General features: G+C 50.1%; 54 protein-coding genes and 7 tRNA genes (2 of these 61 only partly in view). 19 read left to right on the forward strand and 42 right to left on the reverse strand.

What is annotated here, in order from left to right; genetic code table 11:
- The 13 genes from rpoB to KRX19_01070 all read right to left on the reverse strand — a co-directional run.
- Positions 1 to 3,496, reverse strand: partial view of a DNA-directed RNA polymerase subunit beta gene (rpoB, locus tag KRX19_01010; protein ID MBV7433595.1) — the 5' portion only. It extends 578 nt beyond the left edge of the window; the window shows 3,496 of its 4,074 coding nt (coding positions 1-3,496); its start codon is at positions 3,494 to 3,496; its stop codon lies off the left edge, out of view.
- 244 nt (positions 3,497 to 3,740) lie between these two features.
- A complete protein-coding gene (rplL, locus tag KRX19_01015) occupies positions 3,741 to 4,118 on the reverse strand; it encodes a 50S ribosomal protein L7/L12 (protein MBV7433596.1) in 378 nt (125 codons plus the stop codon).
- Positions 4,119 to 4,170: 52 nt separating this feature from the next.
- Positions 4,171 to 4,707: a 50S ribosomal protein L10 gene (rplJ, locus tag KRX19_01020; protein MBV7433597.1), complete on the reverse strand. Its 537-nt coding sequence runs from the start codon at positions 4,705 to 4,707 to the stop codon at positions 4,171 to 4,173.
- Positions 4,708 to 4,937: 230 nt separating this feature from the next.
- Positions 4,938 to 5,630, reverse strand: a complete 693-nt coding sequence (gene rplA / locus KRX19_01025; protein MBV7433598.1) for a 50S ribosomal protein L1 — start codon at positions 5,628 to 5,630, stop codon at positions 4,938 to 4,940.
- Between the two features lie 4 nt (positions 5,631 to 5,634).
- Complete coding sequence (gene rplK, locus KRX19_01030) at positions 5,635 to 6,063, reverse strand: 50S ribosomal protein L11 (protein MBV7433599.1); 429 nt, start codon at positions 6,061 to 6,063, stop codon at positions 5,635 to 5,637.
- Between the two features lie 91 nt (positions 6,064 to 6,154).
- Positions 6,155 to 6,691, reverse strand: coding sequence for a transcription termination/antitermination protein NusG (gene nusG, locus KRX19_01035; GenBank protein ID MBV7433600.1), 537 nt, complete (start codon positions 6,689 to 6,691; stop codon positions 6,155 to 6,157).
- Positions 6,691 to 7,065: a preprotein translocase subunit SecE gene (gene secE / locus KRX19_01040; GenBank protein MBV7433601.1), complete on the reverse strand. Its 375-nt coding sequence runs from the start codon at positions 7,063 to 7,065 to the stop codon at positions 6,691 to 6,693. Before secE ends, nusG begins: the two co-directional genes overlap by 1 nt.
- Before the next feature lie 15 nt (positions 7,066 to 7,080).
- A tRNA-Trp gene (locus tag KRX19_01045) sits at positions 7,081 to 7,156 on the reverse strand.
- 98 nt (positions 7,157 to 7,254) lie between these two features.
- Positions 7,255 to 8,445, reverse strand: coding sequence for an elongation factor Tu (gene tuf, locus KRX19_01050; GenBank protein MBV7433602.1), 1,191 nt, complete (start codon positions 8,443 to 8,445; stop codon positions 7,255 to 7,257).
- A gap of 48 nt (positions 8,446 to 8,493) precedes the next feature.
- Positions 8,494 to 8,569 (reverse strand) — tRNA-Thr (locus KRX19_01055).
- Positions 8,570 to 8,581: 12 nt separating this feature from the next.
- Positions 8,582 to 8,655: transfer RNA gene (locus tag KRX19_01060), tRNA-Gly, on the reverse strand.
- A gap of 18 nt (positions 8,656 to 8,673) precedes the next feature.
- Positions 8,674 to 8,758, reverse strand: a tRNA-Tyr gene (locus tag KRX19_01065).
- 284 nt (positions 8,759 to 9,042) lie between these two features.
- On the reverse strand, positions 9,043 to 9,849 hold the full coding sequence (locus tag KRX19_01070; protein ID MBV7433603.1) for a symmetrical bis(5'-nucleosyl)-tetraphosphatase: 807 nt from the start codon (positions 9,847 to 9,849) through the stop codon (positions 9,043 to 9,045).
- A gap of 143 nt (positions 9,850 to 9,992) precedes the next feature.
- Between KRX19_01070 and KRX19_01075 the strand changes: the two genes are divergently transcribed.
- The 5 genes from KRX19_01075 (at position 9,993) to KRX19_01095 (ending at position 13,976) form a co-directional block, all read left to right on the forward strand.
- The gene (locus tag KRX19_01075; protein MBV7433604.1) at positions 9,993 to 11,258 is read left to right on the forward strand and encodes a 3-deoxy-D-manno-octulosonic acid transferase; all 1,266 of its coding nucleotides are present in this window, start codon (positions 9,993 to 9,995) and stop codon (positions 11,256 to 11,258) included.
- Positions 11,259 to 11,324: 66 nt separating this feature from the next.
- Complete coding sequence (locus KRX19_01080; protein MBV7433605.1) at positions 11,325 to 11,741, forward strand: rhodanese-like domain-containing protein; 417 nt, start codon at positions 11,325 to 11,327, stop codon at positions 11,739 to 11,741.
- A gap of 28 nt (positions 11,742 to 11,769) precedes the next feature.
- Entirely contained in the window at positions 11,770 to 12,027 is a 258-nt protein-coding gene (gene grxC, locus KRX19_01085) for a glutaredoxin 3 (protein MBV7433606.1), read from the forward strand.
- Positions 12,028 to 12,029: 2 nt separating this feature from the next.
- Positions 12,030 to 13,271, forward strand: a complete 1,242-nt coding sequence (locus KRX19_01090) for a lipoprotein-releasing ABC transporter permease subunit (protein ID MBV7433607.1) — start codon at positions 12,030 to 12,032, stop codon at positions 13,269 to 13,271.
- A 3-nt stretch (positions 13,272 to 13,274) separates the two neighbouring features.
- Positions 13,275 to 13,976, forward strand: a complete 702-nt coding sequence (locus KRX19_01095; protein MBV7433608.1) for an ABC transporter ATP-binding protein — start codon at positions 13,275 to 13,277, stop codon at positions 13,974 to 13,976.
- Here KRX19_01095 and KRX19_01100 read toward each other — a convergent pair.
- The 6 genes from KRX19_01100 to KRX19_01125 all read right to left on the reverse strand — a co-directional run bounded on the left by KRX19_01100 (position 13,963) and on the right by KRX19_01125 (position 16,310).
- Entirely contained in the window at positions 13,963 to 14,481 is a 519-nt protein-coding gene (locus KRX19_01100) for a DUF2062 domain-containing protein (GenBank protein ID MBV7433609.1), read from the reverse strand. The two genes, KRX19_01095 and KRX19_01100, sit on opposite strands and share 14 nt — an antisense overlap.
- Positions 14,481 to 15,347 (reverse strand): hypothetical protein, encoded by an 867-nt coding sequence (locus tag KRX19_01105; protein MBV7433610.1) that lies wholly within the window; start codon positions 15,345 to 15,347, stop codon positions 14,481 to 14,483. The genes KRX19_01100 and KRX19_01105 overlap by 1 nt, the downstream gene beginning before the upstream one ends.
- A gap of 81 nt (positions 15,348 to 15,428) precedes the next feature.
- A tRNA-His gene (locus tag KRX19_01110) sits at positions 15,429 to 15,505 on the reverse strand.
- A gap of 18 nt (positions 15,506 to 15,523) precedes the next feature.
- Positions 15,524 to 15,600: transfer RNA gene (locus KRX19_01115), tRNA-Arg, on the reverse strand.
- A gap of 19 nt (positions 15,601 to 15,619) precedes the next feature.
- A tRNA-Pro gene (locus KRX19_01120) sits at positions 15,620 to 15,696 on the reverse strand.
- Between the two features lie 188 nt (positions 15,697 to 15,884).
- On the reverse strand, positions 15,885 to 16,310 hold the full coding sequence (locus KRX19_01125) for an excinuclease ABC subunit A (protein ID MBV7433611.1): 426 nt from the start codon (positions 16,308 to 16,310) through the stop codon (positions 15,885 to 15,887).
- Between the two features lie 50 nt (positions 16,311 to 16,360).
- Here KRX19_01125 and KRX19_01130 point away from each other — a divergent pair, with 50 nt between their 5' ends.
- Positions 16,361 to 17,023, forward strand: coding sequence for a 4'-phosphopantetheinyl transferase superfamily protein (locus KRX19_01130; GenBank protein MBV7433612.1), 663 nt, complete (start codon positions 16,361 to 16,363; stop codon positions 17,021 to 17,023).
- An 88-nt stretch (positions 17,024 to 17,111) separates the two neighbouring features.
- Here KRX19_01130 and KRX19_01135 read toward each other — a convergent pair whose 3' ends face one another.
- From KRX19_01135 to KRX19_01220, 18 genes are all read right to left on the reverse strand, one after another.
- Positions 17,112 to 18,341 (reverse strand): beta-ketoacyl-ACP synthase, encoded by a 1,230-nt coding sequence (locus KRX19_01135; protein MBV7433613.1) that lies wholly within the window; start codon positions 18,339 to 18,341, stop codon positions 17,112 to 17,114.
- Complete coding sequence (gene fabG, locus KRX19_01140) at positions 18,335 to 19,066, reverse strand: 3-oxoacyl-ACP reductase FabG (GenBank protein ID MBV7433614.1); 732 nt, start codon at positions 19,064 to 19,066, stop codon at positions 18,335 to 18,337. Before fabG ends, KRX19_01135 begins: the two co-directional genes overlap by 7 nt.
- Entirely contained in the window at positions 19,063 to 19,518 is a 456-nt protein-coding gene (locus KRX19_01145) for a thioester dehydrase (protein ID MBV7433615.1), read from the reverse strand. Before KRX19_01145 ends, fabG begins: the two co-directional genes overlap by 4 nt.
- Entirely contained in the window at positions 19,505 to 20,707 is a 1,203-nt protein-coding gene (locus KRX19_01150; protein MBV7433616.1) for a beta-ketoacyl-ACP synthase, read from the reverse strand. The genes KRX19_01145 and KRX19_01150 overlap by 14 nt, the downstream gene beginning before the upstream one ends.
- Positions 20,707 to 21,318 (reverse strand): hypothetical protein, encoded by a 612-nt coding sequence (locus tag KRX19_01155; GenBank protein MBV7433617.1) that lies wholly within the window; start codon positions 21,316 to 21,318, stop codon positions 20,707 to 20,709. Before KRX19_01155 ends, KRX19_01150 begins: the two co-directional genes overlap by 1 nt.
- The gene (locus KRX19_01160) at positions 21,311 to 22,561 is read right to left on the reverse strand and encodes a tryptophan 7-halogenase (GenBank protein MBV7433618.1); all 1,251 of its coding nucleotides are present in this window, start codon (positions 22,559 to 22,561) and stop codon (positions 21,311 to 21,313) included. Before KRX19_01160 ends, KRX19_01155 begins: the two co-directional genes overlap by 8 nt.
- Positions 22,562 to 22,593: 32 nt before the next feature.
- On the reverse strand, positions 22,594 to 24,909 hold the full coding sequence (locus tag KRX19_01165) for a hypothetical protein (GenBank protein ID MBV7433619.1): 2,316 nt from the start codon (positions 24,907 to 24,909) through the stop codon (positions 22,594 to 22,596).
- 5 nt (positions 24,910 to 24,914) lie between these two features.
- Entirely contained in the window at positions 24,915 to 25,490 is a 576-nt protein-coding gene (locus tag KRX19_01170) for an outer membrane lipoprotein carrier protein LolA (GenBank protein MBV7433620.1), read from the reverse strand.
- Positions 25,483 to 25,851 carry an acyl-CoA thioesterase gene (locus KRX19_01175; protein ID MBV7433621.1) on the reverse strand — a complete coding sequence of 123 codons (369 nt, stop codon included), beginning with the start codon at positions 25,849 to 25,851 and terminating at the stop codon, positions 25,483 to 25,485. Before KRX19_01175 ends, KRX19_01170 begins: the two co-directional genes overlap by 8 nt.
- Before the next feature lie 55 nt (positions 25,852 to 25,906).
- Positions 25,907 to 26,857: a glycosyl transferase family 2 gene (locus KRX19_01180; protein ID MBV7433622.1), complete on the reverse strand. Its 951-nt coding sequence runs from the start codon at positions 26,855 to 26,857 to the stop codon at positions 25,907 to 25,909.
- On the reverse strand, positions 26,842 to 27,558 hold the full coding sequence (locus tag KRX19_01185; protein MBV7433623.1) for a glycosyltransferase family 2 protein: 717 nt from the start codon (positions 27,556 to 27,558) through the stop codon (positions 26,842 to 26,844). Before KRX19_01185 ends, KRX19_01180 begins: the two co-directional genes overlap by 16 nt.
- Positions 27,554 to 29,158: an AMP-binding protein gene (locus tag KRX19_01190; protein MBV7433624.1), complete on the reverse strand. Its 1,605-nt coding sequence runs from the start codon at positions 29,156 to 29,158 to the stop codon at positions 27,554 to 27,556. The genes KRX19_01185 and KRX19_01190 overlap by 5 nt, the downstream gene beginning before the upstream one ends.
- Entirely contained in the window at positions 29,155 to 29,700 is a 546-nt protein-coding gene (locus KRX19_01195; GenBank protein ID MBV7433625.1) for a hypothetical protein, read from the reverse strand. Before KRX19_01195 ends, KRX19_01190 begins: the two co-directional genes overlap by 4 nt.
- Positions 29,700 to 29,963 (reverse strand): acyl carrier protein, encoded by a 264-nt coding sequence (locus KRX19_01200; protein MBV7433626.1) that lies wholly within the window; start codon positions 29,961 to 29,963, stop codon positions 29,700 to 29,702. Before KRX19_01200 ends, KRX19_01195 begins: the two co-directional genes overlap by 1 nt.
- A complete protein-coding gene (locus KRX19_01205) occupies positions 29,960 to 30,229 on the reverse strand; it encodes an acyl carrier protein (protein ID MBV7433627.1) in 270 nt (89 codons plus the stop codon). Before KRX19_01205 ends, KRX19_01200 begins: the two co-directional genes overlap by 4 nt.
- Entirely contained in the window at positions 30,210 to 30,980 is a 771-nt protein-coding gene (locus tag KRX19_01210) for a 1-acyl-sn-glycerol-3-phosphate acyltransferase (GenBank protein ID MBV7433628.1), read from the reverse strand. The genes KRX19_01205 and KRX19_01210 overlap by 20 nt, the downstream gene beginning before the upstream one ends.
- Positions 30,977 to 31,699: a beta-ketoacyl synthase chain length factor gene (locus tag KRX19_01215; GenBank protein ID MBV7433629.1), complete on the reverse strand. Its 723-nt coding sequence runs from the start codon at positions 31,697 to 31,699 to the stop codon at positions 30,977 to 30,979. The genes KRX19_01210 and KRX19_01215 overlap by 4 nt, the downstream gene beginning before the upstream one ends.
- Positions 31,700 to 31,765: 66 nt before the next feature.
- Positions 31,766 to 34,303 carry a mechanosensitive ion channel gene (locus KRX19_01220; protein MBV7433630.1) on the reverse strand — a complete coding sequence of 846 codons (2,538 nt, stop codon included), beginning with the start codon at positions 34,301 to 34,303 and terminating at the stop codon, positions 31,766 to 31,768.
- 239 nt (positions 34,304 to 34,542) lie between these two features.
- Between KRX19_01220 and sstT the strand changes: the two genes are divergently transcribed.
- Together sstT and KRX19_01230 are read left to right on the forward strand one after the other, a co-directional pair.
- Positions 34,543 to 35,751, forward strand: coding sequence for a serine/threonine transporter SstT (gene sstT / locus KRX19_01225; GenBank protein ID MBV7433631.1), 1,209 nt, complete (start codon positions 34,543 to 34,545; stop codon positions 35,749 to 35,751).
- 64 nt (positions 35,752 to 35,815) lie between these two features.
- Positions 35,816 to 37,096 (forward strand): MHS family MFS transporter, encoded by a 1,281-nt coding sequence (locus KRX19_01230; GenBank protein ID MBV7433632.1) that lies wholly within the window; start codon positions 35,816 to 35,818, stop codon positions 37,094 to 37,096.
- 61 nt (positions 37,097 to 37,157) lie between these two features.
- Here KRX19_01230 and KRX19_01235 read toward each other — a convergent pair whose 3' ends face one another.
- From KRX19_01235 to KRX19_01250, 4 genes are read right to left on the reverse strand one after another with little or no spacing between them, the layout of a single operon-like run.
- Positions 37,158 to 37,691: a hypothetical protein gene (locus KRX19_01235; protein MBV7433633.1), complete on the reverse strand. Its 534-nt coding sequence runs from the start codon at positions 37,689 to 37,691 to the stop codon at positions 37,158 to 37,160.
- Between the two features lie 10 nt (positions 37,692 to 37,701).
- Positions 37,702 to 39,180 carry an efflux transporter outer membrane subunit gene (locus KRX19_01240; protein MBV7433634.1) on the reverse strand — a complete coding sequence of 493 codons (1,479 nt, stop codon included), beginning with the start codon at positions 39,178 to 39,180 and terminating at the stop codon, positions 37,702 to 37,704.
- A 25-nt stretch (positions 39,181 to 39,205) separates the two neighbouring features.
- Positions 39,206 to 42,340 (reverse strand): efflux RND transporter permease subunit, encoded by a 3,135-nt coding sequence (locus tag KRX19_01245; protein MBV7433635.1) that lies wholly within the window; start codon positions 42,338 to 42,340, stop codon positions 39,206 to 39,208.
- 9 nt (positions 42,341 to 42,349) lie between these two features.
- Positions 42,350 to 43,648, reverse strand: coding sequence for an efflux RND transporter periplasmic adaptor subunit (locus tag KRX19_01250; GenBank protein ID MBV7433636.1), 1,299 nt, complete (start codon positions 43,646 to 43,648; stop codon positions 42,350 to 42,352).
- A gap of 306 nt (positions 43,649 to 43,954) precedes the next feature.
- On the opposite strand from KRX19_01250, the gene KRX19_01255 reads away from it, so the two are divergent.
- The 6 genes from KRX19_01255 (at position 43,955) to KRX19_01280 (ending at position 51,065) form a co-directional block, all read left to right on the forward strand.
- Positions 43,955 to 44,569 (forward strand): TetR/AcrR family transcriptional regulator, encoded by a 615-nt coding sequence (locus tag KRX19_01255; GenBank protein MBV7433637.1) that lies wholly within the window; start codon positions 43,955 to 43,957, stop codon positions 44,567 to 44,569.
- 320 nt (positions 44,570 to 44,889) lie between these two features.
- Entirely contained in the window at positions 44,890 to 45,207 is a 318-nt protein-coding gene (locus KRX19_01260) for a DUF485 domain-containing protein (GenBank protein MBV7433638.1), read from the forward strand.
- Entirely contained in the window at positions 45,204 to 46,880 is a 1,677-nt protein-coding gene (locus KRX19_01265) for a cation acetate symporter (protein MBV7433639.1), read from the forward strand. The genes KRX19_01260 and KRX19_01265 overlap by 4 nt, the downstream gene beginning before the upstream one ends.
- Before the next feature lie 105 nt (positions 46,881 to 46,985).
- Entirely contained in the window at positions 46,986 to 48,452 is a 1,467-nt protein-coding gene (locus tag KRX19_01270; protein MBV7433640.1) for a YdgA family protein, read from the forward strand.
- A gap of 74 nt (positions 48,453 to 48,526) precedes the next feature.
- Positions 48,527 to 49,894 carry a YdgA family protein gene (locus tag KRX19_01275; protein ID MBV7433641.1) on the forward strand — a complete coding sequence of 456 codons (1,368 nt, stop codon included), beginning with the start codon at positions 48,527 to 48,529 and terminating at the stop codon, positions 49,892 to 49,894.
- A 1-nt stretch (position 49,895) separates the two neighbouring features.
- Positions 49,896 to 51,065 carry an NAD(P)/FAD-dependent oxidoreductase gene (locus tag KRX19_01280; protein MBV7433642.1) on the forward strand — a complete coding sequence of 390 codons (1,170 nt, stop codon included), beginning with the start codon at positions 49,896 to 49,898 and terminating at the stop codon, positions 51,063 to 51,065.
- Position 51,066: 1 nt separating this feature from the next.
- Here KRX19_01280 and KRX19_01285 read toward each other — a convergent pair whose 3' ends face one another.
- Positions 51,067 to 51,750 (reverse strand): VTT domain-containing protein, encoded by a 684-nt coding sequence (locus tag KRX19_01285; protein MBV7433643.1) that lies wholly within the window; start codon positions 51,748 to 51,750, stop codon positions 51,067 to 51,069.
- Positions 51,751 to 52,164: 414 nt separating this feature from the next.
- Between KRX19_01285 and ugpB the strand changes: the two genes are divergently transcribed.
- The 5 genes from ugpB to cas1f form a co-directional block, all read left to right on the forward strand.
- Entirely contained in the window at positions 52,165 to 53,454 is a 1,290-nt protein-coding gene (gene ugpB / locus KRX19_01290) for a sn-glycerol-3-phosphate ABC transporter substrate-binding protein UgpB (GenBank protein ID MBV7433644.1), read from the forward strand.
- A gap of 159 nt (positions 53,455 to 53,613) precedes the next feature.
- Entirely contained in the window at positions 53,614 to 54,498 is an 885-nt protein-coding gene (ugpA, locus tag KRX19_01295) for a sn-glycerol-3-phosphate ABC transporter permease UgpA (GenBank protein ID MBV7433645.1), read from the forward strand.
- A 9-nt stretch (positions 54,499 to 54,507) separates the two neighbouring features.
- The gene (gene ugpE / locus KRX19_01300) at positions 54,508 to 55,347 is read left to right on the forward strand and encodes a sn-glycerol-3-phosphate ABC transporter permease UgpE (protein MBV7433646.1); all 840 of its coding nucleotides are present in this window, start codon (positions 54,508 to 54,510) and stop codon (positions 55,345 to 55,347) included.
- Complete coding sequence (gene ugpC / locus KRX19_01305) at positions 55,347 to 56,477, forward strand: sn-glycerol-3-phosphate ABC transporter ATP-binding protein UgpC (protein MBV7433647.1); 1,131 nt, start codon at positions 55,347 to 55,349, stop codon at positions 56,475 to 56,477. The genes ugpE and ugpC overlap by 1 nt, the downstream gene beginning before the upstream one ends.
- A gap of 433 nt (positions 56,478 to 56,910) precedes the next feature.
- Positions 56,911 to 57,671: the 5' portion of a type I-F CRISPR-associated endonuclease Cas1f gene (gene cas1f, locus KRX19_01310; protein MBV7433648.1), read on the forward strand. The gene runs 220 nt beyond the window's last position; the window shows 761 of its 981 coding nt (coding positions 1-761); the start codon lies at positions 56,911 to 56,913; its stop codon lies off the right edge, out of view.

Below are 57,671 nucleotides of genomic sequence, written 5' to 3' on the forward strand. Positions count from 1 at the left end.
CATTACTCAAGTAATCACGCAGTTTCTGGCTATCGGCTTGCTGGTCAAGCATATGGCCGATCTGCTGACCGATACCACGTGCTGCCCAACCAAGGTGCGTTTCAAGTACCTGACCGATGTTCATTCGCGAAGGTACACCGAGTGGGTTCAATACGATATCAACTGGCGTGCCGTCTTCCATATAAGGCATGTCTTCGACCGGAACAATCATCGACACAACACCCTTGTTACCGTGGCGCCCTGCCATCTTGTCACCCGGCTGCAAGCGGCGCTTAACAGCGAGGTAGACCTTGACCATCTTCAATACGCCAGGGGCAAGATCGTCGCCTTGCGCGAATTTGACTTTCTTCTCTTCGTAGTAGTCTTGCAATTCTTTGCGCTTGTCGACCAGCAACTGGTGCATACCGTCAAGTTGTTCGTTGACGTCATTATCCTGAACACGGATATCGAACCACTTGTCCGAGGTCATCTCATCAAGCAATGCTTGATCAACTGTGTCGCCAGACTTGCGCTTTGGCGCTTTCTTGACAGTTTGGCCGAGCAGCAGGCGCGCAGCACGATCTTCAATATCTTGCTGGAATACACGCAGCTGATCTTTGACGTCTTGTGCAATGGATTCAATTTCCATGTCCTCAATGTCTTGTGCACGCTGATCTTTTTCAACACCATCACGGGTATAGACGCGCACATCGACAACGGTACCGTCCATACCAGTTGATACGCGCAGCGAAGTATCTTTTACGTCTGATGCTTTCTCACCAAAGATGGCACGCAGCAATTTCTCTTCTGGAGACTGTGAACGCTCACCTTTTGGTGTGACTTTACCAACCAGGATGTCGCCCGCGCGAACTTCCGCACCAATATGCACGATACCGGTACCATCAAGTTTCGCCAATGCGCTTTCCTTGACGTTAGGGATATCTGCAGAAATTTCTTCTGGACCAAGCTTGGTGTCACGCGCAACACAGGTCAGTTCTTCAATGTGGATGGTTGTGAAACGGTCTTCTTGGACAACCCGCTCAGAAATGAGGATGGAATCCTCAAAGTTATAACCATTCCACGGCATGAACGCGACGAGCATGTTTTGACCCAATGCCAGTTCACCAAGATCAGTTGAAGGACCATCAGCGAGTACGTCACCACGCGCAACCACATCACCTGGATTAACCAATGGTTTTTGGTTGATACAGGTGTTTTGGTTCGAACGGGTGTACTTGGTCAGGTTGTAAATATCAACACCCAAACCACCAGCTTGAACTTCGTCATCGTTAACCTTAACCACGATACGCGATGAATCGACTGAATCAATCACACCGCCACGATCTGCGCGAACCAGAACCCCAGAGTCACTGGCAACGGTACGCTCCATACCAGTACCGACCAACGGTTTATCTGCACGCAAGGTTGGCACTGCCTGACGTTGCATGTTCGAACCCATCAATGCACGGTTCGCATCATCGTGCTCAAGGAACGGGATCAAAGACGCTGCGACAGAAACGATCTGCTTAGGCGAGACGTCCATGTATTGGATACGGTCAGGTGTTGAAAGCGCAAATTCGTTTTCAGCACGGGTTGAAATCAGCTCATCGACAAATTCACCTTTTTCATTCAGGTGTGCGTTTGCCTGTGCAATAACGTACTTAGATTCATCAATAGCTGACAAATACTCAATCTGATCGGTTACTTTGCCGTCGACAACCTTACGATAAGGGGTTTCGAGGAAACCGTACTCATTGGTCTTGGCATAAACTGCCAAAGAGTTGATCAAACCGATGTTTGGTCCTTCCGGTGTCTCGATTGGGCACAAGCGACCGTAGTGAGTTGGGTGAACGTCTCGAACTTCAAAACCAGCACGCTCACGGGTCAAGCCGCCCGGGCCAAGTGCAGAAATACGACGCTTGTGCGTGACTTCTGACAATGGGTTGTTCTGATCCATGAACTGCGAGAGCTGTGATGAACCAAAGAATTCTTTAATTGCTGCGGCTACCGGCTTGGCGTTGACCAAATCTTTCGGCGTCCAGCCCTCAGTCTCAGCTTGGGTCAAGCGCTCTTTGACGCTACGCTCAAGGCGTACCAAACCAATACGGAAGGCATTTTCAGCCATTTCGCCAACGCAACGGATACGGCGGTTACCGAGGTGGTCAATATCATCGACAGAGCCATCACCATCTTTGATGGCAATCAACGTTTTGATGACCTTGACGATGTCTTCTTTTGACAGCGTACCGCTGCCCTCTTCACTTGGAATACCCAAGCGACGGTTGAACTTCATGCGTCCAACACGGGACAAATCATAACGTTCTTCATTGAAGAATAGGTTGTCGAACAACAAGTCAGCTGCATCTTTAGTAGGTGGCTCACCTGGGCGCATCATGCGATAGATTTCAGCACGTGCGGTCAATTCACTGTCTGATTCATCACTGCGCAGGGTGTCAGCGATATATGCACCACGATCAAGTTCGTTGACGTAAAGCGTCTCGAATGATGTAACGCCAAGCTCGATCATGCGAACAATCAACTCTTCGGTCAATTCGCTGTTCGCCGCAAGGATCAATTCACCAGTGTCTTTATCAATCAGGTCCTTAGCAAGAATTTTGCCAATCAGGAAAGATTCAGGCACGGTCTGCTTGGTTACTTTTGCTTCTTCAAGCTTTTTCACGTGACGCGAAGTAATACGCTTACCCGCTTCAACCAAGACTTCTTTGTCAGCAACAATATCAAAAGCTGCAATTTCACCGCGGAAATGCGATGGCTCAAATACCATTTCAATTTTACCGCTCTTGCCAATCTTGAATGTTTGCGTATCAAAGAACAGATCGAGAATTTCTTCGCTGTTGTAACCAAGCGCACGCAACAAAACTGTAACAGGCAACTTACGACGGCGGTCAATACGGCAATGGACCAAATCTTTGGCATCAAATTCGATATCCAGCCATGAACCACGGTAAGGAATGACACGTGCATTGAACAACAGCTTGCCTGAGCTGTGGCTGCTGCCCTTGTCATGATCGAAAAAGACGCCTGGTGAACGGTGCAGCTGAGACACGATAACTCGTTCAGTACCGTTAATCACAAAGGTACCGTTATCAGTCATCAGCGGGATTTCACCCATATATACTGAATCAGATTCGATAACTTGCTTGAGCTTTTTCTTGGCTGAGTTCTTATCGTAAATAGCCAAACGCATACGCGCACGCAAAGGAGCTGCAAACGTCACGCCGCGAAGCTGGCATTCACGTGCATCAAATTCAGGTTTACCTAAATCATAGCCAACGTATTGCAACTCAACCATGCCATTGTGGCTAACAATCGGAAATATGGAAGAAAATGCTTCCTGTAAGCCCACTGGTTCGCGGGTCTCAGCGGTTTTATTCTGCTGGAGGAATGCGTGATAAGAGTCCAGCTGCATGGAAAGCAGATAAGGAGTTTCCAAGACAGTTGGACGCTTGCTGAAATTCTTGCGAATACGTTTTTTATCGGTAAACGAATAGGTCATAGTGACAGTAACCTCGAGCGTCAGATTAGCGCTTGCGCGCAGGATAGCTAAATGGACGGTGGTGTAATATCCATGCCGATAAACACGGCAACATATCAATGGGCATAAATATTACAAAGACGCGAAAAGGGCGCCCCGTATATCGTTGTCTTGCCAATTCAAAGAATGGAAAGACACGAAACAACGGGGAACCCGTAGTCGCACTAGCAGTTAACTGCTAGCTGCGAATTCAAATGACCAAAGATCACTTGAGTTCGGCTTTTGCACCTGCTTCTTCGAGCTGTGCTTTCATCTTGTCGGCTTCTTCCTTCTCAACGCCTTCTTTCAGGGTTGAAGGAGCGCCGTCAACTGCTGCTTTGGCTTCCTTCAAGCCAAGGCCAGTGATCGCACGAACTGCTTTGATAACAGCTACTTTGTTTGCGCCAGCGTCAGTCAGCACGAGGTCAAACTCAGTTTGCTCAGCAGCTGCAGCACCAGCATCAGCGCCACCTGCAGGAGCAGCAGCAACAGCTGCAGCAGCAGTAACGCCGAATTTTTCTTCCATTGCCGAAATCAGGTCGACAACTTCCATCACAGTCATTTCAGAAATGGCATTTAAGATGTCTTCTTTTGCAATAGCCATGTCAATCTCCATAAAAATTAATTAGTAAACGGTTAAAAATACCAGACAGCGATTAAGCTGCCTCTTTGCTTTGACGAACCGCATCAACTGTACGAACCAGTTTACCTGGAACTTCGTTGAGGGTACGCGCGAACTTGTCAAGCGGCGCACGCATGCAAGACATAAGCAACGCAATTGCTTCGTCCTTGGTCGGCAGTTTGGCCAGACGATCTAGCTCACTACCTGGCATAACTTCACCAGAGACGCTCAAGAACTTGACAATACCTTTGTCAATCTTGTCGTTCTCTTTAAAGAAGTCACGCCACAAACGTGCAGCTGAACCTGGATCTTCTTGCGAAAATGCCAGAACCAACGGGCCTACGAGCTGGTCGGCAACATTGTCGAACTCAGTCTCAGCCAATGCACGCTTGGCCAGGGTATTTTTAACCACACGCAGATATACACCGCCTTCACGAGCACGAGCATGCAGGTCGGTCATCTGTGCCACGGTCAAACCGTGGTATTCAGTGGCAACCAAAGCATACGCGCTAGAAGCCACTTGATTGACTTCTTCAACGACGGCTTTTTTGCTGGTCAAATTTTGTCCCATTCCACACTCCTTAAGTGAGATCGGGTTACCCTAATCTACTACCATGAGGTAGTAGCCCTTGGTATAGCCATGTTTCAGATAACTGAAGCTGACCTACCATCTATGCAGGAAATTAAGCGTCATCCTAAGAATTAGCACCTGCAGTCTTTGACGATAGCTGCGGCTGCAGCCATCCAAAGATCATTTGCACCGGCTATCCCATGGGACATCCGGTGACTTAAATTCTTCTATTATGCGAGCTCTGAAACATCAATCGCGATACCCGGACCCATAGTAGATGACAGGAACGCTTTCTTCAGATAGATGCCTTTTGCAGCAGCTGGACGCAGTTTGTTGATTTCAGCAACCAAAGCTTTGAGGTTTTCTTCAAGCTTGGCTTCTTCGAAGTCAACTTTTCCTATGATAGAGTGAACTACGCCACCTTTATCAGCACGGAAACGAACCTGACCCGCTTTAGCATTATTCACTGCAGTGGCGATATCAGCAGTGACAGTACCAACTTTAGGGTTAGGCATTAAGCCACGAGGACCAAGGATCTGACCCAACTGACCAACAACACGCATAGCTGCTGGCTCTGCAATAACTACATCAAAGTCGCTACGGCCACCCTTGATTTCTTCTGCAAGGTCATCCATGCCAACAACATCTGCACCGGCTGCTTTTGCTGCTTCAGCATTATCGCCTTGAGCAAATACTGCAACACGGACAGTCTTACCAGTACCATTTGGCAGTACAGCTGCACCGCGAACGACCTGGTCTGATTTGCGTGGATCAATACCTAGGTTGATACTGACATCTACTGACTCTACAAATTTAACTGAAGAAACTTCTTTCAGTAACTGCAGCGCTTCTGAGATGCTGTAAACTTTGCCTGCTTCAATTTTTTCACGATAGGCTTTAACGCGCTTACTGAGTTTTGCCATGCTATTAACCCTCTACCTTGATGCCCATTGAACGTGCAGTACCAGAAATAGTCGCGACACCTGCTTCTATATCAGCAGCTGTCATGTCTGGCTTTTTCAGCTCAACAATTTCTTCGATCTGAGCACGGGTAACCGTACCAACTTTCTCAGTGTTTGGACGACCACTACCAGACTTGATGCCCGCTGCTTTTTTGAGCAGGAATGATGCTGGTGGGGTTTTGGTGATGAACGTAAAGCTACGGTCACTGAACACAGTAATGACAACAGGAATTGGCATACCTGCTTCCATTTTTTGTGTTTCTGCGTTAAACGCCTTACAAAATTCCATGATATTGACACCGTGCTGACCCAGTGCAGGACCTACTGGAGGACTTGGGTTAGCTTTGCCAGCTGGAATTTGCAGCTTGATATAGCCAGTAATTTTCTTAGCCATTTTTTGCTCCTATGTGGGTAATCTCGCCTTTCGGCTCCCCGTTAAAATACCATCACCGGCTTTAATTCTAAGAACCAAGCCAGAGACTCGATTAAATATCTTTTTCTACCTGATGAAACTCAAGATCAACAGGTGTTGGTCGACCAAAGATCAATACACTGACCTTCAAACGACTCTTTTCATAATGCACTTCTTCAACTGTACCAATGAACTCAGCAAACGGACCTTCTGTAATACGGACCTCTTCACCAACTTCAAACAGAGTTTTCGGACGAGGCTTCTCGACACCTTCTTCAATCCGACGCATAATCGCATCAACTTCATGCTGAGCAATTGGTGCAGGTTTTTCAGCAGTACCGCCAACAAAACCTGAAACTTTTGGAATACTGCGCACAACGTGCCAGGTTGTTTCGTTCATTTCCATTTCAACCAAAACATAACCCGGGAAAAATTTGCGCTGAGAACTGCGCTTCTTGCCATCTTTCATTTCGACGACTTCTTCCGAAGGCACCAAAATATCCCCAAAATAGTCTTGCAGCTCATCGCGCTCAATACGTTCAATCAAAGCACGCTTCACTTGGTGCTCAAATTGCGAATACGCCTGCAATACATACCATGCTTTAGCCATTACATAATCCCGCGAATGATGAGTGCCAACAGCCAGTCAATAATGCTGAGAAATATTGCAAAGACTGCAACAATAGCAAGCACCATCAAAGTCGTCTTAACCGCTTCATCTTTGCTCGGCCAATGCACTTTGCGTAATTCCACGCGTGCGCCTTTAAACAAAGAAACAAACTTCTCGCGATACCCAGTAAGCGATAGCGAACCGATAGAGAGCAGCAAGGCTACAATGACCACACCGAAGCGGACATACCAAGCTGATCCTGCGAGGAAGATAGAATCAATCAGATAGAAGCCACCCAAAAAGAAAATCACAGCCAGTGCCGTGAATACTCCATCTAGTGGTTTTTTCTTGACTTGTACAGGTGTTTGCTGCATGGGACTCTCTAAAAATGGCAGGCGAGGAGGGACTCGAACCCCCAACCGACGGTTTTGGAAACCGCAACTCTGCCAATTGAGCTACTCGCCTGTGAAACCGTGCCTAAACTAATCTAGGCAATGAGGGCGGCAGATTATACCACCACCCTATTAGATTGCAACCTGAAGAATCAGATTTTTTGTATTTAATTACTCAATGATGCTGGCAACAACGCCGGCACCAACTGTACGGCCACCTTCACGGATCGCGAAACGCAGACCTTCGTCCATCGCGATTGGGTGAATCAGCTCAACAACTAACTTGACGTTGTCGCCAGGCATAACCATTTCAACACCTTCTGGAAGGATACATTCGCCAGTTACGTCCGTAGTACGGAAGTAGAACTGTGGACGGTAGCCTTTGAAGAATGGAGTGTGACGACCGCCTTCATCTTTAGACAGTACGTATACTTCTGCTTCAAACTTGGTGTGTGGTGTGATTGAACCAGGCTTGGCCAATACTTGACCACGCTCTACGTCTTCACGCTTGGTACCACGCAGCAATACACCGACGTTGTCACCAGCTTGACCTTGGTCGAGCAGCTTGCGGAACATTTCAACACCAGTACAGGTAGTCTTGGTGGTTGGACGGATACCGACGATTTCGATTTCTTCACCAACTTTAACAACACCACGCTCAATACGACCAGTTACTACAGTACCACGGCCAGAGATTGAAAATACGTCTTCGATTGGCATCAGGAATGGGCGGTCAATGTCACGCTCAGGCTCTGGAATGTAAGAATCCAGTGCTTCTACGAGCTTGATGATTGATGGTACGCCGATGTCTGATTCGTCGCCTTCAAGTGCTTTCAGTGCAGAACCAGTGATGATTGGTGTGTCGTCACCTGGGAAGTCATATTCTGACAGCAGGTCACGTACTTCCATTTCTACCAGCTCGAGCAGTTCTTCGTCGTCAACCATGTCTGCTTTGTTCAGGTATACAACGATGTTAGGTACACCAACCTGACGAGACAGAAGGATGTGCTCACGAGTCTGTGGCATTGGGCCATCAGCTGCTGAACATACGAGGATCGCGCCGTCCATCTGTGCAGCACCGGTGATCATGTTCTTAACATAGTCAGCGTGTCCCGGGCAGTCTACGTGTGCGTAGTGACGGTTTTCTGATTCGTATTCTACGTGGGCAGTTGAGATGGTGATACCACGTGCACGCTCTTCTGGTGCGCCGTCAATCTGATCATACGCTGAGAACGAACCACCAAAACGATCTGCGCCAACCTTAGTCAGGGCCGCAGTCAGTGTAGTTTTACCATGGTCAACGTGACCAATTGTGCCCACGTTTACGTGTGGCTTGTTACGGGTAAATTTTTCCTTAGACATCGTCTCCACCCAATCGTGAATTAATAAAGTTAGTATTGAAATAAAAGCTGGAGCCCATAACCGGATTTGAACCGGTGACCTCTTCCTTACCAAGGAAGTGCTCTACCTACTGAGCTATATGGACTGGATCAAAATTTGGAGCGGGTGATGGGAATCGAACCCACACCATCAGCTTGGAAGGCTGAGGTTCTACCATTGAACTACACCCGCAAGTGTTCAATTATCAAATGGTGGAGGGGGTAGGATTCGAACCTACGAAGGCTGAGCCGGCAGATTTACAGTCTGCTCCCGTTGACCGCTTGGGTACCCCTCCGTTTGAGAGGCGGCATATTACCAGCCACAGAAACTTTGTCAAACTTTTTTGACTCAAAAAAAGCAGCCTTTAACTTTTACCACACCGATTCTTGAGACAACGATTTGAAAGAAAAAATAAATATATCGGATACAACCCCAAGAAATTTATTTTCACTTAACGGTTATTTTTAGCAAAGTGCATCAACCAAGTAGTATGCTTCAACTTAATCAAGCGCCCACAAACTGCAACAAGTAGCGTTACTCACTTTAACGGTAGGCTACAAGTTACGAGCGCAACACTGATTAACTGACCGAAACCTGTGCAGCAACCGCCCAACGCTCTAAATCGAATGCCACCAAAGAACCACCCCATGCAGCACCGGCATCAATACAGGCAAATTGCTTACCGACCCGTAAACCGAGGCTCGCCCAGTGACCGAACACCAACTTATAAGGCAAATTACTTGCTACATCGTACCAAGGAGTTAATACTGCTGGCGCATCCTCTGGTGGCATTTTTGCCGTCAATTCCAAGCACTGCTTCCGGTCAAGATAACGCATCCTGCAGAAGGCATTTACTGCAAAACGTGCTCTATCTATCTTCTTGCCTTTTAGTGCTTCTTCATAGCAACGTGGTTCATCATCGTAAACTTTGCGCAGAAAGCGACGACAATCACTACCGCGCAACTCGCTACAAATCTGCTCATTTGCAGCAACCGCATCTGCAACGGTCCAGCGCGGATACCATCCTGCGTGTACCATCACCACTCCGAGTTGCTCATCTAGCTGCATCATCGGCGTATTGCGCAAGTATTCGATCAATTCCTCACCATCACTTGCAGTCAGTATTGCTTGAGTACTTTTCTTGATTTTGATGTCTTTAAATGCCTGTGCTTGTACCAGCATCGAGAAGTCGTGATTACCCAACACGACTTTTGCTCGCGCCCCCAAATCACGCACTAAACGCAACACACCCAAAGAGTCAGGCCCGCGATTAACCAAATCTCCGACGAACCATAGCTGATCATCATTTCCGTACTTAACAGCATCGAGTAAGCGACAAAGTGCATCGTATTGCCCATGAACATCGCCAATTGCATAAACAGCCATAGTCCTCCTCTCTCTTTATCGTCATTCCTAACGATTATTCGTTACACAATTCCTACAAACAACATGCACCGTATAGACCCATAGCATGTTGCGAATGCGTATAATGCTTAATGTCGTCACATCATAACAAAGTCCATTCACCCATGCGCAAGCTCTATACCCTGCTCATATATTTAATTCTGCCTTTCGCAACATTACGCCTACTATGGAAATCACGACAAAATCCGGCCTACCGGAAACGCATCGGCGAACGCTTTGCCTTTACACTACCGCAAGGTCAACGTGCCCCACTACTGGTCCATACTGTATCTGTCGGTGAGTTTCTCAGCATCAAACCGTTGCTTGAAGCGTTACTCGATAGCGATCCCAATCTACATTTGTGGATCACGACCATGACACCGACCGGATCCGATCAGGTTATTGCATTCCAAGGGATGCACTCTACGCGTATAACACACAGCTATATGCCATACGACACTCCCGCGATCATCCGTCGCTTCCTTCGCCATGTCCGCCCACAAGCTACTATTTTGATGGAAACAGAACTATGGCCCAACCTGATCACTTCGGCCTCCAAGTACGGCACGGTAATGCTGATCAATGCGCGACTGTCAGCCCGTTCACTCAGAGGCTATGCTCGCTTCGCAAAGCCCTTCCTAAAAGAGGCGCTTACCCATTTATACGCAAACGCACAAACTGAAGATGACGCTCGACGCCTACGTCACCTCGGCATTCCTGCTGACCAAATCAGCGTAACGCCAAGCATCAAATACCAACAAACCACACGCGCAACTGATTATCTCATCAAGTTAAAAACACACCCAAAACGGGAAACAATGTGGCTCGCAGCCAGTACGCATAACGATGAGGAATCACACATTCTGGCCGCACATCGGCAAATCACCACAACCCAACCAGACCATTATCTGATTATTGCACCACGCCACCCGGAGCGCCGTGAACAAATCTCAGACCTCATCCAACATTTTGGCTTTACCCCTCGCCTGCGCAGTAATGAAGAATGGTTCCGCAACGCGAATGATGTTGTATTACTAGACACTCTTGGAGAACTGGCAGACTTCTATCATTTAGCCAATACCGCATTTATTGGCGGAAGCCTGATTGAGCATGGCGGGCATAACCCTCTTGAAGCAGTACATGCAGGATGCAGCGTTTGCTTTGGGCCATCCATGTACAATTTCACAGAAATAAGCGCCACGCTTCTCAAGGAGCCTTTTGCCAAGCAGGTCAGCAATACCCAGTCGCTACCAAGCACCATCCAAAACCTGATGGCGACGCACTCAGCGCTGCAGGAATCTATAGCTGCATTTAACCACCATCATCAAAGCATCATTGATGCGCACTACGACTTCATAAAAACACACATACAGCGCCCTAAGACAAAGTAACCACAGATTTCAATGCTTGGTATATAATCCGCGCTGTTTTTTGCAATAAACCGGAATACAATCAATATGTCTTTTGCTCAATTTTTTCAGGAAAACCTGCTGCTATTTATTCTGCTTGCGATCGTCATCGCAGCCATCATCGTATACGAATTGCGCAATCGCGGAGCGGCTGGCAAAGGTGCCACCCCTTCGCAAGCTGCACAAATGGTCAATCGTGGCGGCAAAATGATCGACGTGCGCTCTGCAGCTGATTATAAAAAAGGGCACATTGCAGGCGCGCAGAATATCCCAGCCGACCAATTCGAACAAAAGATTACCAAGAGTAAGCTAAAGCCTGACCAAGCTGTGATTCTAGTCGATAACAATGGTCTCGGCGCAAAAACTCAAGCGAAATGGCTACGCGAGCAAGGCTATAACGATGTTTATATCCTCAGCGGCGGCCTGATGACGTGGCAAGAAGAAAATCTGCCACTGGTCAAGTAATCTCTTTTCACCATCAACGGAGCCAAGTATGAAAGCCGTGACCATGTATATGAAACCCACCTGCCCTTACTGCCAACAAGCACATTTCTTACTCGAAGAAAAAGGCGTGGTATATAAGTCAATCAACTTACTGCAACATCCAGAAAAGCGCGATGAGATGATTGAACGCAGTGGCGGACGCACAACAGTGCCGCAAATTTTTATTGGCGACACCCACGTCGGTGGCTTTGACGACCTCGACGCACTTAATGAGCGTGGTGAACTAGACGCTCTGTTGGCTGATTAAGCATGGCTTTCTTGCCCGCTAAAATCGGCCTGCGCTATACCTACGCGCGCAGGGGAAGCTCGTTTATCGGCCTCAATGCAATCCTTGCCATCGTCGGCATCACCATAGGCATAGCTGCGCTGATAGTCGTTTTATCTGTCATGAATGGCGTCGTTACCCAAGTGCGGGACAAAATGCTATCCATGACGGCACACGCATCTATACGCCCAACATTCAGTGCAACTATCCCAGCAGATTTTGCTCCTGAAAATTATTTGAAAGACGGGCATATCATTGCTTATGCACCAATCGTTCAAGGTCAGGCCCTCATTGGAGATGGACAGTCATTCAAAGGGGTTTTATTGCAAGGTGTTGACCCAGCGGAACAAAGCAAAGTATCAGAGGCCTTCGAAATGGTCCCAGCTGAAGTTCGCGACCAGCTCACATCAGGCAGCTTTAACGTATTACTGGGTGATGATCTAGTTACCAACATTGGCGCCCAAATTGGCGACAAAATCACCATCATCGTCCCCAAAGTGACCGCCTCAGCAGCTGGATTGCTGCCACGTCTCAAGCGCTTCACACTTGTCGGTACATTCCACAGTGGGCATTCCCAGTTTGACAGCCAAGTCGCGCTAGTAAACCTCGAAGACGCAGCCAAATTACTACAAATACCACCACAACCCACCAGCTACGTCATTATGCTTGATGATCCACTGGACGCACCATTGGTACGTGATCAGCTGCAAAACCTGCTACCTCAAGATGTCTATGCCAGTGATTGGAGCCGTGACCAGGCAACCTATTTCTCGACCGTACAAACCGAGAAAAATGCCATGTTCATCATCCTTTGCCTCATCATCCTTGTCGCTGCTTTTGGCCTGCTGTCTTCGATGTATATGGTAGTCAATGAAAAGCGCCGCGACATCGCCATCTTGCGCACCATGGGCATGACACGCAATAAAATCCGTAATATATTCCTCACTCAAGGCATGATTTTTGGCGGCATTGGTACTGCTCTTGGGGTCGGGCTAGGCGTATTTATTTCGCTCAACATCCCAGCCATTATGGGATTCTTGCAGCGCCGCACCGGCTATGAACTGCCCAAAGAAATGTATTTAGTCGATCAGCTTAGCGCCAAAATTGACCCACAAGTAGTTATTGGCGTCAGCCTCGTGGCACTTCTATTGACTCTGCTCTTTTCCGTCATTCCGGCGTATATTGCGGCACGCACAGAACCCGCTCGCGCACTGTCGCAGGAGTAAACCATGCCTGAACAATCCACAAACAATCACGAACCAATCCTGAGTGCTAACAATCTGCATTTTACCTACACTCAGGAAAACGAGAATCTGGTCATTCTCAACGGACTGAGCCTCAATGTCGCTCGCGGCGAAAGTATCGCCGTGGTCGGCGCATCAGGCTCAGGAAAAAGCACCTTGTTGCACATCCTTGCCGGACTTGATTTACCACAAAGTGGCGAAGTCAAAGTATGTGGCGAGAACATTACTGGTGCTTCGGATCGCCAGCGTACCAAGCTCCGCAACCGTATGATGGGCTTTGTCTATCAATTCCATCATTTATTACCAGAATTCAGTGCGCGCGAAAACGTAGCCATGCCACTACTCATACGCGGTGATGCAAAAAGCAAAGCGCTCGCAGAGGCTGATCGCCTGCTAGAGCGCGTCGGCCTTGCATCACGCGGCAAACACCGCCCTGGGGAAATGTCTGGTGGTGAACGCCAGCGCACAGCAATCGCACGCGCTTTGGTTAACAAACCCAGCTGCCTGCTTGCCGATGAGCCAACGGGAAATCTTGACCAAGATAGCGCCACGGCCGCCTTTGCCTTAATGCAAGAAATTATCCATGAACAACAAGGCGCACTTATCATAGTCACGCACGATATGAGCCTTGCAGAGCGCATGGACCGCTGCTATAACCTCAGTAAAGGCAAACTTATCGCGCCCTGAGCCGGCGCAAACGACGGTGGCGCATCAATGAACCGCGCCACCAACCAATCACCGCAAAATAGACAATTGGCGCAACAATTGTTCCGACCAATAATGACCCCGAAAAGAGTGGCAGCAAAATGCTACCACCCAACGAGTGCAAAGCATCACTACTGAAAATACCGTGATCAAAATTCATGGGCTCAGAACCCAGCATCCACGCACCAATTCGGTAATTCATATAAAAGATTGGCGGCATCGTCAACGGATTACTCCAAAAAGTTGCCAACATTGCCGCTGGTAAATTGACCCGTAAAACGATCGCAGCCGTAGCCGCTAACCACATCTGAATAGGTACAGGCAAAGCCCCACAGAAAGCCCCAGCAGCCATACCCAGCGCAATACTGCGCCGATTCACTCGCCATATACCAGCCCCACCAAAGAATCTCGCCAGCGGCTTCAACATACGGCGCTTATTGATTGATTCATAACTCGGCAAAACGCGTTTAAAAAAGAATTTTGGCATTAATGCATCACTCCCTGTTGATACAGACCACCCAAATGTCTCGCCAAATCCACCGGCCAACTCCGGGCCGCACTAAGAATATCTGGCCTTACCACTCCTTCCAGCTCAGTTGCTGACAGCACTACTAATGGTAACTGAATTTTCCCATCCAGCAATAAAGGATCATAGCCAAAAGCCACTCCATTTCGACTGATCGCCCAATTTTCACTGTATTTATAAGGCAAAGCCGCCATAGTAATCTGTGCATCTCCCCACTGCATTCGCCCATATTGCACCAACCAAGCCAATAATGCTGACTCTTGCAACTTGGCCAATGCCTCGCCCTGTCCTGATACCAAAATATCTGCAAGATCCAAAGGGCGCTGAGCATTACCTTCCAGTACCGTAAACTGCCTCAGCAGCCGCTCATCACTATCCGACTCATGTTGACGAACTTGTTCGGCCAATACACTAAAGCCATTATGCTGACCCAATATCTGCCATGAAAAAGCAAAACTACTGCTACCCGATACTTGCTGCTCTAAACGTGCTACTTGTGCGCTTAAAAAGCCATCTACGGCCTGAGGCAACGTATTAGCAACCGAGGCTTGCCCACTCAATCTGTAAATCAGTACACCACGGATATAGGCATCTATGCCACTTGTCGTAACAGGATAAGAAATATCGAGGGAAACGCAACGCTCCAGGCTATTGGGCTGAGCCGCCCCTGATGGCAAGTGAATACACTGCCGCCGTGAAAATGTGTAGTCGCTGGTTACAGAAGCATTGGGGATGGGCGTTTGATCGTCAATGGGTGCCGCAAAAACCACACCTGACAAAGCCATAAAAAAAGGAAAAATTAGCGCTCGCAACACATGAACGTCCATATTATCCCCACGCAAAAAAATAAACCATAGCGCAGAAACAAAAAAAACGCCATAAGGCGCACTATAAGAATATATAACAAATGGGGTGGATGATGGGAATTGAACCCACGACCTCCGGAATCACAATCCGGCGCTCTAACCAACTGAGCTACACCCACCATTGATGCGATGCCGCTTGGCGCACCCGACAGGACTCGAACCTGTAACCTACGGCTTAGAAGGCCGTTGCTCTATCCAGTTGAGCTACGGGCACTTTGGATAAAGCAAAAAAATGGTCGGAGTAGCAGGATTCGAACCTGCGACCCCTTGGTCCCAAACCAAGTGCGCTACCAGACTGCGCTATACTCCGACGCCTAAGCGAGGCGCGTATAATAATCATCCTGACACATCTCGTCAAGCAAAAATGTAAAAAAATATGATTTTTTTACCGCCAAAAATGGATATATACGCGACCTCTTTGATATTAAGGAAATTAATATCCACTTCGAACTTTCAAAATTTATTTATCCTGATGCCAAAGTGGATACGCAAATAAAATTAACGAGCCAAATCACCTTTCAGTGCAACACCAGTCATCAGGTTGCCAGAATGACACTCGAACTCACTCGTACTCTTATATGGTACTTTCTTATAGTAAGAAATCAGGTTAACCACTTTATTAGCGCCTTCTTTACGCGCACGTTCTTGGAACTGCTTGACTGCAGAAAGGAATGCCCACTGACATGCTTCCAAATCACTCTTGCCAACTGCATTGGTTTTTTTATTGCTTACCAATCCTTTATGGGTTACATGACCACCACCACGGGCAAATCTGACCTGAATCGATGGATCAAGAACTTCTTTTGCTTGCGGAGAGTTCAGTGCATCAGCGATGGAAAAAGTATGGCGAGTGTCTGAAGATTTACAGCCAGTAGCAAATAAAGCTACACCACAAGCCATTGCAATCAGATAAGAGGCTTTCATAATCCCTTCCTTCTATTTAAATCATGGGCTTTAAAGATTACCATTGATATATGATTAATATCCACCTTATTTTTATTCCAGCAGAAGCTGAAATACACTACACAGCGCAAATGCTAGATGTAACCGATCAGCAAAGAATCACTACTTCGCCCGTCCTGGCCTCACGCACAAGCTGGCGTACTGCCCGGCTGGGGAAATTCTGGTGTCAGCAACATTTTCCACAACGACCACTGTGCTTGAGCCACAAGAATGGTGCATCGTTACTAGCCATTGGGGGCAAAGAAAAGCCCGGCGTTGATCTTGAATGGATTCGGAATCGTGATGTTGACGGGTTGATGACACATATCGGCTCACAAAGCGAACGCGAAATGCTTACACACTCACCCTACCCTATTTTGGATTTTTATCGCCTTTGGACGCTTAAAGAATCATTGATCAAGGCGGAAGACCTCGATTTCCCCTCAGACATGAAGCGCGTTGGCATGGCGCGGGCTGAAACTGGCAAATTACAGCTCCGCAGTACCAGACAGCGCCACTATCTGTGGCTCAATGCACGACTGGGAGATAATTGGCTATTTGCCGCACTGTGGCCAGATATCGCACATTTACCGGTAACACTGAGCCTACATCAGCCGTACGACTCGTCCTTGACGATACACGACCTACAAACCAACGCCTCCAACCTCACCTTGCATAGCAACGTTGAATCATAGCTACTCGGCAAAAAGCGCAGTAAAAACTGCGCTTTTTCCTTAACTGCATCTTTATCACTCTTTAATATCAGCGTTTTGCAGTCATATACTAATCGTGCCAACGTTTGAATATCAACGAAGCATTCACGCCGCCAAAGGCAAAGTTATTACTCATAACGTAGTCAGTCGCAATAGCACGAGCTTCATCTTTGATGTAATCAAGGTCTCCACAGCGCGGATCGACGGTGCTTAAATTAATGGTAGGCATAAATAGCTCTTCACGCATCATCTCAATGGAAAACCATGCTTCCATGGCACCACAAGCACCCAGCGTGTGACCAAAATAGCTTTTTTGGGATGATATAGGCGTCTTGGGTAACAACGCTGCCGTCGCACGGGTTTCAGCAATATCACCCTGCTCTGTCGCTGTCCCATGGCCATTAACATAGCCTATATCCTTTGCTTCCAATCCTGCATTGGCAAGTGCCAACGCCATACAGCGCTGCATTGTTGCTGCTTCTGGTCGTGTCACGTGTGTGCCATCAGCATTGCTACCAAAGCCAATCAGCTCGGCATAAATCGTCGCACCACGAGCTTCAGCGTGGGCTAGCGATTCAAGCACCAAAAATGCACCGCCTTCACCAATCACCAAGCCATCTCGCTCTCTGTCATAAGGTGCGGGGCTGGTTTTGGGCGCTCCATTGTGCTGACTGGTTGCGTACAACGCATCAAAGACATACGCCTCAGAAGCACACAACTCTTCTCCACCACCGGCAAGCATAGTATCAATATAGCCGTGCCTGATTGCCTCAGCTGCATAGCCAATCGCCTGTGTAGCAGAAGCACAAGCGCACGATGTAGGGATAATCCGACCGGTTAGTCCATAAAATATAGCTACATTCGCCGCTGTAGTATGCGGCATCATGCGGATGTAAGTATTGGCATTAAAGCGCCCTGATTCACCGCGCTCAACCATTTCTGAAAGCGCAAAAATGTCTGGTGTAGAGCCTGCCGAGGAGCCTGCCGCGACGCCCATTCTGCCGTCTTTAATGGCATCATCGCCATATAAGCCCGCCATTTTGAGCGCATTACCCGCCGCTTCAACGCAAAACTGAGACACCCGCCCCAAGCTGCGCAATTGCTTTCGCGTCCAATCTGCTGGTGGCTTGTAGTCCACGACTGGTGCACCAAGGCGAGTATCGAGATGCTGGTGCTTATCCCACTCATTCATATAGATAACAGCATTTTCATAACGCAGCATTCGCGCACGAATATCAGCCCAATCCTGGCCAAAGGCCGTCACACCGCCCATACCGGTCACTACTACACGATTTAGCATAAGCCACCATTCACCGCGATTACCTGCCGAGTAATATAGGCCGCATCATCACCAAGCAAAAATGACACCGTGGCTGCCACTTCCTCGGCCGTGCCCATACGCTTAATCGGCATGGATTTGAGTATTTCCTCAACCGGCACATGCTCATCAACCATATCGCTCTCTATCAGGCCCGGAGCCACGCAGTTAACCGTAATTTTGCGCTTGCCCAGCTCAATCGCCAATGCTTTAGCCGCACCAATCAAGCCCGCCTTTGAAGCACTATAATTAACCTGACCGCGATTTCCGACCAAGCCAGAGACCGAGGCCATACAAACGATCCTACCCGCTTTGCGCCGCCTGATCATCGGCATAACCAATGGATGCAATACATTAAAAAATCCGTCGAGATTGGTGCGTAAGACACTGTCCCAATCGTCTTCACTAAATGCAGGGAAAGCATTATCACGCGTCAAGCCGGCATTGAGAACAACCCCATAATATGCGCCGTGCTCAGCAACATCTGCTTCCAGAGCTGCACGACTGGCCTCACGATCAGATACGTCAAACTGCAATACGCGGCTTTCGCGACCCAGTGCTACTATTTCCGCGGCGACTTGCTCCGCAGCATCACGACGACTGTGGCAATGCACCACAACATCAAAACCATCACGAGCAGCACGCAGTGCAATCGCACGACCAATACCTCGGCTCGAACCAGTCACCAATACAGTGCGTTCACTCACTCACTTTCTCCCATCATTTCTTCAATATTTGGCGGACTGTACACATTAATAGCCGCCTCAGCCAATACCGTTTCGCCAGTATCGAGCAAAGTACAATCGTAAACAGCAAAACCGTTAGCATCAATCATTGACTCTTTCACCGCCACCCGCACCTGGCAAGGCAGAGGCAATGCTGCAACATGCGCATTAAAGCGGCGTGTGCCCAACAAAAAGCCCAAACGCACCGGCTCACCGGCTTCTTGTGCACGCACACCAGCTAAGGCTGCAATACCTTGTGCCAAGACTTCCAACACAGCCCATGTAGGTAGGACGCCATTTTCAGCAAACAGATTATCTTCGCGTAAATCAGCCTCTCCATTGAGCCAGTCTTCACCGTAATCCAGCACACGATCCAGCATCACCATACGGCCACTTTGAGGCAACAGCGGCGCTGCCGGTTCAATTATCATCATCCACCTCTATCATCAGCGCGGCATTACTGCCCCCAAATGCAAATGAGTTACTTAATACCCGTCGCTGGCCACCAGCCAAAAATGTATCAGCACCCGCCAATGTAATATTTGCCAACTCAGGATCAAGTGCGTAGCCTTGCGCAGGAACGCGGCCTGCGGGATTATAACGGCGATCGACTACCAAATAAGCCAATGCAGCCTCAATAGCACCTGCCGCACCAAGGCAGTGCCCGGTTCGTGATTTAGTCGAGGTCACGGGGACGCGCGTACCAAACAACGCATTAATTGCCTTTGCTTCCATAGCATCGTTTGCCTCAGTACCCGTACCATGCGCATTAATCCAGCCAACCTCTGCGGCATCACAACGGCTACGGCGCAATGCTTCTTGCATCACAGCAATCGCGCCAGCACCATCAGGGCGAGGAGTGGACATATGATAAGCATCGCTACCAATGCCATAACCATTCAAGCATACATGTCCTTCTACAGACTCACGAGTAACGATGAAAACCGCTGCACCTTCACCAATATTAATGCCATCACGGCTTGCAGAGAAAGGCTGGCAAGGCGCAGAGGATAAAACTGACAAGCTATCAAACCCATTCAGGGTAAAGCGCGATAGCGTATCAACACCGCCACAAATAACCGCATCAACCACGCCACTGCACAATAATCGCGCCGCTGAAATCAGCACCTTTGCGCCCGAGGTGCATGCCGTTGAAATAGAGTAGCGAGGAGCAGTCAAACCATAGCGCCACGCCGTATATTCAGCTGGCGAGGCAAGCTGCTGCTTCTCTTGGTCGTAGCCACTTTGCGCCCACGCCTCACCCGCGACAACGCTGCGAAATGCCGCTTCATTTTCATCACTTCCGGAAGTAGAAGTACCCATAACCACAGCCACTCGTGACGAACCATATCGTGCCACGACGCCTTGCAGCAGCGCATCAATCTGGCGCAAGGCATTTTCCAGCAAAGCATTATTACGGCTTTGCAGCCATACCGGCGTTTCATCGGGTAAAGAGAAAGGTAACCCGGCTTTGCCTACAGTAATAGATCGTGCCGTATCCCCCATCCATCCGCTTTCACATACCAGCGTTGGGGTATCTGAAAATAACGCCGCAACCGTTTCTTCAGCGCCATACCCTAAAGCACTGACCATACCCGGGGTGCTTAAATATATTTTCGTCATCAATCCAATATCCGTATCTGATAGCGCGACTGCATAGGATAAAGGTTGAGCGTCGCATCACTACATTGCTGCCAATCAACTTTATCAACGTTTTTCGGAGGCTGTTGTTCCTGATCACCAGACGAACAGTCATATGAAAACTGAGGGTAAACCTCTTCTTGTGCACTACCTTTCTGCGCAACAAGCACAAATGTAACCGCCTCAGCATCCTCAGAGGACGGCAAAATTTGCAACGCAGGAAATACCTGCTGACGCGCCTGTCCATCAAGCGACAAAGCAGCCAACGCATTAAATAATGGCAGAGCGGCCTTATTCGCCGGCAACAAACCATCTTTCTGCCATGTACCGTCGTGCAACATCTTTCGAGCCAGCGGCATACCCAATGCATCCGTCCATAACCAACGCCAATCCCCACCATCAGGCGCAGCAACGACCATTGTCGGCGCACCCGGTGCACCGTCTGGCGTTACCTCATTAACCTGCCAGCGCAACAATTGCGGCGTGGGCTGTGCTGAAGGCCGCAATTTAGGCTGTATAGCGCAGCCGCCCAATAGTACCGCAGCCAAAATGGCGGCAGAAAGAATACCCCGTGGATTAATTGGTCTACGCATTAGGTGCAAACCCGTATTCTCGTACAACGTCACTGATCATATTTAATCGCCGCTCCGGTTCGCAAACAAAAGGATTACGCCGATCCCAAGCATAACCTGCCAAAATTGCACTGATATAGCGTTTCATACTCGGATTATCATGACTGCTGTAAATCACATCCTGAAAACGCCCGTCGTACCACGCTTGAACATAAGTCTGAAATACACGAACGCCATAAAGCACTTCATCGGCAAATTCTCGCTGCCAGTCTGTTGGTTCTCCGCGCAGCTCACGATCGACCAAATTAGCCGCCAACTGCGCAGAATGCAGCGCGATAGTGACGCCTGATGAAAACACCGGATCGAGAAACTCGGCCGCATTGCCAAGCAAAGCAAAGCGCTTCCCATACAGCGTTTTCACACTGGCTGAAAAGTGGCTAAATGCACGCACCGGCACGCCAATATCCCACTCCGCATCGCTCAATATACGCTGTAAAAACGGCACTTCTGCTACCGCGCCTTGCAACTGTGCCAATGGGTCTGAATCATCCATTTGCTCCGGCCTGCCGATCACCCCAATCGATGCCGTACCATCCGAAAATGGAATCAACCACATCCAGCGGTCTCGAGCATTGGCAAGCGTCGCGATCGTAATCATATTGCGGTCATAATCTGTGGCGCTAATGTGGTCGCGCAGGTGAGTGGCAAAGACCTTGCGCGGCGGCAACGAAGAAGGTGTTTCAAGGTCTAGAAGGCGAGCCAATACTCGGCCATAGCCACTTGCATCAAGAACAAATCGGGCGTTTAGCGTATACGCCTCGCCTGAGGCCTCATCGCGAACAGACAGTTCTGCACCATTTTCATCCTCAACAAATCCAGTCACCGACTGGCCATAGCGTACTTCCGCGCCCTGCGCCACTGCGCCATCAATCAGCAGCTGATCGAACTCCGCACGCTTGACCTCAAAAATATCGCCATTTTCGCCGCTGGCATTATCGCGAAAATCAATCCGCGCCGCGTGCTCACGCCAAGTAAAAAAAGCGCCGTACTTGCGCTGAAATCCGGCTCTGCGTACTGCTTCGCCCAACCCTGCGGCATCAAGTACCGACATCATCGCTGGCAGCAGACTTTCTCCGATCACAAAGCGGGGAAAATGTGCACGCTCCAACACCATTACCGACCAACCTTGGCGCACCAATAATGCTGCAGCAACTGCCCCTGCAGGACCTGCACCAATGATCAATATATCTGCATCATGCTTCATGGCTTCTTCCGAGCGCTATAAAACGCGCTATATTAACAAACATTATTCTTTTCCCCCAGCGCCAGCGCGGCGATCAGTGCAGAAAACCCGACGCCAAATGCCACGGCACTACCAAAGCCGGCAACCACAGGTGTACTTGAAAATGCCAACAGCCCAAAAGTCAGGATAGTGGTCAGCAAAGCAAGCGCCATCCCCGCCAACCGTGGCAATACATCACCATCTTCACTAAAGGCATATACTGCGTAATCCACACCTATTGCCATCACCAAAAGCAACCCGAAAACGGCAAATGCCGATAACGACATCCCCAACCACCCTAGCATTGCCACAGCCAGGATAACGCCTGCCAATGGCACAGCGAGCATACGCAAGCCATTGCGCAAACCGTATAACCACATAAGCAACAGCGCAGCCAACAACAACGATGCCATTTTCAATATAACCGCCAACTGCCGGGTGTGATCAAACCCATCGCTGACCTGCATCCGTGGGCTAACAAAGTGCACCCCTTCTATCGCGTCAGCCTGTCTTGCCAAAGCAGCCAAATCATTGACTCCGGATAATCTGACCCATGCCGCAACTCGCCCATCCGGCTGACTGCCAAGGTATAAATCCCGCCACGGCTCGGCGAGAGGAGACTCCATTGCATCCGCCAGTGTCATGGGTTGTACCACCGCAGCTTGTGCCAAAGCAGCATCAATTGCCTGCCGCTCAATGCCGACCTGCTGAAGCGCAGACCATATATCCGTACCAATCTGTTGTTGCAAAGCTTGGGCTGTCTCTTGCTGCTGCGCCGTAGTCACGCCCCAATCCCCTATACTGGCAAAGTCTTCAAGCTTGCCCTGCACTCGCAGCGTATTTAAAGCATCCCTCAATGCAATATTGCGCACAATCAATTGATCATCAGTATCCGCATCAATCAGAAAAAACTCTCCGGCAAATGCATTACCGCTGATGTGCTGCACCGCTTGCATATCAGCAAGCAATTCAGGATCAAGCCGCACCCAATTGCGGATATCTTCCTGCCAATGCACTTGCGCCCAGCCACCAAGCACAAAAATTGTAATCAGCAACCAAGACCAAGGTCGCTTCAACCCTCTACGCAAAGATTGGAGTGCACGCAAAAGCGCACCTAATCTCCGCTGCACTGGCTGGCTCGCACCATTGCGGTAACGCGCAAAAAGGCCAGGTAATAAGGTAAAGGTGATGGCAACCGAGACGGTCAAAGCAACCAGTGCATATACCGCCGTCTGGCGCAGTACCGGCAGAGGCGTAAACAGCAGCATCAAATAACCGAGTAAAGTGACGCCTGTACTGACCAAAAAAGGCTTGCGCAGTCGCTGCATGGCTGCATGTGGCTGCCAGTCAGGCTGTACTTTCGCTTTTCCAAGCCAATGCAACGGTACATCGAGCAACAAGCCCACAAGGCTGCTACCAATCAATAACGTCATAATATGAATACCGCCAAATACTGCGATCACCACTGCGATACCGGCAAGTAAGCCGCACATAACCGGCAGCAATAGCCACAAAACCAACCAGCGGCGAAATATCAGCGCAAACAGTGCAATTGTCATCCCGATACTACACAACGATAGCCACTTCCCTTCACTGCGCCCCTGTTCAGCGGCAGTAGCATTGAGTAGCGCCGGTGCAGCAACATGCAACGCAGCGCCCTGTTCTTTCATGAGACGGCGGCTATTATCGATCAACTCCGGTAATGCTTGTGGTGCAGCGGTAATTCCATCAAAACTGCGTAACCGGGCACGAACAAGTAACCAATACTTATCGTCCTCAGTCGTAGATAAACTGCCATCAAGATAATCGGCCTGCATCTGCCCGGCATCAGGTGGCTGATAAAAACGGCTAAACCCAAGCACATCCTGCGACGGAGGCAACAAGCTTGAAATAAATGGGTTAAGCAAATCATTAGCGCGTTGCGCAACATAATCACGAGGCGCTTCAATGAGCTGCACTCGTGCATCAGGGGAGAGTAAATAACTACCCATCTGCATCGCCGCTAACCGCAACGCAGTAATATCAGTACCGTACTGCCACATCACTTCCGCAAACAACCCGCTGTTTTGCCATTGTTCGCGTAGTGTTTGTGCTGCATGTTTCGCATCTGCAGCATTATTAGCGCCAACCAAGGCAATCACATTGCGATCATTTTCTTGCTGGCGCTGCTGGAGTGCAGTACGAGTCAGCGCATCATGGCGCGCATCTTCTGGCAATAACCACTGCATGTCGCTCTGCAACACGCCACGCCCATACCATGCCAATTCACCGCCAACTACCCCCGCCAGCAGTAAAAGCAGCGATAGCGCAATTAGGCGTGCATATTTCACGCTTGTTATGGCCGCATACGTGGATCGTCAGGTAAACCACGTGTGACATCGCTAAAATGCAATTCACTACGATCGCCCTGTGCTTCACTGATATCAATCTCGCGAATAATTTGATCGCCACGGACGACAATTTTTTCCAACACCTGCTGCAGCGTCGAATATTTCGGTATCAAGGTAAGCGTCCAGCCATCAATATCACCTTGCGCTTCCAAGGTAAATCCTGATTCCAGCTCATCCCAATCACCACCGAGCAAACTCAAAAACAAGCGTACTTGCGTATTGCCCGCCTGCTGGCTCATGTCTTGCCAACGCCCATTCTGCCATTGCAGCACACCGCGGGGTGATACTTTGAGCAACGCGACAAATGGCTTTTGTGGTGCCCACCACAACCCTTGCTCCGCACTGATCGCAAAGTTACCACTGCTTTCCAGCGGCTCACTCATACCGCGCAAATAACGCAATTGCGTAAAATCGCCGTGAATTTGCGGATTATTTTGCAGTTGTACAGCAATGTCTTTCGGGGTAATGGCTGCGGCACCAAGTGCCCACAATAACGAACAAATAGCGAGTAATTTACGCATTTTGATTCTCCAAATAAGCATGGATTTTCTCTTGCCACACTTTAGGGGTTTGAAATTGGGTTTCCTGATCAGCAAGCCGAATGGCCGCCTGCATGGTAGAGGCTCTGGTCAAGCATGCACCGGCCTCATTGATAATTTCATAATCGAGCTTGAGTGAGGACTCATATTCACGCAGATATACGCGCACCAAAACTTGCTCACCAAAGCGCGCTGAACTCAAATACTTGACCTGCAGCTGGACGATCGGCCACACATAGCCATCATCTCTCATATCCAGATAGGTATAGCCCAGATCTTCAAGCCATGCACACCGCGCTTCTTCAAGGTATTTCACATAATGACCGTGCCACACAACCTGCATTGCATCGACATCAAAAAAAGGCACTGTAAGGTGATGAACCCAAACCAGCGGAAAATTATTTTTTTTCATGTTCATCCTGCCAAAAATCGTAAAAATTGAACCACTGCAATGGTGCCTTGGCGCAGTAATCGGCCAATAATCTGGCGTAATCAGCTACCGCACCTGTTATCACGTCCTGACGATTGGCGCGCGTCCATGACAGTTCATCGCGAAAGCGCTCAATATAGAGATGATAATACCCATTTTCTTTCAAACAAAACAGTGTATTGACCGGCACATGCAATAACCCCGCCAACAGCCACGGCCCTTGTGCAAACAGTGCACTGTCGCCAAGAAATGGCGCGCTCACGGTCTTCTCGCCACGCACCGGAATTCGGTCTGCAGCGATCGCCAACCACTCACCATCCTCAATACGCTGATTGAGCTGCAGCATCGTCGCCGCATCCAACTCATTGACCTGAATCACACGCACATCATCCGCGCCGGCCTGCCGCAAAGCACGGTTGAAATCTTCTGCATGGCGGCTGTGCATCAACACATTGAGGCGAAAATCTCGCCATTCAGCACTCAACGCACGTGTAATTTCAACGTTGCCGAGGTGCGAGCACAGTAAAATTTGTCCACGCGTACCCGCAACTGGATAATGCATGGTTTGCTCTATACCGGATGGACAATGAAAGACCAGCTGTTCCATGCCAATTTTGCGCTGCCAAACGGCAAAGCGATCACTGATTGCCTCGGCGAATGTCGTGAACTGCTGAAAGACAGGCGCACGCTGCGGTAAAACCTCATCACCGTAACAAGCGCGTAGCCGCCGTTGATAACGCGCTGCATTGCGCCGCGCTGTTTTACTCGTAATATAGAAATAAGTTGCGACGACATATACCGCTATACGCACCAGCCACCTTGGGCAATAGCGCACCATCCATATCGTGACCTGCAAGAAAAAGCGGCTGCCACGCTCTTGTTGCGCAGCCCAGTGCTGCTGCTTCAGGCGCGACGCCATATGCGTCTCCACAGCCTGACGAAGAACAGGCGTGCGTGCATTGCGCTAATATGCAAGTTGTCCTTGAGCATATAAAAATGCGATACACCATCTTCGGCATAAGCAACGGACGTATCAAGCCACTCCATGGGCACGCCTTCCCAATGCAACCGCACGAGGATTTCCGTATCAAAATCCATGCGATCACCGAGATACACACTATTGATCAGCGCAACTGTTCGCGCCAAAGGATAGATGCGGAAGCCGCACATACCATCCGCAATTTCATTACTACCCGTATTGATACGGATCCAAAAGTTAGTAATTTCACGACCGTAGCGCCGTGATTTCGGCGCATCTTCATCATAAATTGGCCGACCGCAGATCACAGTCTGTGGTGATTGCTCGGCTGCTGCAATAAAGCGTGGAATATCAGCAAAGCAGTGCTGGCGATCAGCATCAATCTGCAATGCATGGCTATAGCCTGCTGCTGCCGCTGCGCGTAGCGCATCTTTCACTGCCGCACCTTTTCCGCCATTTTCTGCACGGCGAATCAAGGTAACACCTTCTATTTGCGCGAGCTCTGCCAATGCTGCTTCGGACTGCTCGCCTGAACCATCATCGACGACAATACAAGGCAAGCCCAAAGCGCGTAAATCATGCGCTGTGGCGACAATCGTCTGTTCATGGCGGTAATGCGGAATAACCGCAACGGTTTTAATCATTGATCACCAACCTGCCGGATGCAAACACACCCTGCTCATTTTCGCACGTGAACTGCAGTTTATTGCGTGCTGCATTCCATACGATAACAATATCCACTGGATCATAGGGACGCAACAGCTTGCGAAATTTAAGGTTTTCCATCTGCTGCATATTGATATCACGCTGTAGCCACTGCTTGGCCAAAGCGGATACCCATTTCAACTCGACGACGCCCGGAACAATCCCGCAGTGCGTAAAATGCCCTCGCACATCGAGTAAGTCCAATGGTACACGCCCACGATAATGCACCTTCTTTTCATCCTGTGCCACGCAAGTCCACTCAGGTTCACGCGGTGCGTCCAGTATTGCCGCCGTCACTTGGTCATGTGATAGCTTGGATTGAGCATTGCGTGGCAATGCCGCCTCAAAGCGCCAGTACCGTGGCACTGCAACGCGCGGCTGATCTGCTGCGACCAATGCACGTAGCTGTTCAGCAATGGCTTTACGTCCTTGTTGACGCAAAGCTTTAATACCATTTTGATTGAGCGCCACCCATGCAAATAAACGCTCATGCTGCGGATGCACAGCCAAATGCACATCACCAACCTCTGGTGCAGCCGCAATCAACTCAGCAACCAGCCCCAAATCAATACGCTTATCAGCCAGCTTAATGATGCTGTCCCTGCGACCTTTAATCATAAAGCCACCACCATCACATGCTTGCAAGCGATCATTGAGCACCATATTTCCTGTTAACCAAGGGGCGCTGATCTGCGTCTGATCATCATTGATAGCAGCACTTACAGCCGGCAACCAATGAAAAACATCTTTTTGCCGACAAGCAATCGCGCCCGTTTCACTACTGCCGTATATATCAAATACTACTGTATCAAGCACCTGCTCGATAGTTTGCTTGAGTTCGACCGGCAACTTGCCGCCTGCACTCAAAATTCCCCCGACACGACCACGCCACTGTGAAAAATCGCACTGTTCGGCAAGGTGATGTAAAAACGTCGGGCTACTTACCCACCAAATACCTTGAATGCTGCCGGCAAGCATGGCTTCGGGCATTTCATAGACCAGAGGCTCAACCTGCCAACCATGCAGTAGCGGAAGAAGCGCATGAAAAATCAAACCATAGCGATGTTGCAAGCTGGCGCTACTACGTATCTCCGGCACCTGTGCCGGGAATAATGCCGCACAAGCAGCCGCTTCCTCAAATAGCGCCTCTAAAGTGACCGTTAAGCTTTTTGCCGCACCTGTCGATCCGGAGCTCATTAGTACAACGTCACCACCGCGTAGCGTCAGCTGCTCTATCGGCATCTTGGCTGGTCGCGCATAGGGCTTAGTCGCAAGTTTGACATCATCGCCATACCAAACATCGCATTGACCATCACACCATGCGATTGTCTTGGCGGCTGTCGTTGACGGAAGCAACACACGACAACCAGCCAAAGCAGCAGCGCTCAAGGCCAGCTGCATATCTAACGCGTTACGCGTATATACAGCGACAGTATTAGCGTTCATGTGGAGCAGGCTTGCCGCCAAGGCGCGCGCCTGCGTTGCAAAACCGTCACTGCCTGTAAGTATCTGTTGTAATTGTGCCCAGCCGTTCATATGTTCTTTTTAATCATCCATTGCCGATAAACCCATTCTCCCCCCAGCAGTATCCCCATCAATATATATGAGATGAGGCCTGTATATAACGTCCACCAACGCATATTGCCCTGAGCAATCAACACTGCAATCAAGCCAGCATTGAAGATGAAAAAGCCGCACCAAATACGCGTAACATTGCGCAAATACGGTAAGGCCTCTGCAGGTAAATCAGGGTGTCTCAGGCGGGCAAAACGCTCAACCATTGGTTTACCATGCCACAAGCTACTTGCAAACAATGCCAGCATCAAAATATTGACTGCAAATGGATACCAAACCAGCCATTGCCCTTGTCGCGCAAATGCAGCCAAGATAAACAAGCCAGCCAATACGATACTGATAGAGCGCATGACATCGCGCGATATCACCGCACGCAAAAGCCATAAGCAGGCCATGCAAATTGCAAGCAGTTTTAATGCAGCAGTATCACCTTGCCACCACCACCATAAAAATGGATAAACAACGCTTCCGATACTGACTGCCAGAGATAAGAGTAAACGCATTATGCGTCTTGCGTGCCATCCTGTTGTTTGGCATAAACGGCGTCTACGATGTCGCCAATCGTGCGAAGGTTACGAAAATCTTCTGCTTGAAGTTTATAGCCTGTCTGGCGGCGAATGTGGTCAATCAAATCGATTGCATCAATACTGTCGATATCGAGCGACTCATAAAGATCAGCATCATTATTGATGTCTTCTGCTGGAATCTCAAATAACTCAACCAAAGTAGTTTTCAGAATATTGTAGATCTCTTCTTTGCTCATCATCCCTGCGTCCCTTTTTCTGCTTCAACCCATACCGCCAGTGTATTGACGCTTTCAAAGTGATGGCGCAACTTGCCCGCATCGCTTTCCATAGGTAAATTGTACGTTTTTTGCATGGCAAGCCCCAGCTCTAGTGCATCGACTGAATCCAGACCCAAGCCACTTTCATCAAACAGTGCAACATCATCACCGATCTCTGCTACTGTTATTTCCTCTAACCCAAGTCGATCAATGATGAGTTTTTTTATCTCATTTTTTAATGTGTCCATGACTAGCCTCCTCTTGAAAATAGTTAATCAACTCCCGGTTGAGTCGCCGTGCGGCTACCGGCAGTGGCTTTTCCGCAAGTAATACTTGCGGATCAATCACATCTGCAACCACGATATCATACTTATAAGTAGTTTCCGGAATGCGATACCAGGGTTCATCCTTACGAATACCGGCCGGCGTCATCTTCACCACGACCGGACGTATTTCACTTGCTGCACGCAAGCCGATACTGACTGCCGCACGGTTAAAATGAATAATGCCATCTGCTTTAGTGCGCGTTCCTTCCGGGAAAATCAACAATGTTTCACCAGATTGCAGCACCTTGGTCGCCGCTTCCAACGTCGCCTCATTTTCATTATTAGGGATATAGCCAGCAGCACGGATCAAACCGCCGAAAAACAGATTTTGTTGCAAGCTCTTCTTCACGATGCAATTGCTCTCGGGCACGGCTGAAATCAGCAATAACACATCCAACAACGACGGATGATTTGCAAGAATCAGCTGCCCAGGTTTTCCCAGCATCTCGGTACCGTGATAACGATAGTCGATAATCCCCGTCGCGCGGAGATAGGATAAAAACCACCGCCACGTTCTGGCAATTAGACGGCGAGCAGCCAGCTGTCGCGCTATACCTTTGTGTCTATAGAGCAGCAAAGGCAGCAGTGACTGAACCAATAACGCACCAATCCCAAAAACCGTATAACCTAAGCCAGTGAAAACAAGGCGGCGAAATTGCTTTAGATGCTTCAACGCTGCCGCCACGACCACACTCCGTTCATTGAGTTTGTCGCCCAGCTTTGATCGCCCCTACAAGTCGCCGCAATCCAGCCCAAAGCACTCCAGTATTTCCTGATATATGGATCAGCGCTATATTCATGGTTTGCAGAATATTCAAGCTGGTAATCATCACCAGCAGCAATTCGCAAAGCCAAAGCATAAGGAAATGGGGCACGTACAGTGTTAACGTCATAACCTTCAGCCAAAGGCTCCTCAACGACGACCAACACAACTTCCTCAGCGCCATCACCAAGCAACGTTACAGCTTCCAACAGCCCGGTTTCCAGCACTGCATCCATCGATGACACTGCTGTCATTTCAGCTGTGTTGCCATCGAACAATGACCATAGCCCTGACAGCGCATTATGCACCGCCAAGCCAAACGACATCGGCGACATAGCTGCTTCTTTAAAAAGCTGCGTCCATAAGGCGAAACTGCGATTGATTTCTCCGTCATGCGATGCAAAAACAATCGGCGTATCTTTTTCAATCTGCACACCATACAGCGCTGCAAACATCAATTTAGCTGGCAGGTTCAGCCTCCTGCGCTGCATAGCCGGAACGAAAGCAAGCGGTGGCGCTCCTTTGTTCTCGGGCAGCACGGATTGCTTTGCCCACGACTGCCAATCAGCAATATCGTGATGATAGGGCGAATAAGCCTGCCATGCGCGCAATGAAAAAGTCAGATGCAAAGGATATCTCTCTAGCCAATATTGGGCATGATTGTAGCTTGCGTTTGCACCTTTGCAAAATGTAATTTACAAGCTGCCGTCAACATCAGGCTGATTATTTTCCGAAGTACTGTTTTTCGAGATAATTGAGTTTTTGCTCTTTACCTCACTTTCTTTCCCACCACTTATGTCCGAAGGTAATTTTTTGGGCGTAGTCGTCACCGGTGGCAAATCCGTGATGCGCAAGTTTGCCGGAGGCGCGCTACCATCTTTAAGCTCTCCAAAATACAACGTGGTATGCGGATACGGAATTTCGATACCCGCGCGGTCAAAGTAAATTTTCACCAGGCGGTTATACGCACGTCCCACAGCCCACTGATCACCCGGCGTGGTCTTGATCAAGATGCGAATATTGACTGAGCTATCAGCTAACTCGGTAACACCGGATACCGTAATCGGCTCAAGTATTTTATGCTTGTGCTCTCCTTGTGCCAGCTCATCAAATGCTGCCTTGAGCTGCTCGACTGCTTCATCTATATCCTCATTGTAGCCAATACCATACTCACCTTTATGATAGGCATAGCCACGCATATAGTTTGATACGGTAGTCACATTAGAAAACGGAATAATGTGGTAAGTACCGGATACGTCACGCAGTGATACGGTACGAATACTAATGTGCTCAGCCGTACCGGTAATGCCGTCAACTGTGACCACATCACCCGTATTCATCGCATTTTCGATCTGGATAAAAATACCGGTGATGATGTCTTGCACCAACTTCTGCGAGCCAAAACCGATCGCCAAACCGAGCACCCCGGCACCAGCAATCAATGGCCCAATATTGACCCCAATCTGCGACAGCACCATCATGACGGTGATCACGCCAATAATCACCGCAAGTCCATTTTTAAACAGCGACAACAGCGTCTCGGCTCGCGCACTAGGCTTACCTGACCCCGTATCAGGGCTCAAGCGGTGTTCAATCATGCCAGCCGCTACCATCCATACCACGGCAGCAGCAATCAAGATAATACCTGCGCCAATCCACTTGTCAGCTAGCGCTCTACCCGTCTCAGAGGTCAGCCAACTGCCAAATGCAAACACATCCCACGACGACAACACGCCAAAGATGACAAACATCAAAATGATAAAGTGCGCCACCCTTAAAAACAGTGGGATATATGTGTTAATCCGCTTTTCAAAGCCTGGCATCATACGCTGCCAATCTTTTGGCAAGTTAATACGATGCCCAATAATCTGAGTGATCACACTCGATGCGAGCAATCCGCCACCAATAATCAAAATTGTATAAAGCGTTCCGCTCAGCACATAAGGTAAGCCATTATTTGCTTCCAGCAGCATTAACACCAAAAGCATCAGGAAATAAGCAACGGCAATCCAATGCCAAAATATTGATAAGAAGCCGAGGAAGACCCGCGCAGTTGCAGAACGAGCCTTGACACTTGCATCGTGCAAACTTTGCTTTACTTGCTTGCGATTACCCATCACCATCGTAACGCCATAAATAAAGGCGACTATGGCAATGACAGTAGCAACGGCCTGCCCCAACGCATAGCTTAAATAATGTGCAACGAGTGGCACAGCAACCAAATAACCATAGCCAATCAAATTGACCAAAGAACTGAGCCAGTGATACCAAGTACGCGCTGTCTCATCTTTACCCGGCAAAAAGCGAAGACCGCTATAAGTTTGATAAAACACCACGCGGATGCCAATTTTAAGCAGCTCTATCACGATAAACGCATTAATAAATAAAGATGCTTGGGTAGACATCGCCGCACGCTCACCGACGATATAAAGCGCCACGGCATTTGCCACAAAATAACTCACCGCCAATGCCAGCGCATCCAGCCCGCTAGCCGTTGATACACCGAGAAAGCGCCGCACGATCGGCTGATAGCGCCGCCCGTGTTTCACCCAAAAATCCAACCGCCCTTTAACTCGCTTGAGCAGCAGATAACGCAATGCCTGGTAAAGCAAAATGGCACTACAGATCACCAACGACAGATTCAATACAGCCGACCAAAAATAATCGCTATTAACACGGGACAGCAAGTTTGAATTCGTACTGAACAAACGCGTCAAAGCCCGCCAGTTCTGCTCCAGTTTTTTCCCAACACTGGTCGCAATACTCGTGCTTTTATCGGTAATCTTTTTTGGCAACGTAAAAACAGACACTACAGCCGCTTTGGTACTATTGGCAATCGTATTGATCGTCTCTTCCTCTTCAGCAGCTTTATCTACGTGCTTTTTCTTATCCGGATCACTATCCTCAGCCATCTCGACGAGTTTTGCTTCTGGATTAGCCGCTACAACCTCGCTATCCGCCTCTTTATTCTGTTCGTTGTGCGACTGCCCACGCTCCCCACTGAGCTGGCGCAGTTCGGCAATAAGCGCATCACGTTGCTGCGGATTTTCCAGCACATCGGCCAATGCTTTATAAGCTTCAGACTGCTCAGATTGACTAAAATGCTTACCATCCAAAGGTTGACTGTCACCAGAATTCACAGATGACTGAGTTGTTTGCTGTGCAAAAGCCGTCATCGTACCGAGCACCAGCAAAAGTGAAGCCCAGCACATACTTCGCCAAATACGTTTCATCGTCTCTACTCCAGTCATTGACCAAATGCGCAGATTGCGTGTAAAAGGCCGAATATTTTACACAATTCAATATCTTTTGCAGCACAATGAATACTTTTAAACATACCCATAAATTATTTCGCCACAACAGATAACACAGCTACAAAATCATGGTTTTAAAACGTTAAAATTTGTGCATGATCTGCTAAGATGTTTCTTTCTTAATTTTCACAACAAAAGGATTCTTCATGTCGTCCCTAATGCAGCGCTACATGCAAGGTAGCCTCGTCTTGCAGATTATCGTCGGGCTGATACTCGGTATCATATTTGCTCTGGTATGGCCAGAAGGTGCTGCGACAGTCGGCATCCTTGGCAGCCTATTCGTTAAAGCACTAAAATCGGTTGCTCCGGTGCTCGTCTTCATCCTCGTCGCACACGCTATCGCCCAGCACCGCGCAGGGCAACCAACCAATATTCGCGCCATCTTGCTGCTGTATGTGCTCGGAACATTTGCCGCTGCACTGGTCGCCGTGATCGCCAGCAATATCTGGCCTGTTGAACTCTCACTCAACATCCCGCAAGAAGACATTTCTCCACCCGGTGGGCTCGGTGTCGTCCTCACCACCTTGGCCTTTAACATGGTTGATAATCCGGTTAATGCCATTTTAAACGGTAACTACATCGGCATTCTCGTATGGGCTGCACTGATTGGCTTCACTTTGCGCCATATTGAAGGACCAAGCAAAACTGTGCTCAACGATGCCGCACACATCATCACCAAAATCGTTGGCTGGGTGATCCGTATGGCTCCAATTGGTATCTTTGGCCTGATCGCCTCGACCATCGCTGATACAGGGCTCAAAGAACTCGCTAACTACGCACACTTGCTCGCTATTTTGGTCGGAGCAATGGTCTTTGTCGCGCTGATCGTCAATCCATTTATTGTGTGGTGCAAAATCCGTCGCAACCCGTACCCACTCGTCTTCACCTGCTTGATGGAAAGCGGCATCACCGCCTTCTTTATGCGCAGTTCAGCAGCGAACATCCCAGTCAATATGCGCCTTGCGCACAAGCTCGGCTTGCAAGAAGAAACCTATAGCATCTCGATTCCACTCGGCGCGAGCATCAACATGGGCGGTGCTGCAATTACCATCACCATCATGACGCTTGCAACCACGCATACCATGGGCATAGAAGTACATTTTGTCACCGCGCTGCTCTTGTGCTTCCTTGCCACCCTCGGCGCCTGTGGTGCATCTGGCGTTCCGGGCGGTTCATTACTGCTCATACCCATGGCGTGCAGCCTGTTTGGGATTGACGACAGCGTCGCAGCACAAGTCGTTGGCATTGGTTTCATCATTGGCGTCTTGCAAGATAGCGCTGAAACCGCGCTTAACTCCTCGACCGACGTACTTTACACAGCCGCAGCAGACATCGCGGCAAAAAATAAAGCAACTAATAACGCTTAATACACCACCTCAACTGAAGCCGCACTACAACAGTGCGGCTTCATTGCTTCTACAGGATACCTAAATGACAAACAAAAAACTCACTCGCCGCGTCCTCATGGCGAGCCTTATCGGCAGCGCCATTGAATGGTTTGATTACTTCCTCTACGGCACCGTTGCCGCACTCGTATTCAGCGACCTATTCTTCCCCAGCGAAGATCCAGCGGTCGGCACTATGCTTGCCTACCTCTCTTTCGCCTTATCATTCTTTATTCGCCCATTTGGTGGCATTATTTTCAGCCACATTGGCGACAAAATCGGGCGCAAAAAAACGCTGGTTATGACCCTATCATTGATGGGCGGCGCAACTGTGCTCATGGGATTATTGCCAACCTATCAGGCTATCGGCATTGCTGCACCAATCATCATGGTCATCTTGCGCCTGATGCAAGGGCTTGGCATTGGTGGCGAATGGGGTGGCGCGATGTTGCTGGCTGTTGAATACGCACCAGCCGAGAAGCGCGGCTTCTTTGGCAGTATTCCGCAAACTGGCGTCACCATCGGCATGTTGCTTGCCACGCTTGCCCTCACTGTCATGTCACTCTTGCCGGATGACCAATTCATCAGCTGGGGCTGGCGCGTACCGTTTGTACTCAGTGCCGTGCTCGTCTTTGTCGGCCTGTGGATCCGCAAAGGCATCGACGAAACGCCAGCCTTCCGTGAAAACCGCGCCAAAGGCGACATCGCCAAAGTACCACTGTTCGAAACCCTGCGTACCCATCGTCGCGAAGTACTGATTGCCATCGGCGCAAAATTCGTCGAAACCGCGCCGTTTTACATCATGGCGGTATTCATCATCGGCTATGCAACCAAGAATCTGCATTTCACCCGCACCGAAACCTTCAATGCCGTGACGATTGCTGTGATCATCACCACATTCCTCATTCCACTGATGGGTAAATTATCGGACAAAGTCGGGCGTAAACCGGTCTATATCGGCGGCACCCTGATGATGATGGCCTACGCCTTCCCATACTTCTGGCTACTGCAAAGCGGCTCGTTCACCCTGCTGATCGTTGCCACAGTCATCGGCCTCGGCATCATCTGGGCACCGATTACGGCCGTCCTCGGCACCATGTTTTCAGAAATATTCAGCACCAACGTGCGCTACACCGGCATCACCCTCGGCTACCAGATTGGTGCAGCAGTTGCCGGCGGCACCGCGCCGTTGGTCGCAGAATTTCTGCTGCGTGAGTTTGACCAATCCTACGTACCAATCGCTGTATATATCATCTTCACCGGCATTATCTCGCTGATTGCTATTTACGCTGCGAGCCGCCTGCAAAGCAAAAACTTCGATTCATAAGCCCACAAAAAGCCCTGCAATCGCAGGGCTTTTGCTTTATGGTTGAATGGCTGTTTACTCTTTAAGCAATGTCATCGCTGGTAACTTCCTTCAGCGTATTCAAATCGGTTTTGAAATAGCTGTCGTGGACGGAGAAATACGCTGCGACATTCACACCGGTTTCTTCAACTGACTGCTTCCAGCAAGCGCAGAACCATTGCTCGAAAATGCGGCAGCGTTCGAGATGGTATGCGTCGAGCTCATCTTCCGCGTCGTCATCAAAATCATCGCTTTCTTCAAATGCGACCACGGCATCCCAAATGGGTTCCGGCATAAAGGCCGTCCATTCGCTGTCGGCATTGGCTTTACTGGCGACGGCTTTGGGTAGCGTTTCTACTTCGCTGATACGTTCTGCACCTTTACCCATCGCGCAAAAGGCCACATCGAGGTATTCGTAATCGTATTCAAAATGGAAATAGCTGACGTCATCACGGCTTTTGCCATCAATATAGGTGATGCCGCTATCGAGCAACAACGGCTTAAGGTCGGCAACCATTTGCGCAGTTGCGCTGTCGAGATAGGTTTGCAGTTCTTTGTTCAACTCAGCAAGATTCATGGTCATCCCCCTAATTAGCCAGCCCTTGTAATGCACCGCTGTTCCCACCTGCAGCACTGCTGGTTGTTGCAATTGGCTGCACGCCGTATTCATTCAGCCCGCCGCCCATCGCAATATAGATATCGACGAGGTTGTTGAGCATGTTGAGTTTGGTGCCGAGTAAGCCTTGTGCGCTGCCGTAGCTTTCGCGCTGCGAGTCGAGCAGATCAAGCGCACTCGATACGCCGTTTTCAAAGCGCACATTTTCCAGACGCAGGCGTTCGGATACGGCGTGATTGCCGCGCTGCTGTGCTTCGTATTGCTCAGCGAGGCTTTGCCGTGCAAACAGCGCATCAGCAACGTCAGTAAACGCCGATTGCACGGTTTGCTGGTAATCCTCAACCAGTATTTGCTGCTGCAATTCGTTGATTTTCAGGTTCGCCTGGCGACGACCACCATCAAATATCGGCAGATTGATTTTTGGCGCAAACGACCACATCAGGTTGCCGCCATCAAACAGATTGCCGAGTTCGGTACTGGCAAATCCGGCGTTACCGGTGAGGGTAATCGACGGATAAAATGCCGCACGGGCGGCGGCGATATCGGCATTGGCGGCTTTAAGCTGGTATTCGGCTTCGCGGATATCCGGGCGGTTGGCGAGTACAGCAGACGGTATATTGGCCGGTGTGCGAATGTCGGCAAATTGTTCATCGAGTGCGGTAGCGGGCGGCAGCTGCATCGCCGATACCGGCTGACCAATCAGCAAACTCAAGGCGTTGAGCGCTTGCTTGGCATTGCGCTTTTGTGCGGCATAGTCCGCTTTGGCGGTTTCAATCTGGCTTTCAACCCCACGCAAGGCAATCGCAGAAATCACGCCGGCGTCATATTGCAGCTTGGCGAGGCGCAGGCTTTCTTCACGCGATTTATAGACTTTTTCCGACAACGCCATCAGCTCTTGTGCGATACGCGCTTGATAGTACGTCTTGGCGACAGCCGAGATAATCGACAGTTGCGCGGCATCGTGTGCTTCGCGGGTCGCAAAATAGCGGTTCAGCGCGGCTTCACTCATCGCTTGTACACGGCCAAAGAAATCGAGTTCATAGCCGGAAATGCCGAGCCCGACCTGATAGTTTTCGCTGATGGTCGAGCGCCCCAGCGGGCTGAGGTCGCGCGCACTGCGGCTGCGCTGCATACCGCCGTTGCTACCGACTGTCGGCAGCAGGTTGGCGTAGGTGATGCCGTGCTGTGCTTGCACGATCTGCGTGTTCAATGCCGCTTTGCGCAAGTCGTGGTTGTTTTTCAGTGCCGATTCGATGAATGCCTGCAAGCGCGGATCGCGAAAGTATTCGCGCCAGCCGAGTGCAGCGGCGGTAACGCCGCTGTCACCCTGCTGCTCGCTGAGCGACGCATCTATCCAGCGTTCGCTGAATGGCACATCCGGCTGCTGGTACGGGGTCATGGTCGAACATGCGCCGAGGAAAATCGCCAGCGGCAATACGGCAAGACGCATTGAACGGGGTTTGGTTATGTGCATGTTATTTCTCCTCGACGGGCGCAGGTAATTGCGCTTGATGTGGTTGTTTGCCTTTGAACATCTTACGAACGACAACGTAAAAAATCGGCACCAGAATGATGGACAACAGTGTACCAATCGCCATGCCCGAAAGCACGCTTGTTCCGATTGCACGCTGGCTCGCCGAGCTTGCGCCGGTTGCGAAGAACAGCGGTATAACGCCCGCGATAAACGCAATCGAGGTCATGATGATCGGGCGGAAGCGCAGATGCGCGGCGGTCAGTGCGGCGGCAACACGGCTACGCCCTTCAGCCTGCAAATCCTTGGCAAACTCGATAATCAGAATTGCGTTTTTCGCCGACAGACCCATCACGGTAATCAGGCCAACCTGAAAATAGATGTCGTTGTCCATACCGCGTAGCCAGTTGCCCAGCACCACGCCGAGGAAGCCCAGCGGGATAACCAGCAGAACCGCAAACGGTATCGACCAGCTTTCGTACAATGCGGCAAGGCAGAGGAAAATCGCCAGCACCGAGAACGCGTACAGAATTGTCGATTGCGCACCGGCGCGTTGCTCCTCAAGCGATTTTCCGGTCCATTCCAGCGCAAAGCCCGGCGGCAATTGTGCAGCAAGCTGCTCCATTTCTGCCATCGCCGCGCCACTGCTCAATCCCGGCGCGGCACTGCCGGACAGTGCCATCGACGGATAACCGTTGTAACGGCTGAGCTGCATCGGGCCATCGACCCACGACATCGTCGCCACACTACCCAGCAAGACCAACTGGCCGCTGTTGTTTGGTACCGTCAGAGCCATCACGTCTTCCGGCTGCATCCGCGCTTTGGCATCGGCCTGCACCACAACGCGCTGCATACGCCCCTGATTGGGGAAGTCGCTAACATAGCTTGAGCCGAGATAGGCGGACAAGGTTTGTGCAATTGCCGCAAGCGAGACACCTTGAGTCGCTGCTGCGTCGCGGTCGATGTTGATTTCGAGCTGCGGCGCATCTTCCAGACCACTCGGGCGCACCTGAGTCAGCTTCGGGCTTTGCGACGCCATACCAAGCAGCATGTTGCGCGCCTGTACCAGCGCTTTGTGATCCTGCCCGTTACGCGCTTCGAGGCGCACGTTAAAGCCGCCCGCGCCGCCGAGTTCAGGCAAGGCCGGCAGGTTGATGACAAACACCATCGCCTCATGAATACCGCCATACAACATACCGTTCAGGCGTTGCGACAACGAGTCGGCATCTTCACCGTCAGCCGCGCGCTCGCTCCAGTCTTTCAGGGTAATGAAGGCCAGCCCCATGTTCTGCCCACTGCCGGAAAAGCTGAAGCCTTCGATACTCACCATGTCCGCGACTTCTTTTTGCGACAGGACAATCTGCTCGGCCTGACGCATCACTTCATCGGTACGCTCAGCGGTTGCACCGGAAGGCAACTGCATACTCAGCACCAATGCTCCCTGATCTTCAGAAGGCAGGAAGCCGCCAGGCAATTGCGAGAATACCCACAGGCTGCCTGCCGTCAACGCGGCAAACACCGCCATCATGAAATAGCTACGGCGAATCAGCTTGGTCAAAAAGCGCTCGTAGCCTTTGGTTGTGCGCTTTACCCCACGGTTAAACAGACCAAAAAAGCCTTTTTTCTCCTCGTGCTTGGGCGGCTTGAGGAACGTCGCACACAAAGCAGGCGTCAGTGACAGCGCCATGAATGCAGAAAAGCCGATCGCAGCTGCCATGACCAGCGCAAACTGGCGGTAAATGTTACCGGTCGCACCGGGGAAGAACGCCAACGGCACAAACACTGAAATCAACACCACGGTAATACCGATCACCGCGCCGGAAATCTGCCCCATGCCTTTCATCGCTGCGTCAAATGGCGACAGCTTTTCTTCCTCCATCAGGCGCTCGACGTTCTCGACCACGACAATCGCGTCATCGACGACGATACCAATGACCAGCACCATCGCAAACATCGTCAGTACGTTGATCGACATACCGAGCGGAATCATCAGCGCCACCGCACCAAGCAGGGAAATCGGCACGACAATCGTCGGGATGATGGTGTAGCGGATGTTCTGCAAGAACAGATACATGACGATAAACACCAGTGCAATCGCCTCGATCAGGGTATGAAATACCTTTTCAATCGAAATATCGACGAACTTCGAGCTGTCGTAAGGAATGCTCCAGCCCATGCCGTTCGGGAAATACTTTTCCAGTTCGGCCATTTTCTCGTGAATACCTTCGGCAGCCGAAACCGCATTACCGCCGGTCGCCAATTGCACGCCAAGGCCCACTGCCGGCTTGCCGTTAACATACGCCGATGTTGCGTATTGCTGGCGCCCCAGCTCAATACGCGCCACGTCGCGCAAACGTACGGTTGCGCCGCCCAACTCACTGCGCAGGACGATATTGCCAAAGCCCTCGGTAGAGGAAATTTGCCCCGGCACGGTCAAGGAAGCGGTGTATGTCTGATCATTCACAGCCGGCAACTCACCGATACTGCCCGCCGGAATCTGCGTATTCTGGCTTTGGATTGCTTGATTGATGTCGCCGATATTGAGCCCAAAGCCTCGCATCTTTTCAGGATCAACCCAGATACGCATCGCACGCTCAGAGCCAAACACCTGCACGGTACCAACGCCATCAACGCGCTGCAATTCCGGCTGGATATTGCGCACCGCGTAATCGCTGACTTCATCAATACTCAGCGGCGAACCTTCTTCCGCATAGAGCATGGTAAAGAGCAAAAAGTTCGACTGCGACTTGCTCACCGTCACACCGTTGCGGCGCACCACTTCAGGCAGGCGCGGCTCGGCACGTGCGAGGCGGTTCTGCACGTCAACTTGTGCAATATTCGAATCAGTACCACTTTTAAACGTCATCGACAGCGAGCCGCTGCCATTGGCATTGGCCGAGGATTCCATGTAATCGAGCCCTTCGATGCCGTTCATCTCACGCTCAATGACGGTCAGCACTGCGTCCTGATGCACCTGCGCAGTTGCGCCGGGATAAAATGTACTCACCGAAATCTTGGTCGCACCAACGCTCGGATATTGCTCAACGGGTAACTGCGTCAGCGACACCGCACCGGCAATAATGATAAAAATCGCCACTACCCATGCAAAGATGGGTCGTCTGATAAAAAACTTGGCCATAAAACTTCCCTATTGTGCGCTGTCAGCAGATGGTTGTGCAGCCTTTGCATCGGCTTTTGCACCCGCTTTTGCATCGGCTTTTGCACCCGCTTTTTCATCGGGGGCAGCTTGCCCGCCAGCAGCATTTGCAGCATTGCCCTCGCCCTGCCACGGCACAGGATTGACCTTGGTCGCACCGCGCAATCCCATTTGCCCATCGACAATAATCGTATCGCCTGCGTTCAGGCCGCTGGTCACGACCCAGCGATTGCCCTGCGCCTGCTCAATCGAGACCATACGCGGCGCAAAAGTATTGTCCTCATTAACGACTAACACTGTATTGCCACGATCTCCACGCGTCACTGCCTGCTGCGGCACTAAAAATGCCTGCTCAAGCTGAGCAGTCGGCAATTTCACCCGCACATATAACCCCGGCAACAGCAAATCATCAGGATTGGGCACTTCCGCCTGAATCGTAATCTCGCCAGTCGATGGATCGACCGTCTGATCGGAAAACAATAACTTGCCCTGCTGCGGATACGGCGTACCATCGTCGAGCAGAATATCGACTGCCAGCTGATCCGGCGCTTGTTGCACGCTGCCATCAGCCAGTGCACGCTTGAGCATCATCACCTTGCTCGCCGACTGCGAAATCGTCACATTAAGCGGATTGGTTTGCTGGATACGCGCCAACTCTGTACCTTGTGCAGCTGAGACCAGAGAACCCTCTGTCACCAGTGCCTTACCGATGCGCCCATCAATTGGCGCAGTGACATCAGCATAGTCAAGACGAATTTGCGCCTGATGAATCGCGGCTTGCGCTGCATTAATATTGGCTTGTGCAACCTGCTCTTCCGAACGCGCCTGCTCGTATTGCTGGCGCGAAATCGCCTTGGCTTTGACCAGCGGCGCATAGCGTTGCACCGTCGAGCGAGCCATATTACGTGATGCGACGGCCTGTGCCTTCTGCGCTTCAGCTGAAGCCAATGCTGCGCGGTACATATCATCGTCTATTTTATAAAGCAGATCACCAACCTTAACCTTCGCACCTTCACGGAACACACGCTGCTCGACGATACCATCGACCCGTGCACGCACCACAGCCTCACGAGACGCCTCGAGGCGACCCGGTAAATTTTCGTACAACGTAATCGCTTGTGGCTCGACTTTAACCACACCAACCTTGGGCGGCGGCATCTGTTGAGCGGCTGGCTGAGCCGGCTGTGCTTCCTGCCCACCGGCTTCGTTATTCTTTTCATCATTGCAACCCGCCAGCAGCACAATGGCTAACAGTGCACCCAGCGCATTACCTACCCATTTCCGATTCATAACAACTCCATTTCTATCGGTATCTCAGCATGAACAAAAGATTACCCAATCAAAACCAAAAAGCAACATAATCAGCAACATATGCACCGCAATGCAGGCACAGACAAGCCACCAACCATAATTGAATGTCGCTATTATACATACATTCATGGATGTATGTTGCATTTTATTTTGTTATACTAGCCGCCGAAAGGTCAGCACAGCTGTAAGATAAGGTACTTAAAATATCGCTTTCAGCTCTGACCTATCCTGAATAAAACACCATCGCAGCACTGCACAAAAGTTGCCATCTTCAAGGAGAACACTATGCGCCGAACCAAAGCCGAAGCCGAGCAAACCCGTCAGGATCTCCTCGAAGCAGCACTCAAGCTTTTTGACGAACAAGGCTACGAAAAAACCACCCTTGCCGACATTGCAAAAGCTGCAGGTGTGACACGCGGCGCGTTCTACTGGCATTTTAAAAACAAAAGCGAACTATTTAACGAACTCTCGGAAAGGCACATCGCCAACTTCCGTGAGCAATTAAATACCATCGTCAATCAAGTCAACACATGGGATCATCTCGCCGAAATTCTCATCAATTTCCTTACTGAACTACAAACCAGCCCAGATAAGAGCCGATTCAGTCGTATTGTGCAAAGTGAGCCGCTACACCCCGATATTCAGGCTATTTTCGTCAACTATCGCGACATGTGGACGAATGCTATTGCTGTTGCCATCAAAAACAGCAGCGAACGCGGTGAAATTCAGGTAGATATTGACCCACAATGGGCACAAATCCACCTCGGCGTTACCCTAAGCGGCATCATCGACCACCTAATGTGCCCTAAAAGACCCGGCGCTCCCGTGCTCAATACCTACATACCAAGCATTATTCACAGCACCATCGCCATGATCCGCGATGGACGGCAAGTGCAATAATTGATCGCTAAACCTGCTGCTTAAGGGTTTAGCGATCAATGGCGAAATAAATCGTCAAAGTTAAAATTTACATTTGTATTCATCTCGTTATATTCCGTTTTATTAGGTATCACAGCTGGCACGCTGCGAAGACCCAACACACAAATCATAATAACTAACTCTTGCCTCTGACTCGTATCCCCATCGGCATCCAGCAACATCTTCACCTTATTACTCAATACCTTGATTAATAATATGGTGCGATATTTGCAACTATTAATCCATGGTGATAATCTTCATATAAAGTTATTATAAGTTAATAATTAACATCAGGAGTCACTATGGAAAGCACACAAGCTGAACGTATCCTCGCCAACCCGACTTTCCAGCGCATGGCGCGCAAAAAAGCCACTCTGGGTTGGACGTTTACCGCACTCATGCTCATCGTTTATTTTTCTTATATCGGCTATATCGGCATCAGCCCTGAGACATTTGCGGCATCAGTTAGCCCCGGTAGCATCACAACATGGGGTATTTATGCCGGTTTGTTTGTCATTTTCTTCGCCATTGCCATCACCGGCATATATGTATACAAGGCCAACGGCGAGTTCGACCGCCTGACCCGCGAAGCCATCCGCGAAACGGAGGATTTATCATGAGCAAACTGTTACTCACCATCGCAGCCACATTCGCTGCCAATGCAGCATTAGCTGATGCCATCACTGGCGAAGTCAAAAAGCAGCCGCTAAACGTTGCGGCAATTGTGATGTTTTTCTTGTTCGTCGCCGCTACGCTGTACATCACTTATTGGGCATCAAAAAAGAACCAGACAGCCAGTGACTTCTATACCGCAGGTGGAGGTATTTCCGGCTTTAAAAATGGCTTGGCCATCGCTGGCGACTATATGTCTGCAGCATCATTTCTCGGCATTTCTGCACTGGTATTCACCTCTGGCTACGACGGCTTGATCTACTCAACCGGCTTCCTTGTCGGCTGGCCAATTGTCTTGTTCCTGATCGCCGAACGCCTCCGTAACCTTGGGCAATATACCTTCGCTGACGTTGCCTCCTACCGCTTTTCGCAAACACCAGTACGCATTTTTGCTGCATCCGGTACGCTAATTGTGGTGCTGCTCTACCTCATTGCGCAGATCGTCGGTGCAGGTAAGCTGATCCAGCTTCTGTTTGGTATGCAATACCTTTGGGCAGTTGCCATCGTCGGTACGCTGATGGTGCTCTATGTATTGTTTGGTGGCATGCTCGCAACCACTTGGGTACAAATGATCAAAGCCGTATTGCTGCTTTCTGGCGCAACATTCATGGCGATTATGGTCATGTACATGGTCGGCTTCAGCCCGGAAGAGATGTTCCGTCAGGCAACTGAAATCCACGACAAAGGCACAGCCATCATGGCACCAGGCGGGCTCGTATCCAACCCGATTGATGCCATATCGCTTGGGCTTGCCCTAATGCTCGGCACCGCCGGCTTACCGCACATCCTAATGCGCTTTTTCACTGTGCCAGATGCAAAAGAAGCGCGTAAGTCCGTCTTCGTTGCCACCGGCTTTATCGGCTACTTCTACATCCTGACGTTCATCATTGGCTTCGGCGCGATCATGCTCGTCACCAAAGATAACCCACACTTTTTCACCCCGGTTATTTCTGGTGAAACCACTGTTTATGAAATGATCGGCGGCAACAATATGGCGGCAATCCACCTTTCTGAAGCAGTCGGCGGCAACTTGTTCCTCGGCTTTATTTCAGCCGTGGCTTTCGCCACCATCCTCGCCGTGGTCGCGGGTTTGACGCTCTCTGGTGCATCAGCCGTCAGTCACGATCTCTATGCCTCCGTCATTAAAAAAGGCAAGGCTACGCAAAAAGAAGAGCTGCGCGTTTCACGCATCACCGTACTTTTCCTCGGTGTAATCGCCATCATTCTTGGTATCGCCTTTGAAAAGCAAAATATCGCCTTCATGGTTGGCTTGGCATTCGCCGTTGCCGCATCAGCAAACTTCCCGATTCTGTTCCTCTCTATGTTCTGGAAAGGACTGACAACACGCGGGGCCGTGGTCGGTGGTTTCGCGGGTTTGATTACAGCAGCAGTACTGATCGTGCTCGGCCCGACTGTATGGGTTGCGGTTATGCATCACGACGCTGCTATCTTCCCATATAAAAACCCGGCGCTGTTCTCAATCCCGACCGCATTCATTGTTGCTTGGATTGTCTCGATCAGCGATAAATCTGCCCGTGCTGAAATTGACCGAGCCGCCTTCGAAGCGCAATACGTGCGCTCAATGACTGGCCTTGGCGCAAGCAAAGCCAGCGATCACTAACTTTTAATAACGTCCTAATGAGAAGCCTGCCATGCGCAGGCTTTTCTTTTGCATGATGATCATTTCTTTTACAATGAAAAGCATTTATTGCATGAAGGACAACACATGAAGAAGACGATCCTCACTATCGCGGTACTCTACGGCGTTGCTGCACTTGGCGCACCTTACTTCGTCGGCGATCAAATTGAAAAAAATGCGCAGCAATTTTTTCAAAACAGCCGCCAACAGCAGCAGCTTGCTGAGCAAGGTATCGAGTTAAGCCTGAAGCAATACGACAAAGGCTATTTTTCTTCAACTGCTGACATCCACATGACAGCCAGCGACATCATAACTGGCGAAGTCTATTACGATGGCGATTTCAAAGCTGATATTAAGCATGCTCCATTGAGCCTTTCGGGGCTAAATGCCGCGAACATCCATGCTACGGGCACAAGCAAGCCTAGTGGCTCAGTTGGTGATCACGTTCCTGAAGATTTCATCACTCTAGATGCACGCCAAAGCTTAATTGACTTGATTAGTGGCAAACGCAACATCCATACCGATCTTGCACTTTCTGCGGTTAAGACCCGTATTGAAGATGACACAGATATGGACTTCCAAGGCTTAAACGCACACTTTACCGCTTCAGCATCCAATACTGAGTGGGAAGACGTCAAAATCGAGTTTGTGGGCTTAAAGTTTGCCTCCAATGAACAAGAAGCAGACGTCAGCATCAAACCATTCACGATAAACACCGAGACTAAAAGCGATACAGAAGTAGACGTTAAGCTCGATAAACTGGACGTGGTATTTAATAACCATCAAGACAATCTCTACATCACTTTGACTATGAACGATTTTGTTGAAAGTGTTTCAGTATTGCGTATGAACGACGATGGCTCACTCTACCTCCCTTCACATATTGGCCTTAGCTTTAGCAATTTAACGTTAAATAGCAAAGAAGATAGTCAAACTGGTGAACTGCATATTGAGGACGGTGATTTCCGCCTCGGTTTCACTCCTACTGAAGGTGATGACTATGCCTTAAACGTAAAACTTAAAGCCACGCCAAAACTCAGTGGTTTCTTTGCAGAAGAAACACCGCTACAACCCCAAAATATTGATATCAATGCTCAGATTGCACCATTCACAGAGGATTATCTGCGTATAAAGCTGCAAGAAATTTACAATGAGGTCAGCCGTAACCCAGGCATGGCATCAAATATCATTGGCAGCGCACTATTTCCCATGATTCAAGAAAATGCCTTCCAGCAAGATATGACGACGAAGATCAATGCCAGCATCGATGGACAGTCCGGCAAATTAATGACCGCTGACGGCGAAATTCATGAATACTTGAAGAAAGATAGCGATATCATGAACATGATGTTTGATCAGCGCAAAATCCCACAATACTTGCATGGCACCAAGCTCAATATTTTTGCCAGCGAACAATTCCTAAACCAAACAGGGCTGGGCGCTGAGTTAGGCTACGCACAGGCTTCACTCATTGATGCCGAGGGTAACTTGAAACTTGATTTGAGCATCACTGATGATCAGGTCCTGCTTAATGGGCAGCCTGCGCCATTCTAAAATGCTACTTCACCATAACCCAAGAGGTCGCTGATACAATTTAGCGACCTTTTTCTATCAAATAACAGGGCACCATGAAAAAATCCTTACTCACCGGCGTATTAATCATTATCGCCATTTTGGCCATCTTGCCATTTTGGGCCGGATACAAAGCCCAATCCCAGATTGAGCAGCAGCTCGCCAGCTTCAACCAGCGCATCACCCCCTTTGGCGTACAAATTGAGATTAGCGATTATCAGCGTGGCTATCTCAGCTCGGACTTAAGCATCAATGCACAATTTAATCATGAAAGCAAAAGCAGCATTATCCATATCGAGCACGCGCCATTGACCCTGACCGGGTTAGATATCGCCCGTGCCAGCAGCAATAATCCAGAAGCTCCCACCAATGCTCGCTACAGCATTACCGGACAACTCAATATTGAGCAATCTATCTCCGCATATAATCAATTCCCGGGCGGTAAACTCGCTTGGCAAGGTGCCGCAGCGCACTTTCCCGATACAGGCCACTTACAGCTCGATATTCCTACCATCCACACCACAGACGATGGACTTGATGTGCACATTGCCCCCATCAATCTCAGCGCAGACTTTGAACCACAACAAATCACCGTACAACTTCCTGAGTTCAGCCTCAATATAAGTTCCTACGAGGATGAGACCCTGCTTTATCACTACCAAGGCATCAAAGCCACAGTCCCATTGCACACTATTGGCGAAGAAAAATATCCTCTGAGTATCAACATGCAAGCCGATAGTATCGACTATAACTATGCACCCACAATGCAGCTGCATATTGCGCCTTACCAAGCTGAAGCCGGTTTTTATCCTGACGGTGACCATCACTACGCCTTCCGCTACGCCACGAACCTCGAGAATATCAACCTGAGCCTGGATACATCTTCCGATGTCGATGCCTATGCCACACTCGTACCGAACGCATTTCATACTGACATCAGCATATTCGGCATCAGCACCGACAGCGTAGCCAGCATCGTTAGCTTCGTCACGCATCCATTCAGCCCTGAAGTGCTCAATATGGACAGTATCGAGCGAGACAACTACCTTGCAGATTATTTTGAAAAGGAACTACAACCTGTCTTGAAGCAAAACCTGTTTGATGAAGATATGCGCCTCACTCTGGATATTAATGCTTCCGGCACAGACTATCAGGCAACAGCCAATGCTGAGGGAATCGAACATATTCATAATGACGAAGAACTTGATGCCTCACAAAATAGCGTACAGTCTGACAACCTCCTCTTCGATGGCAGCCACGCCAATATCAGCATCAGCGCCAGACTGTTCGATAACCCTATTATTCAGGATCTGGGCATCACACCATCTGAGCTCCAACTCAGTGAATACGGCCAAACCTATCAGTTAAATGCTGAAATCCGCGATGGCACGACCTACATCAACGGTGAACCAACAAACTTTTAATATGGCACATACTCAACATCAAATCGCCATCATCGGCGGCGGCGCAGCAGGTAGCTACTGCGCCATCCATGCCGCCGCGCGCGGATTAGACGTTGCTGTCATCGATCAGAATCCGGATATCGGTGCCAAAATCCGCGTCTCTGGTGGTGGTCGCTGCAACGTCACCAATCTTTACATCAGCCCCGAAGCCTATCTCTCGCAAAATCCGCGCTTCTGCCATTCAGCACTTGCGCGCCATACACAATGGGATTTTCTCGACTGGTTCACTCGCGCCGGACTCACCCATCATGAGAAAACCCTCGGCCAGCTATTTTGCGACCAGAAAAGTCGCGGCGTTATAAATGCCCTGCGCAGCCAAATGGACGACAACAGTGTCACTTTTTACGGCGATGCAGCACTTGACCGCCTCACTCAGAACAACGGCGACAGCTTCACCATCCACACAACCCAAGGTAACATCCACGCCGAAAAAATCGTCATTGCCTGCGGCGGCCCTTCATTTGCCAAACTCGGCGGCAGCGACCTTGCCCTGCGCCTCGCCAAGCAATTCAACATCCCCAATATTCCGTTTCGCCCGGCACTCGTGCCACTGACCTTACCTGATGCACCTGCTGTACTCAGCGGCGTCAGCGCCCCCGTTATCACCCGTACCGACAACGCACCGGAATTTCGTGAAAACCTGCTCTTTACCCACCGCGGGCTAAGCGGGCCCGCCATTTTGCAAATATCATCCTACTGGCAAAAAGGTTCAGACATCAGCGTTGATTTTCTTCCTGGGCAAGGTAACATCCTCAGCGCAGCCAAAGTCGCCAACCCACAAGCCACCATCGCTCAAGTGCTCAAGCAACACTTACCCAATGCGCTTGTTCAATACTTGGCACAACACTTCCCAGCCCAACCACTGCAACAGTTCAAAAATGCCGACCTCGCCGCCATTGATGCAAAGCTACACAATTGGCAATACACACCAAATGGCAGCGAAGGCATGAAGAAAGCCGAAGTCTGTACTGGCGGCATCGACACCCGCGCCGTTGATCCGCGCAGTTTTGCCGTCAAAGCCGTACCCAATCTGCACGTCATCGGTGAAGCACTGGATGTCACCGGCTGGCTCGGTGGCTATAACTTCCAGTGGGCATGGTCATCGGCGTGGTGCTGCGCACAAGCTTTGTAACCTATTTCCCCGCGCCAGTACGGGATTGCTTAATATATGTCCAAGCAAAAACACCGGCAATAATCAGCAGCATTAAGCCAATCGCATACTTATCGACCACTTTCAGTACATCGACAACTGCTTCGCCAAAATGATAGCCAAGCCACGCATATAGGCAGATAAACACCAAACTGCCTAAAATATTAGCTGCCAAAAACAGCGGTAAACGCATTCCTGAATAGCCTGCAATGGTATAAACCAGTGGCCCCGGCACACCCGGCGTTGCGGCAAGAAAAGTAAACAGGAACAACAGCCACGGCGGCATCTTTTTCAGCTTTTCTGCCTGTTTTTGCTTGCGTTTACTTCCAGTCATCAGCGCAATCAGGTTATCACCCCAGCGCTTGCCCGCCAGCCACATTGCCCAATCAAATTTAACCCGCCCAATCAGGCCAACCACAATCACCAGCCACAGCGGAAAAGCACCCATACTGGCAAAAGCACCTGATGCGACAACCGACGTCCTTGCCCCATTAATCAGTGCCTGCCACAGTGGGGCATTAGCCAGCATCCACGGACGAAATGGCAATAGCGCCAAATAGATAAATGGAAGGACGAAAACGAGCACGATCAGAACTTTGTCCCACACCGTTGCCTTGCCCTGCCACAGTTGCAAAGCTGATTCTTGATTTTCTGTTGAATGCTGCACGCCCACCCTCTAAAAACAAACACTTGAATAACAAAGGCGCTAATTATATACCAAGCTTAGCGCAATATTCTCATCCCCCGTTAAACAATGCTTTGTTTTAATATTGGTTTTACCTCTCAATAAAATATTTCCCCACGCTATAGGCGAAATGTTACATTTCATACGAAACAGCCCACCTCCAGGCAAAATAATACCCCTGTCTTCCCCCACCTTCACGACGCGATAGCAGCATCAGAAACAGCATCCAATAAAGTTATTTTAAACAACAAAATCAAAACCATATAAAATATTATTCTATTTCTATTCATAACATTATTTATAAACAATCGCTTGCGAAAAAATTCATCCTTGACACATTACCGTAACATTAGGCTATTATTGTCAGCGCTTTATTTCACCCCAAGGAGAAGCATAATGCGTCATCTTTTAGCTCTGAGTATTGGTCTGGCTTGTGCCGGTTCTGCGTTTGCAGTCACTGAAATCGAATGGTGGCACGCAATGGGCGGCGAAACTGAGGACAGCCTGAATAAAATCGTTGACGACTTCAACGCATCACAAAGTGATTACAAGGTTAAAGCAGTCAATAAAGGTAGCTATCCTGAGACTATGACCGCCGCGATTTCTGCATTCCGTGCCAAGCAGCAGCCAGAAATTGTTCAGGTCTATGAAGTTGGTACCGGTACGATGATGGCAGCTGATGGCGCAGTCTACCCCGTAGAAGACCTGATGAAAGAGCACGGCAAAGCGCTTGACCACGACCGCTTCCTGCCAGCAGTAATCAGTTACTACCAAACACCTGAAGGCAAGCTGCTTTCAATGCCGTTCAACAGCTCATCACCAGTCATGTGGTATAACCGCGATGCGCTCAAAAAAGCAGGTATTGCTGAAGCTCCTAAAACTTGGGGCGAGCTCGAAGAAGCTGGTAAGAAATTACGCGAAGCTGGCTACGAGTGCGGTTATTCCGTCGGCTATCCATCATGGGTTCTGATCGAAAACTACAGCGCGTGGAACAACATCCCACTCAGCACACAAGAGAACGGCTTCAAAGGCACTGATGCAGTCCTTGAATTCAATAACGACCACGTTAAAAACCGCCTGCAGAAGATTAAAGACGGCGGCAACTTCGAATACGGCGGCCGTGCTGGCGACAGCCTGCCACTGTTTATCAACCAGAAGTGCCCAATCTGGATGAACTCTTCTGCTTACTACGGCTCAATGGTTGGTCAGGCAGATTTCGATTTCGCACAAGCAATGCTTCCGTATGACGAAGAAGTCGTATCTGAGCCACAAAACTCTATCATCGGTGGCGCATCACTGTGGGTACTGCAGGGCCACACCCCTGAAGAGTACGAAGCAACCGCAGCATTCCTTGATTTCCTCTCTCAGCCTGAAATGCAAGCTCGCTGGCACCAAGAAACTGGCTACGTGCCAATCACTACTGCGGCTTACGAGCTGTCTAAAGAGCAGGGCTTCTACGATGAAAACCCAGGTACAGACACTGCAATTCACCAGCTTAGCCTGAACCAGCCTACGCCTAACTCACGTGGCCTGCGCTTTGGTAACTTCGTGCAAATCCGCGACATCATCGATGGCGAGATGGAAAACATCTGGAATGGCAACAAAGATGCTAGCGCAGCAATGGATGACGCTGCCAAAGCGGCAAATAACCAACTCCGCCAGTTCGAACGCGCCAACAAAAAATAAGCGCGCTTGACATTAAGCAACCATTCATTAATGATTGCACACAAATCACGCGGGGTGCATTATGCGCCCCGCTTGCTTGTTCAGTGACTTTCGTTTGTGCATCTCCCATGCACAGACGAAAGTAACCGACTAAACCCGCCCAGTCAGGAAAACGACTTCATGATTAAACGCGTTCACTTCAGCCGCCCGATACTGCCGTATCTCCTGCTCGCACCGCAGGTCATCATCACTCTGATTTTCTTTATCTGGCCGGCCTTTCAGGCAATAAAAGGCTCCATGTACCTCGAAGACCCATTCGGTCTTTCCAGCCAATTTGTCGGGCTTGAACACTTCCGTACCCTGTGGGAAGACGAATCTTATCGCAGCAGTTTCGGGCGTACGTTCTTCTTTGCCTTTACCGTTGCCGCCTCATCTATGCTGATCGCGCTCATCCTTGCCGCAGCAGCCGACTATCTGATGAAGCGCAGCCGCTTTTACCGCTCATTCCTGATTATCCCTTACGCAGTTGCGCCAGTTCTCGCCGGCTCGCTGTGGATGTTCTTGTTTAACCCGACCATCGGTATCATCGCCAACTTCCTGCATGATATTGGTATCTACTGGAACTACCGCCTAAGTGGTGGCCAGGCAATGGCGCTCATCATCATTGCCGCCTCGTGGAACATGATCAGCTACAACTTCCTGTTCTTTATCGCCGGTATGCAAGCCATTCCACGCTCATTAATAGAAGCAGCCGCAATCGATGGTGCAGGCCCGGTACGCCGTTTCTTCAGCATCATCTTCCCGCTGCTCTCGCCAACCACATTCTTCTTGCTGGTCATGAACGTTGTATACGCTTTCTTCGATACTTTCGGTATCGTCCACGCAGTCACCGGTGGCGGCCCCGGCGATGCCACCGAAATCCTCGTGTACAAAGTCTATAAAGACGGCTTTGAAGGCATGAACTACGGCTTCTCGGCCGCCCAGTCTGTGGTGCTGATCGTTATCGTCGTCACCCTCACCGTCTTCCAGTTCAAGTTTATTGAACGCAAAGTATCCTACGCATAAGGCATCCTCATGGTAGAAAATAGACCCATCACAAAAATCGGCGCTCATCTCATCATGATTTTCGGCGTCCTCGCCATCATGTTCCCTGTATGGATGATGCTCGTCGCCGCCAGCCACGACAACGCACGCCTCCTCATCACACCACTGCCACTTTTACCCGGCGATCAGCTATGGGATAACCTTATGCGCCTGTGGGAAGGCAACTATTCCGGCCCACCGGTTTTCCGCGCGATGTTCAACTCACTCGTCATGGCGCTCGGCATCACTATTGGCAAAATCATCATCTGCCTGATGTCTGCCTATGCCATCGTCTACTTCCGCTTCCCGCTGCGCAGCTTCTTTTTCTGGCTGATTTTCATCACCTTAATGCTGCCGGTTGAAGTACGCATTGTGCCAACATTTGAAGTTGTCGCATCAATGAACTTGCTCAACAGCTACGCCGGCTTGATTCTGCCACTGATTGCCTCCGCAACAGCGACATTCCTGTTCCGGCAAACCTTCCTCACCATCCCCGAGGAAATGCTAGAAGCGGCACGTATCGACGGCGCAGGCCCGATCCGCTTTTTCTTCGACATTCTGATCCCACTATCGCGCACCAACATCGCCGCGCTATTCGTCATCCTATTCATCTATGGCTGGAACCAATACCTCTGGCCACTCATCATCACGACAGAAGGCGACATGAGCACCATCGTCATGAGCATTAAAAACATGCTCTCCGGTATCGAGCAGCTCCCGCAGTGGAACATCGTCATGCTCGTTGCCCTACTTGGCATGCTACCGCCGACCCTCGTCGTCATCCTCATGCAAAAAGCATTCGTAAAAGGACTCACGGAGACCGAAAAATAATGGCCACCCTTACTCTAAAACAACTCGGCAAAACCTACGGTAAAGACATTCGTGCCGTCAATAACGTCAATGTGGATATCGCCGACGGCGAATTTATCGTCATCGTCGGCCCGTCCGGCTGCGGCAAATCCACCCTGCTGCGCATGGTCGCCGGCCTCGAAACCATCACCGACGGCGACCTACTCATCGACGGCAAGCGCGTCAACGACCTCGAACCACGTGAACGCGGTATCGCCATGGTCTTCCAGAACTATGCGCTCTACCCACACATGACCAACCGCAAGAACATGGGTTATGGCCTCAAACTCAGTGGTATGAATAAAGACGACATTAACCGCCGCGTCGAAAGCGTTGCTGAAAAACTGCAGCTCACCCCTTTCCTCGACCGCAAACCCGCTCACCTCTCCGGCGGCCAGCGCCAGCGTGTTGCCATGGGGCGCGCCATCGTCCGTGAGCCAAAAGTCTTCCTCTTTGATGAGCCTCTCTCTAACCTCGACGCCAAACTTCGCGTCGATATGCGCAAGCAAATCAAGCAACTGCAGCGTGAACTCGGCACCACCAGCCTGTACGTCACCCATGACCAAGTCGAAGCCATGACCATGGCCGACCGCCTCATCGTGCTTAAGGACGGCGAAGTACAGCAAATTGGCGCACCGATGACGCTTTACAACCAGCCAGCCAACCGCTTCGTTGCGCAATTTATCGGCTCACCATCGATGAACCTGATTGATGGCGTGCGTATCGAAGATGGCACTATGCGCTTATCTGGCACCAACTGCCGCGCACCTGGCGAACTGCCAAACGGGGATTTCACCCTCGGCATCCGCCCAGAGCACATCCAGATCACCAACGACCCACAAGACCTCGCCATGACTGTGGACATCATCGAGCATCTTGGTGGCGTCAGCCTACTGCACGGCCGCCTAATGGACGGCAACGATGACGGTATCGACCCAATCCCCGTCCCGGACGAAGAAAAAGGCCGCACTACCGACTTCATCGTACAAACAGCAGATGCAACCCACATCAACGAGACTGATATCATTCATATCCGCCTCGACCCCGCTCACCTGCATCTCTTTGATGCACAAAGCGGCGAGCGCCTCGATACTGCTGTATCGCCAACATAACCCAACCCATCGTCCTTGCTTATCTAACACCGGATAGGCAAGGCGATATATTCATTTGGAAACACTGATTAACCGCCTGCGCAGCTCAATTACTGCGTTGCGGGCTCCCACGATAAAACACTATCGTGTTTTTCGTGGGTACCCGTTGTGCGCTACTCGCTCGCCTATCTATTTGATATGTCTTCGCTCGCTACGTTGGGCCCCCATGATAAAACGCTACCGTGTTTTTCATGGGAGCCCGTTGCTACGCCTTGTACTTGAACTTGCTCGGCTAGTTAATCAGCGCTTCCATTTATATATAGCTGTCGGTTACGACACATCAAAACAGGCCATTGTTCTTGTTTCTATTTTTTGGCTACTCTGCGGCTGTTTTTCTGGAATTAGACTGTAAGTATCCTGTACACTCTGCCCATACCCATCCGTGGAATATCTCATGGCAGAAAAAAGCAAACACTATCAGGACGACGGCCTGCATTCTTCACTAAAAACCATCCTTCATTCCAAGCGCGCCAATATCTTCTACCTTGAGCACTGCCGCGTGATGCAAAAAGACGGGCGTGTGCTCTACCTCACCGAAGCCCGCGATGAAAACCAGTTCTGGAACATCCCCATCGCCAACACCACCTGCATCCTGCTCGGCACTGGCACATCCATCACCCAAGCAGCAATGCGCATGCTCGCTGCTGCTGGCGTATTGGTTGGCTTTTGCGGCGGCGGAGGCACGCCGTTACTGATGGCAAACGAAGTTGAATGGCTGACCCCGCAAAGCGAATACCGTCCCACCGAATACTTGCAAGGCTGGCTAAGCTGGTGGTTCGACGACAGCGCCCGCCTGCGCGCCGCCAAAGCGTTTCAGCAAGTGCGCATCGATTACCTGCGCAAAGTATGGACGCGCAGCCGCGACCTGAACAGCTACGGCTTTAACGCCAATGATGATCCCATCCGCAGCCTGCTCGACCGCCAGCAGCAAGACATCGACACGCAAACCGATGTCAGCCACCTGCTGCAATGCGAAGCACGCCTGACCAAACAACTCTACAAACACGCTGCAACCTGCACCGGACACAGCGGCTTCACCCGCGACCACGACGGCCTCGACCTCGCCAACGGCTTTCTCAACCACGGCAACTACCTCGCCTACGGCCTCGGCGCGACCACTGCATGGGTACTCGGCATCCCACACGGCTTCGCGGT

This window comes from Cardiobacteriaceae bacterium TAE3-ERU3 (assembly GCA_019218315.1).
GTDB lineage: Bacteria > Pseudomonadota > Gammaproteobacteria > Cardiobacteriales > Cardiobacteriaceae > JAHUUI01.

Bases quoted from the DNA above. Each gene is read 5' to 3' on its own strand.
- rplL (MBV7433596.1), bottom strand. From the start codon at position 4,118: ATGGCTATTGCAAAAGAAGACATCTTAAATGCCATTTCTGAAATGACT.
- rplJ (MBV7433597.1), bottom strand. From the start codon at position 4,707: ATGGGACAAAATTTGACCAGCAAAAAAGCCGTCGTTGAAGAAGTCAAT.
- rplA (MBV7433598.1), bottom strand. From the start codon at position 5,630: ATGGCAAAACTCAGTAAGCGCGTTAAAGCCTATCGTGAAAAAATTGAA.
- rplK (MBV7433599.1), bottom strand. From the start codon at position 6,063: ATGGCTAAGAAAATTACTGGCTATATCAAGCTGCAAATTCCAGCTGGC.
- nusG (MBV7433600.1), bottom strand. From the start codon at position 6,691: ATGGCTAAAGCATGGTATGTATTGCAGGCGTATTCGCAATTTGAGCAC.
- secE (MBV7433601.1), bottom strand. From the start codon at position 7,065: ATGCAGCAAACACCTGTACAAGTCAAGAAAAAACCACTAGATGGAGTA.
- tuf (MBV7433602.1), bottom strand. From the start codon at position 8,445: ATGTCTAAGGAAAAATTTACCCGTAACAAGCCACACGTAAACGTGGGC.
- KRX19_01070 (MBV7433603.1), bottom strand. From the start codon at position 9,849: ATGGCTGTTTATGCAATTGGCGATGTTCATGGGCAATACGATGCACTT.
- KRX19_01075 (MBV7433604.1), top strand. From the start codon at position 9,993: ATGCGCAAGCTCTATACCCTGCTCATATATTTAATTCTGCCTTTCGCA.
- KRX19_01080 (MBV7433605.1), top strand. From the start codon at position 11,325: ATGTCTTTTGCTCAATTTTTTCAGGAAAACCTGCTGCTATTTATTCTG.
- grxC (MBV7433606.1), top strand. From the start codon at position 11,770: ATGAAAGCCGTGACCATGTATATGAAACCCACCTGCCCTTACTGCCAA.
- KRX19_01090 (MBV7433607.1), top strand. From the start codon at position 12,030: ATGGCTTTCTTGCCCGCTAAAATCGGCCTGCGCTATACCTACGCGCGC.
- KRX19_01095 (MBV7433608.1), top strand. From the start codon at position 13,275: ATGCCTGAACAATCCACAAACAATCACGAACCAATCCTGAGTGCTAAC.
- KRX19_01100 (MBV7433609.1), bottom strand. From the start codon at position 14,481: ATGCCAAAATTCTTTTTTAAACGCGTTTTGCCGAGTTATGAATCAATC.
- KRX19_01105 (MBV7433610.1), bottom strand. From the start codon at position 15,347: ATGGACGTTCATGTGTTGCGAGCGCTAATTTTTCCTTTTTTTATGGCT.
- KRX19_01125 (MBV7433611.1), bottom strand. From the start codon at position 16,310: ATGAAAGCCTCTTATCTGATTGCAATGGCTTGTGGTGTAGCTTTATTT.
- KRX19_01130 (MBV7433612.1), top strand. From the start codon at position 16,361: ATGATTAATATCCACCTTATTTTTATTCCAGCAGAAGCTGAAATACAC.
- KRX19_01135 (MBV7433613.1), bottom strand. From the start codon at position 18,341: ATGCTAAATCGTGTAGTAGTGACCGGTATGGGCGGTGTGACGGCCTTT.
- KRX19_01145 (MBV7433615.1), bottom strand. From the start codon at position 19,518: ATGATGATAATTGAACCGGCAGCGCCGCTGTTGCCTCAAAGTGGCCGT.
- KRX19_01150 (MBV7433616.1), bottom strand. From the start codon at position 20,707: ATGACGAAAATATATTTAAGCACCCCGGGTATGGTCAGTGCTTTAGGG.
- KRX19_01155 (MBV7433617.1), bottom strand. From the start codon at position 21,318: ATGCGTAGACCAATTAATCCACGGGGTATTCTTTCTGCCGCCATTTTG.
- KRX19_01160 (MBV7433618.1), bottom strand. From the start codon at position 22,561: ATGAAGCATGATGCAGATATATTGATCATTGGTGCAGGTCCTGCAGGG.
- KRX19_01170 (MBV7433620.1), bottom strand. From the start codon at position 25,490: ATGCGTAAATTACTCGCTATTTGTTCGTTATTGTGGGCACTTGGTGCC.
- KRX19_01175 (MBV7433621.1), bottom strand. From the start codon at position 25,851: ATGCAGGTTGTGTGGCACGGTCATTATGTGAAATACCTTGAAGAAGCG.
- KRX19_01180 (MBV7433622.1), bottom strand. From the start codon at position 26,857: ATGGCGTCGCGCCTGAAGCAGCAGCACTGGGCTGCGCAACAAGAGCGT.
- KRX19_01190 (MBV7433624.1), bottom strand. From the start codon at position 29,158: ATGAACGGCTGGGCACAATTACAACAGATACTTACAGGCAGTGACGGT.
- KRX19_01195 (MBV7433625.1), bottom strand. From the start codon at position 29,700: ATGCGTTTACTCTTATCTCTGGCAGTCAGTATCGGAAGCGTTGTTTAT.
- KRX19_01200 (MBV7433626.1), bottom strand. From the start codon at position 29,963: ATGATGAGCAAAGAAGAGATCTACAATATTCTGAAAACTACTTTGGTT.
- KRX19_01205 (MBV7433627.1), bottom strand. From the start codon at position 30,229: ATGGACACATTAAAAAATGAGATAAAAAAACTCATCATTGATCGACTT.
- KRX19_01220 (MBV7433630.1), bottom strand. From the start codon at position 34,303: ATGAAACGTATTTGGCGAAGTATGTGCTGGGCTTCACTTTTGCTGGTG.
- sstT (MBV7433631.1), top strand. From the start codon at position 34,543: ATGCAGCGCTACATGCAAGGTAGCCTCGTCTTGCAGATTATCGTCGGG.
- KRX19_01230 (MBV7433632.1), top strand. From the start codon at position 35,816: ATGACAAACAAAAAACTCACTCGCCGCGTCCTCATGGCGAGCCTTATC.
- KRX19_01235 (MBV7433633.1), bottom strand. From the start codon at position 37,691: ATGAATCTTGCTGAGTTGAACAAAGAACTGCAAACCTATCTCGACAGC.
- KRX19_01240 (MBV7433634.1), bottom strand. From the start codon at position 39,180: ATGCGTCTTGCCGTATTGCCGCTGGCGATTTTCCTCGGCGCATGTTCG.
- KRX19_01245 (MBV7433635.1), bottom strand. From the start codon at position 42,340: ATGGCCAAGTTTTTTATCAGACGACCCATCTTTGCATGGGTAGTGGCG.
- KRX19_01250 (MBV7433636.1), bottom strand. From the start codon at position 43,648: ATGAATCGGAAATGGGTAGGTAATGCGCTGGGTGCACTGTTAGCCATT.
- KRX19_01255 (MBV7433637.1), top strand. From the start codon at position 43,955: ATGCGCCGAACCAAAGCCGAAGCCGAGCAAACCCGTCAGGATCTCCTC.
- KRX19_01260 (MBV7433638.1), top strand. From the start codon at position 44,890: ATGGAAAGCACACAAGCTGAACGTATCCTCGCCAACCCGACTTTCCAG.
- KRX19_01265 (MBV7433639.1), top strand. From the start codon at position 45,204: ATGAGCAAACTGTTACTCACCATCGCAGCCACATTCGCTGCCAATGCA.
- KRX19_01270 (MBV7433640.1), top strand. From the start codon at position 46,986: ATGAAGAAGACGATCCTCACTATCGCGGTACTCTACGGCGTTGCTGCA.
- KRX19_01275 (MBV7433641.1), top strand. From the start codon at position 48,527: ATGAAAAAATCCTTACTCACCGGCGTATTAATCATTATCGCCATTTTG.
- KRX19_01280 (MBV7433642.1), top strand. From the start codon at position 49,896: ATGGCACATACTCAACATCAAATCGCCATCATCGGCGGCGGCGCAGCA.
- ugpB (MBV7433644.1), top strand. From the start codon at position 52,165: ATGCGTCATCTTTTAGCTCTGAGTATTGGTCTGGCTTGTGCCGGTTCT.
- ugpA (MBV7433645.1), top strand. From the start codon at position 53,614: ATGATTAAACGCGTTCACTTCAGCCGCCCGATACTGCCGTATCTCCTG.
- ugpE (MBV7433646.1), top strand. From the start codon at position 54,508: ATGGTAGAAAATAGACCCATCACAAAAATCGGCGCTCATCTCATCATG.
- ugpC (MBV7433647.1), top strand. From the start codon at position 55,347: ATGGCCACCCTTACTCTAAAACAACTCGGCAAAACCTACGGTAAAGAC.